We start from the raw sequence: 57,671 nt of genomic DNA, 5'->3' as shown, positions 1-57,671 counted from the left end.
TTGGCGATCTTCCCCTTGGCCCCCAGGCCAAACTACTGCGAGCTATTCAAGATAAACTGGTCCGCCGTATAGGCGGCAGTAAAGAGATCCCCATAACAGCCCGGGTTATCACCGCCACCAACCGAAGCTTGGAGCAGATGGTGGAACAAAAAGAATTCCGCCAGGACCTTTATTACCGCATCAATGTATTGCCCATTCACATTCCCCCTTTGAGGGAGCGTCGGGAGGACATCCCGCTTTTAGCGGAACATTTTCTGTTCCAGCTCACTTCCAGACTTAACCGGCCCGCCAGGGAGCTTACGAAACAGGCCATGTTTAAGTTGAAAAACCACGACTGGCCCGGGAATGTGAGAGAATTGAAAAATGTCATAGAAAGGGCGGCCATTCTGGGTGAAGCCGGGCCGGTGGCCGCGGAAAATATCCTGTTCAGTTTTGAGTTGGCCACCCCCAACCGCCGCCTTGGCAATTCCCTGCCCCAAACAACGAAACAGGAGGCAAACTTAAAGCAAATGCTGGCTGAATATGAAAAAGCCATTCTCACCCAGATCCTGAAGCGGAAAACCAGCATCAGAACAGCGGCAACTAATCTGGGGATATCGCACACCACTTTGCTAAACAAAATTAAAAAGCACGGTCTCTAGATGGAAACATTTTGCACCAGTGGTTCGAAATATTTCCAAAATTCATATAGACATTTATATCAATATGTTCCGGGGATTATTCAGAAGGAGTGGAAAGTTTTCTTACCATATTGACTATGAACCGTCAAATAAATCTGAATTAGCGGTTTTTGCCAAACCCGCCGAATTAAAATTCTTTGCACATAGACATCTATTTAATAATACAATTCTTTTCCCCAAAACATAAACCAAAGGCATTCAAATCATCAATCCGACGATAAAAAATTCATAAATTCCGGGGAAATGGCAAATTACTTGCAAAGTAAGGACGCGTGCGTGGGGAAAAACCACCCGGCGCGAGCCTTTCCTCTTTTAAATGCCTAGATTGGGAGAAATCATGATCGTCGGTATCCTTAAAGAAATCAAAGCTGAAGAGAATCGTGTTTCCATGACCCCTGCCGGGGTGGAGGTTATGAAGCAAAACGGCCATCAGTTGTTGGTTGAAAAGGCGGCGGGTAATGGCAGCGGATACGCTGACGAAGCCTATGAGCGGGCCGGGGCGGAGATGGTCGCCACAGCCAAAGAGATCTATAAACGCGCCGATATGGTTATGCACGTCAAGGAGCCCCTGGCCTCTGAGTATGACATGATCAGAAAAGATCAGATTGTATTCACCTATCTGCACCTGGCTGCGGCCGAGGAACTGACCCACGCCCTGATCAAAAGTGATTCCATAGACATTGCCTATGAGACTATCCAAAAAGCCGACGGCTCTCTTCCCCTTTTGACCCCCATGAGTGAAGTGGCTGGCCGTATGGCCATTCAGCAGGGCGCCAAATACCTGGAGATGGCCCAGGGCGGACACGGTGTGCTTTTGGGCGGTGTTCCGGGTGTGGACCCGGGTACGGTTGTGGTTATCGGCGGCGGCGTGGTGGGAACCAACGCGGCCAAGATGGCCTGCGGCCTGGGAGCCAAGGTTTACATCCTGGATCTGGACCTGGAGCGGCTGCGCTATTTGAGCGACGTTATGCCGGCCAACTGCATCCCCCTGATGGCAACCCCGGCCACTACCAGAAAACTGGTCAAGGAAGCCGATGTTGTGGTCGGCGCGGTGCTGGTCACCGGAGCCAAGGCGCCCAAACTGGTCACCAAGGAAATGATCGCCACCATGAAAAAAGGTTCGGTGCTGGTTGATGTGGCTATTGACCAGGGCGGCTGCTTTGAAACCTCCAAGGCCACAACCCACGGAGACCCCATCTTTATGGTCGACGGAGTGGTGCACTACTGCGTGGCCAACATGCCCGGCGCAGTAGCCAAGACATCCACCCAGGCCCTTACCAACGCCACCCTGCCCTATGCAGTGGAAATTGCCAACAAGGGCTGGAAAAAGGCCATGCAGGAAAACAACGAAATCAAATTGGGCGCCAACGTGGTCAAGGGAAAGGTAACCTTCCGGGCCGTGGCCGAAGCCTTTGGGCTTGATTACACGGAAGTAAGCGATTTGCTCTAGAAAAAATAAGTCCCATACCGATTGAAGCCCGGGCGGCCTTCTAAGGGCCGCCCGGGCTTAACCAAAAATCCTTCCGAATTTTACTGAAAAAACGACAAACTAAAGTACCTTAACCTGTATTCCCCGTTACCCCCCGCAAGGTATTCGCCTTAAAAAACAAACCTGAACAGAATACCGGCCATAATCTCGGTGCCCAGATCCCCGCCATCCACCGGGTTGTCACCATGGTCCAGAAAATCAATTTCAGGATGCAGGGTGAGATAGCGATGCAGTTTATAGGGAAAAGCCAGGTAAACAACTTTCCTGGTATTTGTGTCGTCTGAATAACCCAGGCGGTTTTTCCAGGCATCGTTTTCAAAGGTTTCAAACCCCAGGCCAAGGGCAAGGGTCAATGACTTCAGTTTATAGGCCAAGTCCAGATAACCGCCTGTCACCGTGGTGTCTTCATATTTGGAAGTTGACAGCAAAACCGGCCCGGCCAGGGAAGGATAGCCCGAATAGCCCAGGCCCACGTTCTGCCCATGATGCAACTCCCCTATAACCTCCCAACTTTCAAAGCTGAATTTAAGGGGCAGGATAACTGCCCAGACATCCAGGGAGTCATCACCGGAAGGGGGCATGCCCTCCAGGTCGTAACGCACAAAGGCCAAAGAGGGGGTGGTGGAGAAATGTTTTGTGTTGAATTGAACTGAGAAAGAAGCCCTGGGAAAAGGCTGATAAACATCAACTCCAGCAGGGGCCCCAAGGCCTGCCGCCTGTTCCAGGGCAAACTGCACACCCCAGTTTTCCTGATTCCAGTTAATCTGAACCTGGCTTCTGCGCGGGGCCCACAATTTTCCCCACCCCTTGAGGTCCCAAGACGAAGAAACCCCCATTTTCTGGTTATTCCAATAGGCCGCGCCATGCCAGTTGTCTGTATTTCCCGCCAGCAACTTAAAAGGACCATCTTTCCACCATCCGTATACATGGCGATAGCCCACTGTTGACTTAAGCCCTATCTCCACATGGGCTCCCACCTTTTTATCGGCGCTGGTGAACTTGGCCCTGAAGTAACTGTTGCTCATAAGGCCCGTCTGAGATCCACTTATGTCATCATTTTGATTAAGGGTGAGTTCCTTGGATTGCTCAAGCCAGGCCAGATGTTGCTGCACCCTGGCTCCCAAAACAATGGCCGGGGCAGGTGATTCAGCCGCCATGACCGAGGAAAGAACAGGAAAACCAAGCCCCAAAACAACCGCACAGCTAAAAAGCAAAAACCGTTTTAGCACCTTTTTTTCTCCTTTCGGAAACAGCGTATTATAAATCCGGGGTTGATCCTGTTTACAGGTCGCTTAAGCACAAAAACAGACAGTTTTTTAAAGGCGGCAGGGTTCAAGGAGTCTTTACAATCACCAGCTGTTAGTCAGGGTCTGATTCCCGGCTGGTTATGGCGATCAGCCGCTCCGCCAGTTCACCCACTTTGTGCTTCAGTTCGTCCAGCAAAAAAGCCGCCTGGTCCAGCTCCCCGCTCCGGGCCAGGTTTTCCATCTCCTCGGCTACGTTATGGGCTCCACCCAGGGCAAAGTTGGCGATCATGCCCTTAAGAACCTGCGCGCGTCGGGCCAGGTCCTTGGCGTCTCCTTTATTAAGCGCCTTTTCCATGCCAGAAACCTGGTTTTGGGAATTCTCGACAAAACCTCCCACTAAAGAATGAAAAGTGTCGCCATGCCTGTTGAGCAAAAGCTCCAGATCCAGATTCCGGGCCCCGAAGCTGGGACGCACTTTTTGAAAAGCCTTTTGCACCGAATCAGGGGGTTCCGGGCCGGAGGACATGGTCACCTGCTCAATGACTTCGGCCAGGGAATTCATATCTATGGGCTTTGCCACATAGGCATCCATTCCCTGATCCAGGCAGCGCTTGCGGTCGCCTTTCATGGCATGAGCCGTCATGGCGATTATCGGCACTTCATGTTCCAGGACCGGTGAGTTGGGATCCCGAATATGCCGGGTGGCTCTGAAACCATCCATTACCGGCATCTGGATATCCATGAAAACAATATCAAAGGTTTCCTCAGCCAGAATTTCCACGGCCTCTTGACCGTTTCCCGCCACCTTGGTTTTAAAACCCAATTTGGATAAAAAAGTGGTGGCAACCTTTTGATTAACCAGGTTATCTTCCACCACCAGGGCGTTAAGCCCCTGTTTTTTCAGGTTCTCCAGGCTGTATCTGGTAAGAATGCGCCTTTGGGTCTTTATGCCTGTTGCCTGCGGTTTAAGGGGCAGGTATTTAAGGGCGCCAGCCAACTTGCTTCTTTTAAGAGGCTTGGTCAATACAGCGGCCACATTGGCATGCTTTTTTTGCCACCCGTTTTTGTCTCCGGTCAAAAGGCTGAGCAAAATCACCGGTGTTTGGGCAAGAACCTTATCTTGCTCTATTTTCTCAGCCAACTTGACCCCATCGACTGCCGGAGCAGAGGCGTCAGCCAGGACCAAATGGTAAGGATCTTCGCTGGTGGCCGCCTTTTGCAGCCGGCTCAAAGCGCTTTCCGCCTGGCTCAACAAATCAACCCTCCCCCCCCAAAAGGAAAGCGTCTCTTTGAGAAGTTGACTTGCGGTCCGGTTTTGAATGATCACCATTATTCTTTGCCCGGCAAGGTCCGGCGCCGGCTCCCCCCGGCCTTTAGGGGTCATGGGTTGTTTTTCCAGAAAAAGCCTTAGCCAAAAGGTGGAGCCTTCTCCCTTTTTACTTTCAGCGCCCAAGCTGCCGTCCATAAGATCAGCCAGCCTTTGGGAGATGGCCAGCCCCAGGCCAGTGCCGCCGTACTGCCTGGTAAAGGATGAATCAGCCTGGGTAAAGGCCTGAAAGGCTTCGGCCAGTTCATTGTCATCCATACCCAGGCCGGTGTCCCTCACCTCAAATAAGAACTCAGCCCCATTTTGATCTTGCTTCAGGGTCGAAACTTCCAGGCACACCTCGCCCTTATTTGTAAACTTGACCGCATTGCCCAAAAGGTTGATCAGAATCTGACGCAGGCGGCCCGGGTCTCCCCTTACCAGGGAGGGGGCTTTGGGGGCCAGATGGCAGATAAACTCAACTTCCTTTTCCTGGGCCCTCACCCCCATGAAATCACCCAGTTCTTCCAGGAGAGCGTTCAGATCAAAATCCCTGGCCTCAATATCAAGCTTGCCCGCCTCTATTTTGGAAAAATCAAGAATATCGTTGATAATGACCAGCAGGGCGTCTGCGCTGGAGCAGATGGTTTCAATATAATCCCTTTGTTCGGAATCCAGCTTTGTCCCGGCCAATAGACTGGCCATGCCCAAAACGCCGTTTAACGGGGTGCGTATTTCGTGGCTCATATTGGCCAAAAAGTCACTTTTGGCCTGATTCGCCGCTTCCGCCGCCAGCTTGGCTTCCTTGAGTTGTATCTCGGCCTGCATTTTTTCGGTTATATCCCGGCCGGAGCCGGTGATGTGCCCCTGTTCCCCGGATCTCTCAGTCAGGCTGTTTTTAAATTCAATGTAATGGGTCTCCCCGGATTTGGAGACAAAGGCCCCCACCCCGGCGGAAAAACCTTTTTCCTCAATTTCATTTTGATATTTATCCAAAAATGCCAGCCTGTATCTGGGCAGCATGAATTCTTCCAATTTGCGGTCCAGCATTTCGCTTGGGGTATACCCCAGGCACTTCTTTACCGCGGGATTTATGGTGAGAAAACGCCTCTCATGATCCAGGGTATAGACAACATCGCTTATGTTTTCAAAAATACGGCGGTATCTTGCCTCAAATTCCGCCCTTGCCTCTTCCGCCCGAGCGGTCCGGATAACCTGACTGGCGGTGGCCCCCATATTTTCAAAAAAGGCTTTATCTTCGTCAGCTATGGGCATCTTGGTGAAAAAGGCCATCACGCCTATGGTTTGATTGGCAAGATTCACCAGGCGCAGGGCGGCAAGTGAGCTGATTCCCTCCTGCTCCATCCATTTCAGATCTTCCATTTCAGGGAGGGGCCAAGGGTTGTTAGTGACAAACAAATCCTCACCGCCTTTAGTCATTCGGCCAATCAGGTAATCTGGAAGAGGCATTTTTTCGCATTTTTTATTCCAGAATTCAGAGCCTGGTCCGGCTCCTGCCGCCAAACGTAAGGATTGGCCGGTTTCATCCATTCTTTGCTGCCAGGATTGTTCACGATCCTGTTCATCCGGATCATTGGAGTACATGACCCATATCCCGCCCCAATGGGCATCGAACATCCTGACCATGCTCTGGCCCATCAAATTCAGTTTCTGCTCCAAGTCACCTGGAGCCAGCAGCTTTTCTTTCAAAAGATTAAGCCGGGTTAAATGTTGGGCCATGCGTTTTTTGACTGTGATATCCAGGGCCACTGCCAGATATCCTGTCAGGCCCCCGTTTTCGGTGTATTGAGGAGTCAAAATGACGTCCGCGATAAGGGTCTCTTTGTTTTTGCGGACCAGGGTCCATTCCCCTTGTTCATAGCCGCTTTTCAAAGTAGCCTTGAGCAGATCGTCAAACCCCTGATGTTCACCATCCGCTGTTTGGCTCGATTGACCTGCCCCGGCCTTGAGTTCGGACGGTAAAAACAAAATTTCAGGAGTGGTCCGGCCGATCATCTCCTCGGCTGAATAACCCAGGATACGCTCGGCACCCGTGTTAAAGACCGTGATGAGGCCGGTCAGATCCATGCCGATTATGGCCATCTGGGTGGCGCTGGCCAAAATACTCTGCAATTGTCCCAAGGCCCTGCCCAAGGCCGCCTTGCGCTTTTCACGTTCAGTTACATTCCGGTCCGTGCCCCGATAGCCTAGAAGATCCCCGCGGGAGTCCAGAACCGGCACACCGCTGGTCTCTATGATGACTTCTTCACCGTTCTTATGCTGATTCCGGTTGATCAGATTGATTAAGGACCTTTTCTCCTCGAACAATTCATCAATAAGCGGGAAAAGACGCTCCCTTTCCGAATCAATAAATAATTCACTGAAATGCCTGCCGAGCATCTCAGAAGGCTTATAACCTAAAACCTCCTCCACCCGACGGCTGACGTAGGTGAATAGGCCCTTTTCATCCACCTCCCAGACCCATTCGCCGGTCACGGCGGCAATATCCAAAAAGCGCTGTTCCTCATATTTCAGGGATTGTTGAATCCGCCTGCGCTGAACCTCTTCCTTGACCAGGGCCTGTCGGGTCCGATCCAGGTTTTTCTCCACCCTTCTGAGATAGCTGCGAAACAAAAACAATAAAAAGGCGGCTAAAAAAACGCTTATTCCCCCCAGACCGGCCCAAAGTTGCCGCAAGGCATTGCTTTGAGCCGTAACGTCATAGAGCAAAAAAAGTTCGCCGATCTTTTTATTCTCAAAGTCCCGCACCCCCACAAACCCGCCCCGCAGGTCCCGATCACCGGACATTATTCCAGTCACGCCCGTAGGGACCTTATCTCCCAACTCACTCAGGTAATCAAATAAGGCAGGCGGCAGTTTCCAGGTGTCATCCAGGGGAACCAGGGCCTTGAAGTCATTCCAGTTGCCTCTGGTTTGGCCTTTCCCCCAATCTTTTCGGTCTAAAAATTTTTTATACAGCAACGGAACCAGATCAAGGCCGAGGTTGTCACGAATAATTCCAGTGATATGGCTAAGGTTCATACCCAGGGAGGCAAAGCCAATGATTTTCTGCTTTACAATCCAGGGATAAACCAGGCTTAAGTAAGGTTTTTCCCCTTCATTCAGCTCCACCCCCCAGGTAATTCTCAAGGTCTTGGCAGCCTTTTTGAGAACCTGGCCCTCGCACTTAAGCCCCTCAATTCGGGCATCGGACAAGGCCAGCAAACAGGTTTGGTCCGGCTTGTAAAAACTAAGGCGGGAAATGGAATATCTCTTTTCAATTTCCGTAAAAAGAGGTTTTGCAGCTTGACGAAGAGCCTCACGGTCTTTGCCTGAAAGGGCCTTTTGCATTGAGGAATCATCTACAAGCCGACCCAAGACAGCGCTCATGACGCCTGCCTGATTATTAAGCATTGTGCCCAGAATCCGCTCGGCTCCGGCCAGCCTGACAGCGATCATGCCGTTGATATCCCGCTGCTGAAGCCAAAGCGCTCCCCATGCCGCAACAACCAGCCCCAGTCCCACGCCCAAAATAAGGGGAACCATTATCCGGCTTGTCAGATTTTGTCCCTGCTTTTTCAACAAACAACTGTCCTTTACCCAAAAGAATCCATGTTGCTTTTTTAAGCCGGGCGCCTGGCATCAGAGCAGGGGCCATGGATTAACAATCCACTCCTGATGCAAAAAGGAGCCCTGGTTAAAGGCAATAGCAAGGAGAACACTAAAAAGCGCTAAACGTATTTTCCCAGCTTATGGCATATTTTCCATTTTCCAATGGGATTAATAAAGTATTAATTACTGTCATAGCTTTTTTAATTCTCTGTCTGAAACAGGTTTTTCCCGGTAAAGCAGCTCTTTATTTAAGGGAATTCAAGATAAGGACTCTGGCCCGACAGGAGGAAAAACTCCACGTAACTATCAAAAAACCAAGAAAAGCAAAACTAAGACAAGGCAATAATCCACACCGGCAGGTCAATTATGGTCATAAAAATTCCCAAAACTCAAGTTAGCTCCTAGTTCTAAAAGCTTGATCCAAAGGTGATGCTCAACCCGGTTTCCATCCATAAAGACCATGGCTCCCGGTTAACGCAGCAAACGCCCTATAATAGTTGGTATTTTTAAAAATCAACCTTAACCAAACCGTCACACAAGCCCCTCAAAAAAGCTGCCTCTGCCCGATAAACTGCCCACTACCTGATCACAAAAACGCCCTTAACATGATCGCCCCCTGAACAGGGACACTAAGCCGAGGTACTGTTTATGAAAAACTTCAAATCCATAAACCTGCGCAGCAAACTTATCTTGTGTTTTCTATTGGTGGGGCTTTTACCTCTGGGAATCATGGCCCATTTTTCATTGCAACAATCCACAGAAGCCCTGATAAAGAACAGCCGCAACCACCTCACCAGTGTGAGGGACGCCAAAAAGCGCCAGGTGGAAAACTATTTTCAAGAAAAGGAACAGAATCTATCCTCCCTGGTTGAGATGGTGGGCGTGCTTAGAAAAAAGGCCTTTGCCAAACTGAATGTAGCCCAGGAGCTGAAAAAAGCGGATATTGAACAACTTTTTCAAAACATCGTTTCCGATGTAAAAGCCCTGGCTGCCGGGCAGGATGCTTTGCAGGCCTATGTCAAGGTGCTCACTTTTGAAGAGGCCTATAACGAAGACAATGAAAACTTAAATTCCTTTGACGATTCCTTTACTGTCAAAGACCCGGGTTATCAGGACCTGCATAAATTCCTGGCGCCTTTTTTTGACAAATTCGCCAAAGATAAGGATTACCCGGATATTTACATCATTGACGCGGAATCGGGGCTGGTTATGTTCAGCCAGGCCAAGGCCTTGGACCTGGGGGCCTTTTTGGGCAAGGGAAGATTCAAAGACACCGGCCTTACCAGGCTCTGGAAACGGGTGGTTAAAACAAAATCCCTGTCTGTGGAGGATTTCAGCTCCTATACACCCAAAAAAGGAATTCAGGCTGCCTTTGTCGGCGCGCCGGTCAGGGATTATTTTGGCCGTCTCAAGGCAGTGGTGGCAGTACAGCTGGGTCTTGAAAAACTGAACCGGACAGTTGCCCGCCGCCAGGGCATGGGCAAAAGCGGGCTTACTTACATTGTGGGTAAAAAAGCGGGGCAAATCAGCCTGCGCTCCTCTTTGGCTGAGGCCGAGGCCTCAAAAACACCTGGACAAACCAAGCCGCCGGATTCCGCTTCCGGCAAGTCCGGCTCTTCCCCAACTAAAGCAACCTTGCCCGGAATTGTCCCGGCCGCAGCCACTTTTTCCAAAATGCCCGCTTATCTCGCCCAGGTGTTAAAAGGCAAAAAGGGGCTCGGCATGTTCACGGGAGATGACGGCAAACTGAGGCTGGTGGCCTGGGACCCGCTTATACTTCCGGGACTCAACTGGGGGCTTGTCTCCAGCATAGAATTGGGCGAGGCTATTGTCCCCAAAACAAACGCAGACAAAAGGGACTATTTTCAAACCTTTTGCAGCCGCATCCAATGCGAGGATATTTTACTGCTCTCACCCGAAGGCCACATTTTTTACACAGCCGCCCGAGGCTCGGACCTGGACCAAGATGTCTTTACCGGCGATCTGGCCCAAAGCGGCCTCAATAAGGCCTTTTCCCGGGCCAGGGATGCGAAAAGCGAAGTTTTCACGGATTTCAGCCCCTATCCTCCTCAGGATGGCAAACCAAGGGCCTTTTTGTCGGCGCCTGTAATGACCGGCCGGAGCCTGGAACTGGTGGCGGTGTTGAAACTTGCCCAAAAGCCCCTTAACGCCCTTTTGGCCCATGACCAGAAACTCGGCAACAAAGGTAGGGTCTTTTTAGCGGGAAGCGATTTCAAACCCCGCAGCGATATGGGCCGGGACTCTGACCTCAAGGATTACTCCCCGCTAAGGAAGGCTAGTCAAGGGCTCACCGGCGAAAAAACCATTAACCAAAACAACCGGGCATTTTTAACCGCTTTTGCCCCGGTCAAAATAGGACAGGCCAACTGGGCCATTGTGGCTGAAATCCCACGCAAACAGGCCCTGGCCGCGGTCGACGACCTCACCAACACGGTTATCGTGACTATCCTTTTGGTCTTATGCTTTGTAATCGCAAGCGCCCTGGCCGGAGGCCGTTTCCTCACCGGATCGGTGACCAAGCCCATTCAAAAGGTGGTTAAACGCCTGGCCCTTGGGTCGCGTGAACTGGGGGGAATATCTTCCAAGATGCTCCTTTCTTCACGGGAGATGGCTGAAAACGCAAAAACGCAAGCGGAATCCCTGCGGCATAGTTCAGAGGGCCTGGAAGAAATGACCCAAAGGACCAAAGACTCGGCTCAAAATCTGACCAAGGCCGACTCGCTTATGAACGACTCCCGCAGCCAGATTCAATCCGCTGATCAGGCCATGGAAAAGATGGCCCGAGCCATGGCGGAGATGACCCAGGTGGGAGGCGAAATTCAAAACATCGTGAAATCCATTGATGAGATAGCTTTTCAAACCAATATCCTGGCCCTAAACGCCGCGGTGGAGGCGGCCAGGGCGGGCTCGGCCGGAGCGGGTTTCGCAGTGGTTGCCGACGAGGTGCGCAGACTGGCCCAAAAGACCGCCAGCGCAGCTGGCAAGACTCAGGAGTTGGTTGGCATCACAGTGGAAAGGATTCAAAACAGCGATCATTTTGTAAAGCTGACCAAGGAAAATATTAGTAAGGTGGATTTTTCTTCGCAAAAGGCGGCGCAGCTGGTCAGCCTGGCGGCCCAGGCGGGGCTGACCCAGGCTGAAGACTTGAAAAGCCTTAATCAAACTGTAGCCGAACTGGACCTCCTGGTCCGGGAAAGCACTGAAAATGCAATCAACATCTCTGAGACTGCCGGAGAGCTTGACCAACAGGTTGTCGGCTCGGATGAGATAATCGCCCGGCTTCAGACCCTTTTGAGTGAGAGGCACACAAAAGCCGTCACCGGCACAAAAACGCCACCCAAAAAAGAGGTTGTTTTGCTCAGTTTACCTAACAAGGAACTCCCCTATGAAGATCCGGTGGAGTTGGAGCTCACCCGCAAGGCCTCCTAGAAATAGCAACCGCCCCGGTCCCCGCCGGGGCGGAATCAGCCATTCGTATTTAATTTAAAGACCTAAAAGGCCTTGTTCACCTTTCTACTGCTTCTTTTTTCTTGCCACCCTTTTTACGAGCGTCTAACGTAATCACAAGGCAATTACTTCATATTCCTGTTCAAAAGCTAAATACCGTCCTCATCTTCGCCCTATGCCTAACCCTCTTTGAGAACGCCCCCTGGCAGATAATTGCCTGCCGGGGCCAAGTTTTTTCCGGACTGGAGGCAAACCAATGAAAACCTCAAGATTCGCCTGGGTGTTGTTAGCCGCCGGACTCGGCATCTTCTTGACCCTTACTCCCGCCCGGGCCCTGGACCAGGGACAAGTCCCGGCAATCTACAAGAACATATTTGTGCAAAACGGCATTCCCCTGGTCAAAAAGGGTGAAAAAATCCTGCACCCCCTGCCCTCCTCACTGCGGCCGAAATACACCATAACAATGCTGCAAGGCTCGCCCAAGGGCACGGCAAAAGGTTTTGACTTTCTTTTCGCAGACCGGGAATTCGGGCTCAACCTTAACCAGGGCACGCTTTTCTATTCCCTTTGGCAGCCTGCCGAGGGGCGTTTTCCCCTGCCTAAATACCGTTTTGACACCCCCATAAAAAATGGCTTTGCCCGCCTGGACATGGATGACCTTAAAGGGAAATTTGATTTTATTGGTTGGGAAAAACAAAAAAAGGGCATGATTTACTACCGAGTGGCGGACGGCAGGGGCCGCATCCTCTATGAAGGAAGATTCGCCTTTTCCGGCAACGGACCCTTTAAGGTCGATGTCAGTGTGGCGGAAGGGCCTTTTGTCGTAAAAGTAACCGATTCTTCGGCAGTTATTGCCCTTAAACTAAACCGGAAGGCCCCGGTGAAAATAATCCTGGACAAAAGGGGCTTTGATTCACCCAACCCGGCCTTTGCCCACAAAATCCCCATAGACATGCTTGAGCCGGGGCGCTCCTACACCTATACGGTGGCGGCGGGCGGGCATATTGAGACCTACTCCCTGGCCACGGCCCCTGCCCAGGGTTCTCAAAAACCCTTTACCTTTTGCTTTGGCAGTGACAGCCGCAATTCCATTAATTCGGGCGAACGCAACATGAACGGGGTGAACGCCTATGTGCTTAGAAGGGCCATGGTGTTGGCCAGCTTTAAAAACGCGGCCTTTTTACAGTTCACAGGCGACACCATGACCGGCTACAAGGCCAATATCCATGATCAAAAGGTGCAGATGACGGCCTTTAAAAGGGCCATTCTGCCCTGGGCCAGCCGCATGCCGGTTTTTGTGGGCATGGGCAACCATGAATCCCTGGTCTGGGCTTGGGACGACGGCAGCGAATACGGCCTTTCCTGCGACCGCTTTCCCTTTGCCGACCAATCGGCCGAGGCGATATTCGCCTCGGAATTTGTCATGCCGGAAAACGGCCCCATAAGCGAGGACGGCGCCTGGTATGACCCCAACCCCCATACTGACGGCGATTTCCCCACTTACAAGGGAAACGTTTTCTACTATATCTGGGGCAACACGGCCATGGTGGTGCTTAACACCCATTACCTGATGGGTCCTTCCCTCCCCAAGGACAAGACCGTGGGCGGAAACCTGTGGGGCTATCTTTTGGACAACCAGATTGCCTGGCTTGCCAAGACCCTGGCCGACCTGGAAAAAAACCCCAAGATAGACCATATCTTCATCACCCAGCACACCCCTGTTTTTCCCAACGGAGGCCATGGGCGCGGGGCCAGGAGCATGTGGTTTGGCGGCAGCAACAAATTCAAACCGGTCTTCAATTCGGTTAAACCGGATGCCAAACAAAAAATACCGGGTTGCCTGGAGCGCAGGGACCAGTACCTGAAAATCCTCATGTCCGCCCAAAAGCTCAGGGGGGTTCTCTGCGGAGATGAGCACAATTACTCCAGGCTTTTGGTTAAAGAAGGCATCCCCCTTTACGACCCGGCCAAGTATCAGCCCAAAGACCCCCTTAAAATCACCAAATCCTTTTGGCACATAACCATAGGCACGGTGGGGGCTCCTTATTACGCCAAGGTCGACGCCCCCTGGAACCTTGACTATCCGGCCAACACAGATTACCTAAAGGCCTTTTCTCCCCGAAAAGCGCTGGCCTTTTTCCATGTAAACGGAAAAAATATTAACCTGGAGGTGGTCGACTCCCTGACGCTCGAGCTGATCGACCAGGTCGAGTTCACCCCGGTGGGCCAATAAAAAAAGCCGGAGCCCTTTTAGCCGGGGGCTCCGGTTTCAAGCATTCAAAAACTCGAAGCTATCAGGTCTTATCCTTGACTACGTGGAAGCTTATGGTGGAAGCGGTGACCTTGCTGGCTCCGGAATGAACCAAAATGGCCAGCCAAAGGGCCTGTAAAAGAATCAAGACCCAGGGATTCCACAAAGCCAGGAAGCCAAGCTCCGCGTCCGGCGGATTCAAAAGTCCATGCACAGGAAACAATAGCCCCACACACACGCCATAAGGTATGGAGGCCAAGGCCATCCACTGGTAGGCGCTCAATTTGCCCTTGCCCCGGTAATCGGCCCGCAGGGTCTCGGAATAAGCCCGCCACAGGCCGGTTATCAAAAGGCTCACATAAAAAGCCGCGCTGAAATAATCCAAAAGAAACAGATAAAGCCCCAAAAGACCGGTGCCGACATAGATCACCGAGGTAATGGCCTGTACAGGTAAAACCGGTCTGCCTTCCCAGCCGCTTTCATAGGCTATTTTTTTGGTATGCCCCTCAAACCTGAAGGCCAGGCCACCGAAAAGTTTTTGAATCAAGGCGGGGCATTCCGAGATGGGCTTTCCGTAACAGCAGCCGAAGCTGACACAGGCCAAGCGCCCCAAGCCTTCGCCAAAGGCATAGCACACCGTCAGGCAGGCCATGACAGGCAGCACCCTGAGCCCCGCTCCGGCCTGATCACCCAATATGGCCCGGGTGGCCAGGACCAGCCAGGGGGCCAGGATAAGCCCCACAAAAGAGGCCCCGCCGATGGTCAGGGTGGCGGGTTTTTTCTCCACCCAGCGGGCCACCAGGCTGGAGGCCGGGATACAGACCAAAAGGAGCGGGGCCATGAACAAAAGGGTTTTACCTGCGCTCACCCTTAGCGAACCCAGCATCATGAAGATCATGGCCAAAGATAAAGCCAGGGCATTGGCTGAGAATATGCCGTAATAGGTGACATTGCGCCCCTGCCAATGGCCGGTTTCATCTTTTTTAGTGGGAATGGCGCAGGCGATCTGCCATTTCTCGCCGGGAAGGCTGCGACAGGCCCAAAAGAGCAGCACTCCGTAGACCCCTGCCAGGCCCAGCACAAAAATTTCATTTATCATTTCTCTCTCCCCCTGAAAAGCTCAAGCCAAAACACTTGACCCCACCCTGGCCCGCACCTTTATATCGGTCTCCACCAGGGGCTTGCCAAAACCATGGGAAAAACGGCTTACCGTGGAAGGCTTGTTGAGATTGTCGATCAGGTCCTGGTCAAACCTGACCCGGTCTTTCTGGCAGATAACAATCACAGTGCTGGATCCCGGCTTGAACAGGCTTTTGGGGCGTCCTTTTAGCAGAAAACTTCCGGGGACAACCGGCCAGGGATCATCATAGGCCTGCCTGCTGTAGCACTGAAGGACCTCGCCAACCATCAAGGCCACCACCTCCACCATGGCCACCAGGCCCACACCCGTGCCGCCGGGCACATCGGTGTCAATAACTGTCACCACCCTTTTATTCTTGGAATAGGGAGTGACCAGGTTGACCACGGCCGCGGGATTGCAGGAATGATAGGCTCCTTCCACCTCGTATATATCAACCACCCTGCCGGCCACAGGGGTGTGCACATAGTGGTACTTATCCGGGGTGAGACGGAACACCGCGAAATCCCCCTGATCAAAGGCCTTGATCCATCTCCCTTTCAACTCCCCCAACAGCTCGTTTATGGAAAAGAATTTATCTTTCACAAATAAAAGGGAATCATCCTTAAAAGAGCCTAAAAGCACCCGGGAATCCGCCGGTGACACCACCAGGCCCGGCTCAGAGGGCATGGGGCGGCATTCCCAATAACATATTTTTCTGGTGAATACCTTTTCCGGTGAATTAAGGGATGCCGGGTCGTCCAGGCACTCGGCCGTATCCACCCCCCATTGCCGTAAAAGGCGCTTGGGCGTTGCAAGCCTGGTTCCCAACAGGGCCTCAAAATTAAGGTATCCCAAAAAGCTGGAAGCGCGGGAGCTGGTAAGGGATTTGAATACAAAGGGCGCGTTTTCACGCACCTCGGAATAAAGGAAGTTCACCATCTTGTCGGCAAAAAGTTTTTCGTCGCAGACCTTACCGGTGCGCCGGTCAATATACTGATGCCTGCCTGGTTGTTTCATTTTCCAAATTCTCCGACCTCTCAGGACCCTCACTCTTAGAGACCTGACAATCTTTCATGTGTATATTCAATAAAACCAAATTGATAAGCTTCAAGATCTCGACGGTCCGCAAGCTGCGTCTCAATACCGGTTTTTGCATACTCTGAACAAAGTCCAGGGCGTCTTGAGAGCCCAAAAGCTCTTGCAGGGCCTTTTTAAAACGGGGGCCAATCTTCTGCGGGTCGCGTATCATCCCGCTCAAGTCATCCTCCAATACCAGCCAGGATTCCTTGAGGTGTTTTTGGCAAAGCTCATCTCTGTAATAGGCCTCGCACGCCTGGTTGAATTCTTCAGCCTTTACAGAACAAGGGGACTTTACATTCAATTTACGGTTGATCTCCCTGGTGAGCCTGCCTGCGGCGGAACGTGATTCAGGGTGCTCCAGCCGCCAAATCAGATCCTGGACTGTTTCTTCCAAACCCAGCGAGGCTATGATCTCCCTGCCCTGGATGCATAGCCATCTGGCCGCAGCCTGTTGGAATTCAGCCCTTATCACCCGCAGATAGCCGGGGTAACGTCGGCTGAAGCGCAGGTTGCGGGTCTGTTCCAGTATCTGCCTCAGAAAAAGGTTTCCAGTATCCGCCCGCACAAAAAAGGTGGGCAGGCCAATGGCCGCGCCAAAAAAAATCTGACGCCTTTCGCTCTCGGTCTGGGGATCATCGGGAATATGGGAATGGGTTAATTCACCTTTGGCTATAAGCTTGAAGGCAACTGCGGTCACCAGGGTCTGAAGGTCCGCGGCCCGGCCCAGGTCCTCGCTGAACTTGTAAAAAAGGCTGTAGTGGCGGCCTTCAAAACCACTGAAGCCCATCTGGCTGAAATGCCTCTGGCGCAGGGCCATGTAAACCGGCATGTGCGTATCGAAAACTCCCATTTGAGCCAGGTCTTTTTTCAGGAGTTCCTGGTTGCCCGCCGATCCGTTCAGGGCCGGGCTGCGGTCTGTGCTCATCAAGGCCACCAGATAGTCAAGCAGCCTGAAATCAGGCACATAATCGCCTTTTAAACCGAATATCCGGCTTATGGGCTCATCGAGCCAGGGCGGGCCAAAGGGTGTCAGTCTCAAACCCAGGAAACGGGTCTTTAAGCGGGCCTTTTTCTTCCACCTGCGCCAGATCATGCGCAAATGGGTGTAATCAAGCTGATATGGCAAAAATGTCAGCAGTTTTTCCGGTTGAAAATCGCTAAAGCATAGCCTGTAGGGCGCGGCGCTGTAGTTGCCAACAAAAAGGGACAGAAAATGCTCGCTCATCTTGATGGCCAGGTCGCCCAGGTATTTTTCATGGCTGGCTGAAAAGCCGGACCCGGAATCGGCCAGGGCGCTGGTGAGCCTGCGACTGCCCAGGGAGATATGGGTGCCGTTATTGGCCAGGCTTATATTGGAGGCGCTCGGCATCACCACCAGGTTGTTGGTGATGACTCCGGCGTCTTTCAACCTGCCCAGGGAATTGAACTGGGCCCGGGAGAGCACCTGGTGGCAAAGGTGCATGTAATGATGTTTTTTCTCGCCTTCATCCCAGCCGGACAGGCAGGGATTCATGAACAGTTCCCGATAAAAGGCATCCGGTATGGTTTCGGAAAGCCTTTTCTGGCGCACCGGAGGATGGGGGGCGAAATAAACATCCACCTTTTGTCCGGAAGCAGCCAGACCGAGCGCGGACTCTGCGTATTGAACCAAAAGCTGGGTCAGAACAAAGCGGCGGGCCGTCTCCTTGGCGATCTCGGCTCCCATGCCGGTTTTTTTACTGAGCTTTACGGTATGAAAGGAATAGAGCTCAGGCGAGGTGTTGTCGCTTAAATAATGGCCCATGTATTTGAGCCCGGCCTCGCGAACCAGGGGCGAAAGGCCGGGCTGACTCCCCACGCTATCGGCCAGGCTGAGCTTTAAAAGATAGCTCACAGGCATCCTTAATATGCGTTCATTGGCTTCTCGATCCAGGAATCGCCCGGCGTCGCTTCTGGTCCCCTTATCCGGATCAGACTTGTCGGCCAGTAGATCCTGCTCCAGAATCCGCCTGGCCAAGGGAGACAAAAGGCGCATCGGCACCCTTACCCAGGAATTATCCCAAATCTGGTTTGGGTTTTCCTTAAGCCACTCATCCAGAACGGAAACCGCCCTTTTGGGCAGTTCGCCCCTTTGCCGCCTTTTCTGCAGGTTTTGATAGTAATTGGAATTCAGGATGGCCCGGGGGAGGTCCACATCTTCCCTTTTGCCGCAGACCCCGGCCTGTAGTTCGTTTTCCACCCCGCAGGTGGTGTCTTCTGCCGTAAAGGGAAGGGTTTCAGCGAGAGTTGCATCACTTTTCGCATTCACCCCCAGATCAGCCAGCAGTCTCACTGGTGATCTTTTCCCCCCATAGGGCCAGCCCCTCAAGGGAATTGCATTCATGTCATCTCTCCCCGTTAAAAAGCCAAAAAGCAATCTGGGGGAATCCTACTTCCGTGACTATTTTTTTGGGTTTCCAAAGGGTGAAGACTTTGCAACGAAAAGGTGTCGATAAAATGGGAAAAGGAATAAGAAGCGCTCAAGTTAAGTCAAAGGCAGTGGCTCATCTTATGAATGGAAGGTGAAAAACCAAGGAAAACGGGATCTGCCTAGGCGTCCGGCTCACCCAAGGGTTTTCTGCGGTCTCTTACGTAGACGCTTCCCTTTTTGGATTTGGCGTATTTTTTAACCTCTGCCGCCCGGTGACTTATGGCGGCCAGATCACAGGTGCCTTTGCCCGATATATCCATGATGCCCATGGAGACGGAAACCAGGGGGAATCTGCCTTCCCTGCCGTCCCGGCCCTTGGCTTTCACATAGCCCAGCCTGGCATCCTGGGGGCTGTAAAGCTTTTTCACCAGCCGTTTAAAGCAACGCACCACGCCCCGGCAGATTCTCTCCACACTGCGGGCTTCACTCATGATCACAAAGTCATCCCCCCCGATGTGGCCCACAAAGGTGTAGCCCCGACCATGACGGCGGCAGGCCCAACTCAGGATATCCGACAAAAGGCGCAAGACCTTGTCCCCGGATTCAAAGCCATAGGTATCGTTAAAGATCTTGAAGTTATCCAGATCCACATAAACAATGCTGGTGAGTTCCCGGCTCCGGCATCTTTTTTCAATCTCAGCCTCCAGGGCCAGGTTGCCCGGCAGGCCGGTAAGCGGATTGGCGCCTTTGGCCATCTCCACCTGAACCCTGGCCAGGGCGTCTAGCATCTTCTGCACGCTTACCACGCCCTTGAACTTGCCCCCGCCGGTAACCACAATGTGGTCATAGAGCTTGAAACGCTCCCTGGCCATGGCCTTGGTCGCCACCGATTCAACCGGCATGCTGCCTTCGGCCACCAGGGGCGAGGAATCCATTACAGCCGATACCGGACGGTCGTAATAAAGGGCTGTGCCGTATTGGGTGCCGAGTTGGCGGTCCAGGGTGTGACTCATGGCCAGCCCCACCGGCCTTTCATCCTTTACAACCACCACTCCCGTCATGGGATGACGGTCCATCAAGACCTTTACCTCCCGCACCGTGCTCTTGGGATGGGCAAAAGGCGCGGGTTCCATTAACTCGAAAAGGGGGATGGAACATTTCCAGCCTCCCTGGTGCAGAGAAGCCGCGGTAGGCGGCGGGATGAATTCGATCCGGGGTTTGGGTGTGGCCGGACGGGCGATATAAAACCCCTGACCGTAATGAACCCCCATGGAGGCCAGGCAGGACAACTCGGCCTCGCTCTCAATACCCTCCGCTATGACAGAGCAACCTATCTTATCGGCAAAGGTGACAAAGGTTTCCATCAAGGCCCTTTGCACGGGGTTTGAGTCAATGCCCCTGACCAGGCTCATATCGGTTTTCAGAAAATCCGGCTTCAGTCTGGCTATGCGGTTCAAGCCTGAGAAACCAGTGCCTGCGTCATCTATGGCCACCTTGAATCCCTGGGAGCGATAATGCTGCAAGGTGCGGTAAAACAGCCCGAAATCTTTAATAGAATGGCGTTCTGTAATCTCAAAGACCACATCAGTGGGGCTTATGCCGAGTTTATCCAGGATCATCTTTGTTTCACCCCGGCGGAAATCCGGGTCAGCCATGGTCTTGGGATGAATATTCAGAAAAAGCTTCTGCCCGGCCGCCAGTCCGCCAAGGCCTTGGATGCCTCTTTTGCGACAGGTCCTTTCCAGGGGAAAGAGCTGGCCCACCTCCTCGGCAAAATCAAACATAACCGCAGGGGATCTGAAAAAACCCCTGCGCGGCCCCCTGGCCAGCGACTCCCAGCCCAGAACACCCCCGGACTGCAAATTAACAATGGGCTGATAAACCGCATAAAGCCCGGAATCCTTCAGCAGGGCCCGAAACTCTGCCATAAGGGGCAGGCTCTTTTCATCCAATATGCCCCTGGCCATTTGCTTGGCATCGTCGGCAGCCTGAAAAATTTTTTTGAAAAGGTTGTCATGAGCGTCAAACTCCACCTCAGAGCAGCCCACATCCAGGTTAAGGCCGTTGCCGGTCAAACCGACCACCTTTTCATTCAGCATGCTCTTGGCGGTCATGCGCAGGTTGATGGCCTTATCCATCATCTGGTCCAGGGTGTGATCACCGTTTTGGAAAAGGATTATCAATGACTCCCGATCCATCCTCTCCATAACCACCAAGCGGGTGCCTGAAAGGATATCCTGAATGATCCGGCCCAGGATATTTTCCAGGCTCAACATGACCTGTTCGCCTGCATCCGGGCCGTAAAGCCTTTCAAAAAGGGCAAACGACTTGACACTGATCCAGAAAAGGGCCAAGGGGTGAGAGGGTGAGATCAGTTTTTCCAGGCGTTTGGGCAGGGCGTTCGGCGCATCTTTTGAACCGGAAAAGCCGTTTTTCAAGGCATTATCCCAACCCATATGGACCATGGGGAATTGTTCTGTTTGATCTTGGATAAGAGCCATTTCACACCAGCGCCGGAGTTGGACCGCAAATCGGCGGCGGTCCTGGTAACATGTTGAGAAAACCTGATTCCGCCCTGAATCCAGGCAAAAGTGAGACCATTTTGCCTACCTGTGACCTGCCTGTGGCAGGTTCAAAAACTTATGCTTCCCCTTTTTTCAGATGGCAGGAGTGTACCCCGGCTGTGTGACAGGCAACGCTCACAAATGTTACGATTAGGTTAATTGAATGCGTCATTTTTCCCAGCTGCAATCAGATAGTTAAGTCTAATTAACTAAAAAGATTCCCCGATTTTTTCGATAGGTTTTACCGAGGCTGATGCCGACGGATCAAAACCAAAGCAATGTAAACTAATTACTTTTATTTAATTTAGAAAATTTAACAAAAAAGGCTCCTCTGACCGATCCGAAAAAATCGAGGTATTTAAGAGTATTTTTTCCCGTGCTGGATAATAGGGTTGAGTTATGAGGAAATTTATTTTCACCTTCCCCGCCTTTTAACTGCTCTATCGGACGCCCGGCAGGGCGCTCTTTGAATTTTTTCACCCGAATCTGCCAAAAACAAAAAATCAACTCCCATTTACCGTGTCATTTTAGTCTGTTGCATTACTCAAAAAAGGCGAAGCCCAGCTTGCGAGAATCGTTCATTTACTTCCAAGCCCTTTAAAATACGGACTGTTTCTTGACACCTGCCAAACTGGGTTGCTAAGTATGTATATTTGGCTATGAACCTTAAACATCTTTGCAAAAAGGCCGCCGGCAAGAGGCCTTCTGAGGGAGGAAAACACATGCGCAAATTACTGGCCCTTACCCTGGCATTGGGAGTAATCCTTTGCTGCGCTCCCGCCCTGGCCGGAAACCAGATAACCCTGACCTGGACTGCGGGCGGGGCTGGCGGCGGCTGGTACGGCATGGCAGGCGGCATTGCCTCCATCATTCATCAGGCAGACCCGGATATTGTGATTAAAGTGGTCCCCGGCGGGGGAGTTAAAAACCCGGCTGTTATCTCGGTGGGATCGGCGGATATTGGCTGGGGCCTGCCCTTTATGAATGCGGCGGCCTATGAGGGCATGGCTCCCTTTGGCCAAAAGTTGAAAAACTTAAGGGCCATTGCCGGTGGCATGAGCATGAATTACTTCCACTTTTATGTGGGTGCGGAAAGCGGAGTCAAATCCCTGGATCAGATATTCGGCCAAAAGAAACCCATCCGCATGGCCATATCCCAGGCAGGCAGCAGCGAGGTGTGGGTCTTTGACCGGGTGCTCGAGCACTATGACACCAACATCAAGGATTTAAAAGACAAGGACTTTCACTTTGCCCGGGGCAACTACAGCTTCCAGGCCAACCAGTTCAAGGATAACAATGTGGATGCGGTCTGGACTTTCCTGGCCCTACCCGGCGCTTCGGTCACCGAGGCCTCGGTGGGACGCGACCTGAAGCTGGTTGCCTTTCCCGAAGACGTGCTTAACTCGCTGGCCAAGTTCGGCATCCTGAAGGGAACTATTCCCCAAGGAACCTATCCCAAGGCGGCAAATCAAAGCGACGTGGTCACCGCCCGTTCGGGCAGCGTGATCACCGTATCGGCCGATATGTCCGATGACCTGGCCTACAGGCTGACCAAGGCCTTCAATGAAAATGTGGACAAGGTGAGCAAGGTCCACGCCAGCCTAAAGGATTACAAACCCGCCCACGGCGTGACAGGCTGCGGAGTTCCCCTGCATCCGGGGGCAATCAAATATTACAAGGAAAAAGGAATCCTGAAATAGGCAGCTTAAAGGACAAAAGCCCCGCGAAAAGTCACTTCTTTTCGCGGGCGTTTCTTTTTAATCTTTATCCCTAAAGCAAAGCTGGTTATCAGATGCGGTCCCTTAAAAACCACTGGATGATCCCCCTTTATCTCCTGGCCCTGGGGGCGGGCTTTTTTCATTACTACACCTCCGGATTTGGTTCGCCCGAGCCCAGAATCTTCAGGGGTGTGCATCTGTGCCTGCTCTTACCGGTAATCTTCATTTTATACCCGGCCACCAGCCGTTCACCAAAACACAGGCCCACCTGGCTGGATATCACAGCCGCCCTGATCTGCATCGCAGCCACTCTTTACACGGTTTTCGACGCGGAACGGCTGAACACCAGGTTCGTGGGTTTTCACGAGGTCTTGCCGCTTGAGGTGGTCTTAGGCGCCCTGTTGGGGGTGGCGGTTATCGAGGCTTGCCGCAGGGCCCTTTCCAAATGGTTTGCGGCAACTGTGGTTTTGGTGATGGGCTATCTCTTCACCTGTCAGTACTGGCCCGGCCTGTTTCACTTTAAAGGCTTTTCCTTTGACCGGGCCATAGAAATATTGTATTTGCCCAGCGACGACGGCATCTTTGGCTTTTTGACCGGTATATCGGCTGAGATTCTTTATATTTACATACTCTTTGCCGGAGTGCTCACCGCCACCGGAGCAGGGGATTTCCTCATCCGCCTGGCCACCTGGCTGGCTGGTTGGGCCAGGGGGGGCAGCGCCAAGATATCAGTTGTCTCCTCGGCCTTGTACGGCACAGTATCCGGCTCCACGGTGGCCAATGTCTATGCCACGGGCTCCTTCACCATCCCCCTCATGAAAAAAAGCGGCTACAGCGCCAAACAATCGGCCGCCGTGGAGGCGATCAGCGGGGTGGGCGGCCAGATCATGCCGCCTATCATGGGCGCGGGCTCTTTTATCATGGCCGAGGTCACCGGCGTGCCCTATTTCACCATAATCAAGGTGGCGGTTATCCCGGCTTTGCTCTACTACCTCGGGGTGATGTGCATGGTTCATTTTATCGCCCTTAAAAGGGGCATCACCCCCCTTAACAAAGAACAAAGGCCCCAGGGACAAAGCCTTTTGCGCAGGTCTTATTTTATCCTGCCCTTCGTGCTTATAGTGAGTCTCCTGGCCTGCGGCTACTCACCGAGCAAATCCGCTTTCCACACCATCTGGGTGACCATCCTACTCAGTTTTCTGGATAAAAAAACCTGGCTCAACCGGACCAAAATCCTGGGCATATTTTTCAAGTCCCTGGTCAACTGCGCCCTTATCGCAGCGGTTTTGGCCGGGGCCGGAATGATCGTGGCGGTCTTGACCAGGACCGGCGTGGCCCTTTCCTTTGGATCTATCCTGGTAAGCGCCTCCCAGGGACACCTTTTATTGGCCATGGTTCTGATATTTGTGATTGTAAGCGTATTGGGAACCGGCATCCCCACCACCGCCGCCTATATTATCGGGGTCACGGTGGGGGCCCAGGCCCTGGGCAATTTTGAGGTGAGCCTCCTGGCTGCCCATCTTTTTGTTTTTTACTATGCTGTCTTGGCAGACCTGACCCCGCCTGATGCGGTCACCTCCTTTGCCGCGGCCAACCTGGCCGGTTCAGAGCCCATGGCAACCGGCATAGAAGGCTTTCGTCTGGGTATTGCCGGATTTCTGGTGCCTTTTGCCTTTATTTTCCAGCCCGCGCTTTTACTCAAGGGCACCCCCCTTGAAATCCTGGCCGGGCTGGCAAGTACAGGCATCGGGGTGGTCTGCCTGGCCGCAGGCGTCATCGGTCAATTTACCAGGCCGCTTAACCCGCTGATGAGGGTGACGTTTTTAGCTTCCAGTTGTTTACTCGTTTTTCCAAGCACATACACCCTTTTACTCGGACTTGGCCTTACCCTTTTGGCGATGCTGTGGTCGCACTTTACCGCCCCTCCCTTGGCTAAACCCGTTAAAAAGCCCTGAAAAAGCTTTTCAGCTCCATATGCGCTTAATAGCAGTTTGACATCCGGTTGATATTGAGGTTATGTTTGCCTTGTTCAGCAATACTCGGAAAAGGATTTTTTATGACTTTTTTCTTTGGCTTTACTTGACGCACCCAGGCGGACCACACCCGGGTTCATGAGGTGCGGACAAACGGCCGAAAGCCACTTCCCCTTTAATTCAGGTCTTTTTTCCTAAAAGTTCGCATCCTCTTCATCCGGATCTGGTTATCGCCTGCGGTCGGCAGGAGTTCACCAAAACGGCTCTGGGCCTATGCCTTTGGCCGAATAATCAGCATATTCAAGAGGAGGCATTAAATGCAAAACGACTACACCCAGATGTGGACCGATCTGGGCCTGGATTTACAGGCCCACGATCAACTACTCGAGGTTTTAGGACAAGGTTATGAACAGGTCTTCATGAGCCAGGCCAACCGGCCGGAAGGGATGGCCTATTTTGACTTTGTGATGAGCGAGGTGCACGGGCTTCGCATCAAGGAACTCATGGACGCCAAAGCCGAGGGCCGAAAGGTGGTGGGTTCCTTCTGTGTTTTTGTTCCCGAAGAGATAGTGCTGGCCGTGGACGGCATCCTGGTGGGGCTCTGCACGGGAGCGGATTTCGCCACCGAAGAAGTGGACAAAATCCTGCCCAGAAACACCTGTGCGCTTATCAAAAGCGCCTTTGGCTTTAAATTGGGCAAGGTCTGCCCCTACCTGGAGAGTGCGGACCTGATCGTGGGGGAAAACACCTGCGACGGCAAAAAGAAATCCTATGAAACCCTGGCGGGTTTGGTCCCGGCTCTTTATGTCATGGATCTGCCCCAGACCAAATCCTTGAGGGCCAGAGAGCTCATGCAGGCGGAGATGAAACGCTTTTTCCATAAAATGGAAGAAATCTCAGGCGTTACAATCGATGCGGCCCGGCTTAAAAAAGGCATCCAGCTGGTTACTGAAAAGAGAAAAGCCCTGCACCGCTTAAATGAACTCCGAAAAAACGACCCCGCCCCCATCTCGGGCTTAGACGCCCTTTTGATCAACCAGGTGCAGTTTTATGACGACCCTGTGCGGTTCACCGCCTCGCTCAACAAACTCTGCGATGAACTGGAGACCCGAGTGGCTGAAGGCAAGGGAGCTTTTGCCAAAGGCACGCCAAGGGTGATGGTCTCTGGATGTCCCATGGCGGTTCCCAACTGGAAACTCCCAATGATCATAGAGTCCACCGGCGCGGTGATCGTGGGAGAAGAATCCTGTGTGGGCGAAAGGGGCACCAGAAACCTGGTTTCAGATGGCGAGGAAAGCCTGGATGAACTCATGGAAGCCCTGGTGGACCGCTATTTCAAAATTGACTGCGCCATCTTCACCCCCAATCCGGAACGGCTGGACCACGTAAAGGAGATGACCGGCAGATACAACGCCCAGGGCGTGATCCACTATTCCCTGCAGTTCTGCCAGCCCTATCAGACAGAATCCATTCCCCTGGAGAAAAGCCTGGAAAATGAAAAGATAAAAACCCTGCGCCTTGAGACCGACTACAGCCAGGAAGACATTGAACAGCTGAGAACCAGAGTGGAAGCCTTTGTGGAGATGATCGCCTGATTCAGGAGAATCCGCACGCCTTAGGCGGCGGTCAAAAGCCTGTCGGCAGGGTCCGGGCGGACTTTGCCGACAGGCAAAAAAGTTTGATAGACCCTACGGGACAATACAGGGGAGATGCTAATGTTGGTCGCTGGTCTGGATATCGGCTCACGCAGTATTGAGCTGCTCATTTTGGAAAAGGGGAAAATCATCTTCAGCCAAGAAACGCCTACTACCTTTGATCCCCTGTCCCAATGTCATAAGCTTCTGCGGGGAAGGTCTTGGGATGAGATGGCTGTCACCGGTTACGGAAGAAAACTTTACAGCCGGGATCATGAGGCCTTGACTGTAAGCGAAATAAAGGCACATGCCCTGGGCGCACGCAGGCTTTTTCCGGACTGTCGCTCCATATTGGACATTGGAGGCCAGGACACCAAGGCCCTGACCCTGGATGAAAACGGAAATTTGCTGAAGTTCGAGATGAACGACCGTTGTGCCGCGGGAACCGGAAAATTCCTGGAATTCATGGCCCGCGGCATGGAAATGTCTTTGGACGAGTTTGGCAATTATGCCCTGGACGGCAGGCCGGGGGTGACTGTGAACAGCATGTGCACAGTCTTTGCCGAAAGCGAGGCCACTTCTCTGATGGCCCAGGGCAAGCGCCCTCAGGATATCGCCCTGGCCCTGCACAACTCAGTGGCCAAGCGTTCACTCGCCATGCTTAAAAGAGTGGGGCTCAAATTGCCCCTGGCCTTCTCAGGCGGGGTGGCCAAAAATCCCTGTATGGTTCAGCTTATCAATCTGGCGTTAGGTGATAATTGCCTGATAGCCGAGGCTCCGGAGATGGTGGGCGCATTGGGCGCGGCCTGGTTCGCGGCCCAAAAAAACCGGCTGCCCTGGGCCGACGCCAATTCTTAAAATCGAAAAGGATACTTACACTATTATGCCGAGCAGCTTGCTTGTTATTCGAAAAAATGCTAAATTAATTAGAATATCAGTCAAATAAACCTTCCAGGGAAGGCTCCGAAAAGCCACGGGACGGCGTGTTAAGGGAGCAGGGCCATGAAGATACTTCATACTTTGCCCTATGCGCCGTCCGGTGTTTCCGGCCGCAAGCAAAATACCAATTCAATCCAGGAAAGAGACCAGCCCAGGGAAAATCCGCCGCCAAAGAAGAGTTCTGAGGTCAGGGTAAGCCTTTCGGCAACCGCGCCTATCCTCATGGACAGAGGACAGGTTGCCAGGCTTTGGGATGAAAACGAGGCGCGGCAAAGGGTCTTGTTGGCTCAAAGCCAGTTATTGACCCGGGCCGGGGAAGCGGTCTCGATCCAGGCCAACCTGAGCCGTAAAACCGCTTTGCGGCTTTTAAGCTAGGAGCTGCCATTCCTTTAACGATCCCAGGAGCCCGATGCCGCCCTTCCGGCAATCAAAAAACTAAGGACACCTTGCGCCCCGGCTGCCTCAGTAAAGAATCGGGGAAACTTTCTCTCCAAGAGTTGCATAAGTAAAACGCCCGGATTCCCGGGAGCGTGGGCTCAAATCCATCCCCCCCTCAGAGGGTGTCTTATCAGGCCTCCTGTTACAGTAATTCTTATAGCAAATTGATAAAAAAGAAAGGAGTGGACTCCTTGAGCGCCTGATAGATTCAAGGGAAGGAAAACTTTTCTTTGAACAGATACTCCTGAAAATGCCTCTGCAGGGCGGAGAATTATTGTGTATTTTAATATGTTTATATTAACATATTAAAAAAAATTCAAATTACAATCTCTCGGCTTAACTCTTAACTTCTCCATAAAACAGACCTTTTAAACATTACTAAAAAACCTGGAAAAAGAATCCATATCCGGCCCGGTTTGGCTGCAAAATTCCCCCTTGCCAAGCTTGGCCTTTTTGTGTCAGTAATGACATAACCATCTGTGTCATCTATGACATATTAATTTACAATGGTTTTAGTCCGGGCAGGGATTACAGCATGGCGGTAACTAAAAAAGCAACTAAGTAATGCTATACTGCCGGTCCCATATCCCTTTCCAATGGGGCTGATAGCCGCCCCAAGGCTCCCGAACCGTTTTGCCCGAGAAAAAAACCAAAAGAAATTTGGATTGAAACGGAAAAAGATTTTTACCCGGCCCAAATAATGAAAAGCCTTTGCCGTAAATCGGGCTGGAGGCGGAAAGCGCCAAGGAGGATTTGGATATGCTGAAAAAAAAGCTGATCATAAACCAAAAACCGACCGAAGTTATAGCAAATCCCAAGACCCCGCTGGTAAATGTCCTGCGCGAACAGCTTCTTCTCACCGGCACCAAAATCGGCTGTGGCCAGGGTCAGTGTGGCTGCTGCAGCGTTCTCATGGACGGCAAGGTGGTGCGCTCCTGTGTGACTAAAATGGACAAGGTCAGCGATATGGCTGACATCACAACCATTGAAGGCATAGCTCACGAAGATGGGCCCCATCCCCTTCAGTCCTCTTGGATGAAACACGGGGCGGCCCAGTGCGGCTACTGTTCACCCGGCTTTATTGTCAGCGCCAAGGGCCTTTTGGACCAAAACGACAATCCCTCCCGGGAAGAGGTGAGGGACTGGTTCCAGAAACACAGAAACGCCTGCCGCTGCACCGGCTACAAACCCATTGTGGACGCGGTCATTGAGGCGGCCAAGGTCGTGAGAGGCGAAGAAGCGGCGAGCGACCTGGAATACAAACTGCCTGACGACGGTGTTATCTGGGGAGGTGAAATCCCCAGGCCCAGCGCCCTGGCCAAGGCAAACGGCACCTGCGACTACGGAGCCGACTCCAGCCTGAAACTGCCGCCGGACGCCCTTTCCCTGGCCCTGGTCCAGGCCGAGGTTTCCCACGCCAATATCCTCGCCATTGACACCTCCGAGGCAGAGGCCATGCCCGGAGTGCAAAAAGTGGTGACAGCCAAGGATGTAAAAGGCAAAAACCGCATAACAGGCCTTATCACCTTCCCGGACAACAAGGGCGACGGCTGGGACCGTCCCATTCTTTGCGAGGAAAAGGTTTTCCAATACGGAGACGCCCTGGCCATAGTCTGCGCCGACACCAGGGACCAGGCCCTGGCCGCCGCGGAAAAGGTCAAGGTTGAGCTGGAAGAGCTTCCGGCCTATATGAGTGCGCCTGAGGCCATGGCCGAAGACGCCATGGAGATCCATCCCGGAACCCCGAACATCTACTACGAGCAGAACCTGGCCAAGGGCGAGGATACCGCTCCCATCTTTGACAATGCGGCCAATGTAATTGAAGGTGATTTTTATGTAGGCCGTCAGCCCCACATGCCCATGGAGCCGGACGTGGGTTTCGCCTATCAGGATGGCGACGGCAAGCTCCACATCCATTCCAAATCCATTGGCCTTCACCTGCACCAGGCCATGATAGCTCCGGGCATCGGCGTGGAGTTGGAAGACCTGATCATGGTGCAGAGCATGGCAGGCGGCACCTTTGGCTACAAGTTCAGCCCCACCATGGAGGCGCTTTTGGGCGTGGCCTGCCTGGCCACCGGCAAGCCGGTTTCCCTGCTTTACAGCTATCGGCAACAGATGACCTATACCGGCAAGCGCTCACCCTTCTTTATGAAGGTGCGTTTTGCCAGCGATGAAAACGGCAAACTTTTGGCCATGGAAAGCGACTGGTCAGTGGACCACGGCCCCTACTCCGAGTTCGGAGATCTGCTCACCTTAAGGGGCGCCCAATTTATCGGCGCAGGCTATGATATTCCGGCCATCCGGGGCAAGGGCCGCACTGTCTGCACCAACCACGCCTGGGGTTCGGCCTTCCGGGGTTACGGCGCCCCTCAAAGCGAGTTTGCCTCTGAAGTCTTAATGGATGAGCTGGCTGAAAAACTGGGCCAGGACCCCTTGGAGCTGCGCTATCAAAACGTTTACCGCAAGGGTTCCACCACCCCCACCGGCCAAGAGCCGGAGGTCTATTCCCTGCCGGAAATGGTGGATAAATTGCGGCCCAAATACCAGGATGCCCTTAAAAATGCCAAGGAGAATTCAACCGAGGACGTCAAGCGCGGGGTGGGGGTCTCCATCGGCATCTATGGCTGCGGCTTGGACGGACCAGACGCTTCCGAAGCCTGGGCCGAGCTTATGCCGGACAACACGGTGACCATCTATTCCTGCTGGGAGGACCACGGACAGGGCGCCGACGCCGGTGTTCTCGGCACAGCCCATCAAGCCCTGCGCCCACTGAACCTGGCTCCGGAACAAATCAACCTGGTCATGAACGACACCAGCCGGGCCCCCAACTCAGGGCCTGCCGGCGGCAGTCGCTCCCAGGTCATGACCGGCAAGGCCATTCAGGTTGCCTGCGAAAAACTGCTTGAGGCCATGGCCAAACCCGAAGGCGGTTACCGCTCCTATGAGGAAATGCAAAAAGCGGGCTTGGAGGTCAAAATCACGGGTCAGTGGACCGCCCCGGCCACCAACTGCGATGAAAACGGTCAGGGCAGTCCCTTCAGCGTATATATGTACGGCATCTTTATGGCCGAAGTTGCAGTGGAAACAGCTACGGGCAAAACCACGGTTGAAAAAATGACCTTAGTGGCCGACGTTGGCAAAATCAACAACAAGCTGGTTGTGGACGGCCAGATCTACGGCGGCCTGGCCCAGGGCATCGGCCTGGCCCTGACCGAGGATTTCGAGGATATCAAAAAGCACTCCACCCTTATGGGCGCGGGCCTTCCCTACATCAAGGACATACCCGACGACATGGAAATTATCTATGTGGAGACTCCCAGGAAAGACGGCCCCTTTGGCGCGGCCGGAGTGGGCGAGTTGCCGCTGACCAGCCCCCACGCCTCCATATCGAACGCCATTTACAACGCCTGCGGGGCCAGAATCAAGAGACTGCCTGCCAGGCCTGAAAAAGTGCTGGCCGCGATGCCCAAATAAAACTTTTGAAAGCTTTTACAACCCCCTTACCCGGTCCACCGGGTAAGGGGTATTTATTCCGCAAACCTTTTTGCCTTTGACTAAGCCATGGGCAAAAATCACTAACTCCAAGGTCTCCAAAACATGGAGCAAAAAGAACTAAAGCAACTGGAAAGTGTCTGCATTCAGGATGAGCCGCCCAAATGTCAGGCCGCCTGTCCCCTGCATGTAGATGCCCGAGGACTTTTACAAAACATAACCAGGGGTTATTGGGACAAGGCCTACGCCCTTTTAAAACGGACCCTGCCCTTGACGGGGATTTTGGGGCTCATCTGCGAAGAGCCCTGCCGTGAAAATTGCCTGCGCAAAGAAATGGACAGTCCCCTGGCCATTGGCAAATTGGAACGCTACCTGGTTCAGAACCTGCCCCGGACCGGTCCGCCGACAAAACTGCCGGATAAGGGACTCTCCCTGGCCATATGGGGCAGCGGGATATCCAGCCTTTGTGCCGCCTGGGATCTTCTGATCAAGGGCTATGAAGTGCACCTCTATGAACCCGGCCCCCGGATTGCCCCTTATCTGCGCAGCCTGGAGCAGACGCTGCTTCCGAAACAATACCTGGAAAATGAACTCGACAACCTGAACAGCCTGGGGCTGGTCACGCATATTGATCAGGGCCAGGCCGGGCCTGAAATCCTGCAGAGCCTTTCAACTGAACACAAGGGTGTTTTCCTGGGCCTGGATTCATCCGACCCGAAAGATTGGGGCGCAGACCTTTTTCGGGAGACCGGCCTGATCACAGATCAGCTCACCCGGGCCACCACACAGTCGGGAGTGTTTGCGGGAGGTGATCATGAATCGTTTATATTCAGGGCGGCTCAAGGAAGATGGGCCGCGGTTTCCTTGGATCGGCATGCCCAAAAGGTGTCGCTCACAGCCGGACGTTCCGGGCAAGGTCCCATACCAACCAGGCTCTACACCAATCTGACCAGGGTGATTAAGGAAAACAAGCCTGCCCTGGTTAAGGAACAGGAGATCACAGACGAGCAAGGCGCAAAAAGGGAGGCGGGCCGCTGCCTGGACTGCCAATGCCTGGAGTGTGTAAAATCCTGTCTTTTTCTCAAGGAATTCGGCTCGTATCCCAAAAAATATTTAAGGGAAATCTATAATAACGATTCCATTGTAATGGGCCAGCACCAGGCCAACACCCTTATCAACTCCTGCGCCTTGTGTGAGCTTTGCACCAAGGTTTGCCCCACTGAATTTCCCATGGCCGAAATCATCATCAGGGCCAGGCAGGCCATGGTGAAAAAGGGCAAAATGCCTCCTTCGGCCCATGAATTCGCCTTGCTGGACATGGATCAGGCCAACAGCGATGGCTGTTCTTTGGTGAGGCATCACCCGGGAGCCCAAACCAGCACTTATGTATTTTTCCCGGGCTGTCAGTTGGCAGCCTCCAACCCCCTGGCCGTAAAGGCGGCCTATGAATTTTTAAGCCAAATTTTTCCCGGAGAAGTGGGGCTGTGGCTGGGCTGTTGCGGAGCACCCGCTCATTGGGCCGGGCGAACAGAAAAATTTGAAAACGATGCCGATCAAAGGCTAAAAACCTGGCGGGAATTGGGCGAACCTTCTTTGATAACCGCCTGTCCCACCTGCAGCCAGACCCTGCCCAAAGGGCTTCGCCAAGCCAAGATAGTCTCCCTTTGGGAAATCATGCTCCAAAATGAGCCGCCGCCAAACCCGCTGAAAAGGCAGGATGCACACCTAGCCCTGCATGATCCCTGCACCGCAAGGGACATGCGGGAATTAAGGCATTCTGTAAGAAAACTTCTTGACCAGGCCGGGTTCAAAATCCGGGAACTTGAGATGAGCGGCGAGTACACCCAATGCTGCGGCTTTGGTGGATTGATGCAAAGCGCCAATCCTTCCCTGGCCCAAAAAACAAGTGAACAAAGGGCAAGCCAAAGCAAACTGGATTTTGTCACCTACTGCGCCATGTGCAGGGATAACCTGGCCGCAACCGGCAAACCCACGGCTCATATACTGGAACTTTTGTTTTCCCGGGCCACGGAAGGAGACCCCTTTGCCAGGCCCTGGCCCGGCTGGTCGGCCAGGCAGGAGAACCGGGCCAAACTAAAAAACCTTATCCTGGCTGAACTTTGGCATGAAAGCGGACCACAAATGGCGGATTGGCAAAAAATAGAGATAACCATGGCTCCTGATGTAAGGCAAAAACTGGACCAAAGGCGCATTCTGGACCAGGACGTCAAACAAGTGCTTTTAAACGCCGAAAAAACCGGCCAGGTGCTGAAGCACCAGGAAAGCGGGCATCTTCTCGCCGGGTTCAAACCCCTTAATGTTACTTTTTGGGTTGAATATTTACCGGAAGGCGCAGGGTTTAAGATCTTCAATGCCTATTGCCATCGCATGAGCATCGTTGAAAGGGGAGTCTAAATGGCCGGACTTTATGCCACGGAAAAGGACCTGGCCTGGACCTGCGCGGCGTGCGGCAAGGCCCTTGAGTTAAAAAATGTGGAACTTGAGTACATGGGCAGCCGTTTTAAGGTGGAGTTGCCCTGTTGTCCGAACTGCGGCCTGACCTTGATACCGGAAGACCTGGCCCGGGGCAAAATGCAGGAAGTGGAAAAACTTCTGGAGGACAAATAGTGCCCCCTTTTGCCCTGCATCGCCTGCCCTGCCTCAGAAAGGCGGCCCATCCCTGGCTGAGCCCCTGCACCCCGGAGTTGACCCGCCACGCCCTTTCTTTTTGCGGTTTTAAGCCCCAGGACAAAATCCTGGATGTGGGTTGCGGCACAGGCAGCACCTTAAGGCTTCTGACCAGGGAATTTTCCTTGACCGGAGTGGGGCTGGATATGGGACTTGATTACCTTGAGCAGGCAAGAGCCCAGGATCCAGGCCTTTTTCTTATACAAGCCAATGCCCGCAGAATCCTCCCCATAAAGGCCAATTCCCTTAAAGGGGTCCTTTGCCAGTGCGTCTTAAGCCTGATCGAGGACCCGGAAAAAGCCCTGCTTGAATTTCACAGGGTGCTAAAGCCCACAGGCTTCCTTTTGATTATGGATCTCCATCTTGATAATCCCGGACCGGAAATCAAAAACTTGAGTTTACAATGTTGTTTCACCAGGGCGGTGACTCCCCAAAACGGACAGGAACGCCTTAGGAAAACGGGCTTTGAGCTGGTCAGATATGAGGACCACTCCAGGCTTTTGGCCGAGTTGGGAGCCAGATTGATCTTTGAATGCGGGTCCATGAACGCCTTTTGGGACCTGGCTCTCAGTAATGAAGAACCAAAGGCCAAGGACCAAATCAAAAAAGCCAAACCGGGATTTCACCTCATGATCGCAAAACCAGTAACAAAACCAAGGGGGTGAAAATGGCAGACCCCATGTTTGAAATGATAACCCTGGCCGCAAAAGGCTATACCTGCGCCCAGATAATCATGCTCCTGGCCCTTGAACAAAGGGGGCGGGAAAATCCTCAGATGATCAAGGCGCTCTCGGGACTTGCCTATGGCCTGGGCCAGGGAAGCGGAACCTGCGGGGCCTTGACAGGGGGAGCCTGCGTGCTGGGACTTTACGCAGGCAAAGGCCAAGATAATGAACAGGCAAATGAAAGACTGCCCCTTATGCTGGAACAGCTTAACCTGTGGTTCAAGGAAAAAATCGCAAAAGATAAAGACGGCGTGACCTGCGCGGAAATCACGGATAACCGGCAAGGAGCCGGGCCTAAGATGCAGGCCTGTGGTCAGATAGTGGCTGAAACCTTTTCCAAGGTAATGGAAATTCTTGAAATGAACGGTATTGATCCCCATGCCGAATAACAAAATAACCGCTGGCGGCATCCTCTCCCAAACCCAGAGTCTTTGCCCGGTTTGCTTCCGCCTGCTCAAGGCCCAAAGGGTCCTGAAGGGAAATGAAATTTTTCTGGAAAAACAATGTCCCGAGCACGGTGTTTTCAGCACTGTGATCTGGCGGGGTGAACCGGAGTTCACCTCCTGGGTGCGCCCCAAAATCCCCTCTTACCCCCAAAATCCCGCAACCGATTACAACCGGGGCTGTCCCTTTGACTGCGGCCTATGCCCGGAACACAGGCAACATACCTGCACCGCGCTTATGGAGATAACCCAGAACTGCGACCTGGGCTGTCCGGTCTGTTTTGCCTCTTCCGATAAAAAAAGCCTGCCCGATCCCGAGCTGAAAGAAATTATGGGCTGGTGCCGGGCGGTAATGCAGGCCAGCGGCCCCCGCAACATTCAACTCTCCGGCGGAGAGCCCACCATGAGAAAGGATCTCAGCGCCATCATAGAAATGGTGCGCAACCAGGGCTTTTCCTTTGTGCAGCTGAACACCAACGGCATAAAGCTGGGGCAACGGCCGGGATACGCGCAGGAACTGCGACAGGCAGGCCTGGCCTCCGTCTTTCTGCAATTCGATGGATGCTCAGATAAAATCCAACGCAAAATAAGGGGAGCGGATCTGCTCAGGATCAAACTCAAGGCCATTGAAAACAGCGTACAGGCCGGTTTGGGTGTGGTCTTGGTGCCCACCCTGATTCCCGGGATCAATACAAACGACTTGGGGAAAATCATGGAACTCGCCTTAGACCTGGCCCCGGGCATAAGGGGAGTGCATTTTCAACCCGTCAGCTATTTCGGCCGCTTTCCCCATGATCCTTCAGACAGGGATCGCCTGACCCTGCCGGAGATCATGCAGGGCCTTTATGAACAGACCAAAGGGCTATTAAAGATCACGGATTTTCATCCTCCGGGCTGTGAAAACGCGCTCTGCTCCTTTAGCGCGGCCTATGTAAAAACAGGCTCCCAAAGCCTCACCCGACTGGGAGGGGAAACCGGGCAATGCAATTGCAGTCAGTCTGAACCCGAAGTGGCGGCCCTGGGGGCCCAGCGTTCGGTTGACCTGGTGGCTGAAAGGTGGTCCGCCCCTGCGCAGGGGGCATGCGGTTGCAGCCAGGTGCAGAATTACTTAAGTTTCGACGATTTTCTGGGCATGGCCCGCACAAACACCTTTACTGTCTCAGCCATGGCTTTTCAGGATGCCTGGAACCTGGACCTGGAAAGGGTGAAGGACTGCTGTATCCATGTGGTTTCACCAGATAAAAGGCTGATACCCTTTTGCCTTTACAATCTGACGGACATCCGGGGAAAGACCCTGTACAGAAAGGTTTAGGCTTTTTTTGATCACGCCCTTGGACAGCTGGACTCAAGCCAGGATCAGCGGGAAACCCGGTAGGCTGGATCGCGAGTTATTGGAGAGTTATCAACTTTCCAGGTTGAACCAGACCCTGGCCTGGGCGGCCGCCAACAGCCCTTTTTACCGAAAGCACCTTGGAGGCGCCTCACGTCTCTCCCTTAACAGTCCGGCTGATCTTGAAAGGCTGCCCTTTACCCGGCCGCAGGATCTGTCTGCCAAGGGCCTTGATCTCCTTTGCCTTTCCCAAAGCGATTTCAGCCGAGTGGTGACTCTGCCCACCTCCGGCACCACCGGCCGGGCCAAACGGCTTTATTTCACGGAAGAAGACCTCAAGCGCACTGTGGATTTCTTTGGCCGGGGCATGAGCACTTTTACCGAACCCGGAGACAAGGTGCTGATCCTCATGCCGGGGAATACTCCGGGTAGTGTGGGGGATCTTCTGGAAAAGGCGCTTTGGGGGATCAAGGCCAGGCCTTTTCAATATGGCTTTGTCAAAGACCCGATCGCCGCCTTGGCCGGAATAAAGGAACTTAAGCCCGAGGTCCTGGTGGGAACTCCTCTAGACCTGCTTACCCTGGCCCGTCTGAATGACCTGCCGCAGGGAACGGTTAAAAAGGTGCTTTTAAGTGCGGACCGCTCCCCTGTATCCCTGGTAAGGACTATAGAAAAAAGTTTGGGATGCGAGGTGTTCGACCACTACGGCATGACCGAAATGGGGCTGGGCGGGGCGGTGGAGTGCAAAGCGAAAACCGGCTATCACCTGCGCGAGGCGGATTTTTATTTTGAAGTGATTGACCCGAAAACCGATGCATCCCTTGAGCCTGGAGAGACCGGTGAGGTGGTCTTCACCACCCTTACCAGAAAGGGCATGCCTCTTATCCGCTACCGTACGAAAGACCTGGCCGCATTTCCGCCTCTGCCCTGCCCCTGCGGCAGCAGGCTTAAACGGTTGAGCAAAATCAAAGGGCGCATTGGGTCTCTTATTCCCCTTGACCAGGGAGAAACGCTCAACCCGGCCGACCTGGATGAGGCCCTTTTCAGCCTGCCCTACCTGTTGGATGCGTCCTATTCCCATAGTAGAACCTCCGAGGGGCCAGGCCTCTTAATTACGTTGTATGCACTTGACGCCTCGGATAAAACCCTGATCCAACAGGCGCGCCACAAACTCAAGGCCCTGCCCTCACTGACAAGGGCCCTGCGAGCGGGCGGTTTGGCTTTTTGGGAGGTCAAACTCGATGTGAAAACCGCCCTGCAAAGGACAGGCGGCAAAAGAAAAATGAACCAATAAACATTAGCCGCAAGGTGGGGCAACGGGGTGACTGCTTTTACAGGCTTCAGACAGATTTAGAAATCACTTGTCCTACTCAAGGTCTTCATCGTCAAACATGTCTGGATATAACTTTCTGGCGCAATCCGGGCACAGGCCATGGCTAAACTGGGCGTCTGAGTGCTTGGCAAGATAAGACTCAACCCTTTGCCAATATCCTTTATCATCCCTGATTTTATGACAGTTGGCGCAGATGGGTAAAATTCCGCTTAAGGTTTTCACCTCTTCCAAGGTCTTGTTCAAGCGTCTGTTGGACTGCTCAAGATCCCTGGTGCGTTGCAGCACCTTTCCTTCCAAAAGCCTTTGCTCTTTTTTCAGCTCGCTCAAAAGACCCTGGGTATACATAAAAGCCAGGAAAAGGCACAATAGCAGCGCCACCATGGTGGTGTATGATTCCAGGGTTGATTCCCCCACATAAGGGCCGTATCCCATGGCTGTGGCGCAAATGCTGTAAAACGCAGTTATTAAAAGACTGACAGATATGGCCTTCAGGTCCATGGTAATGACCACATATAACAACAGGGGAAAAATTAAAAAACGAACTTCTCCCAGCCAGGCGTTGCTTGCGAAAAGAAAAAAAAGCAGCAATCCCAGACAGGCGTAGAACTTTTTATCGGTGGTTCGCAAAATTGCGCGCAGCCCCTTCCCTTTACATGAAAAATAAATAGGAAGGGCCAATGATATGCCAAGGGTGTCCGCCAATGCCAATACAGCCGAGCGGTTAAAAAAATGGGCGGCTGCATGCTCATGGCAAATGCCAAAAAGATGAAGAACAACAACCAAAATCCAGGTGGTTGAGGCACAGGGTAAAAAAGCCACCATAAAGAAGAAACGCAAAACTTCTCTGCCGCTGGTAAAGGGATTCAAAAGTTTTAAATGCTTGAATATTTTAAAGGCCAAATACCCCTGTAAAGTATCCGCGCCCGCCAGAAACAGACCGGCCAAAAGAGGTCTCACGGCATCGAGCATATTGTAATTTTTGATTAAAAACGGGGTATTTATCAGATAGGAGCCTATGAAGATCCAAGGCAATCCCTTGGCCCCTGTTTTTAATAATAAGGCCAAGGCTATGCCCGCAGGCAACCAAATTACGGTAAGATTGCCGGGCGGAAGGTTGGCGCAAAAAACACCCAAAAAACCACTTAAAATATAAAAAACAAAAAAAGTAAAACCAACCCGTATTTTCATCACTCTACGCCCGGATAATTTCAGAAAAATATCAGAATCAGCTCTTTCACTAATAAAAGATAACATAAAGCCCTCAAAAAGAAAGCGATGAAAACTAGTTTTCAATTAAGATAGTTCAGTAAATAGTTTAAGAAAAAATCAGCCAGGGTGGGTGGAGTCAAACGTAAAATCAGGCTAGGGTAAGGTTTAAGCCTGTTCAATTGTCAACATCATGACAACAGTAAAACCCTTCTGATAATTGTAAAGAGGCGAACAATAATGTAACCCGGATTTTTTATATTCCTCAAAAAACAGCCGCCTTCCGACAGGGTGTGATGTAGAATATACTGTCAAAAGGCGGCTATTTAATCTCACTTTTTTTAAAAACCGGTGTTTTAAAAAATATAAACCTCTCGCCCTTATTCAGGCTTTTTTGAGGGAGTGGAAACCGATTTGGGCGTTTCCCTTCTTTGAGGCAGAGCCGTATCTTTACCCACCCATTCCGGCAACTCCATGCCACTCATATTCAAAAGATCCTTTATGGGGGGCAGTGAGTTCATCATGCCGGAGAGGAAATTGGCAGTGGAGGTCTGCCCGTCTGCTCCCTTGCCCGACTCCCAGACGGTTATCTTGTCTATGCTGATTCCCTTGATCGCCTGAACCTGAATCTCCATCAACTGCTCCAGCTTCTGGGCAATCAAAAGTTGCACGGCCAAATCGGGATTATCCCCCGCCGCCTTGATAAGCTGGTTAAAGCCTTCGGCCTGCTTTTGCAAGGTAGCCTCAATACCCGCGGCCTGGCCCTCCATTTCCGCCCGGGTGGCCTCACCCTTGGCCTGACCGGCCAAGACCGCCTTTTGTTTCTCCGCCTCGGCCATGGTCACTTGCGCCTTGGCATCCCGGCTGGCTTGTTCCATGGAGGCTTCGGACTGAATTATCTGCCGTTTCTTCTCTATCTCGGCCTGAACAATGATATCCGCTTCCTTGGTTGCCTGTTCACGCTCCCGGCGGGTCAGCTCGGCTTTTTGCTCTGCCTCATAGGCCGCCCGCAAGGCCTCGGCCGCCTTGATCTTCTCCGCAGCCTCACTGCGTCGCTTGGCCTCGGCCTCGGCTTCCCGGCGGTCTGCCTCCGACTTGGCTATGGCCACCTTGGAGTGGTTCTCACCTTCCACGGCCATAGCATCGGCCTGGGCCACCCGGATACGTTGTTCCCGCCTGGCGTCGGCCTCACCGGCGGCGCCGTTGCGCTCCTGCTCGGCCACCTCGATCCTGGCCTGGTTGGTGGCCTCGGCTGCGGCCTTTTTACCCAGGGCATCTATGTAGCCGGATTCATCGGTAATGTCGGTAATGTTGACATTGATGAGCTTGAGACCGATTTTTTTGAGCTCGGTCTCCACATTGTCCATCACCTTGCGCTCGAAATTCTCCCGATCCGCATTGATTTCCTCAATATCCATGGTGGCGATGGTGGCCCTGAGCTGACCGAAGATAATATCCTTGGCGTTATCCTCCACCTGCTCCCTGTCCATGGATAAAAGCCTTTCCGCAGCCAGGCTCATCACATCGGGCTCGGTTGAGATGCCAATGGTAAAACGGGAAGGCACATTCACCCTGATGTTCTGTTTACTCAAGGCGTTTCTGAGGCTTATGTCAATGGTCATGGGAGCCAGGTCGAGGTAGCGGTAGTTCTGGATCAAAGGCCAGACAAAGGAAGCCCCGCCATGGATGCATCTAGCTGCCCGCCCCTTGCCCACTTTACCGTAGATCACCAGCACTTCATCGGAAGGGCAGCGTTTATAACGGGACAATGCCGCTAAAATTATGGAAAAAACAAATAATGCAAATATACCTAAGGCGACCAAAGCAGCCATTTTAATTCCCCCCGATTTCAAGTTGGTTTACGGCAAAAAAAAAGCTTAAAGCGGCGGTTAATCTCCCACTAAAAGCGAATTTCCATCTAATATCTGCAAAACAAAAACACGCTGGTTGCGTTTTAAGGCTGGGCCTTCGGTTTCAGCCTCCAATTCCACCAGCCTGCCCTGAAGGGCAACCATCACCTTGCCCCTACCCTGACGTTCGCCGGGCACAGTCAGGCTTACCCTGGCCTCTTTTCCCACTGCGTTTTCCAAAACCAGGGTTCCATCGGACTTAAGGCGGGCCAAGGTTTGCATCACATAAAAAGAAGCGGCCAAAAAGCCAATTCCCCCGAGCATTCCGGCCAAGGCAGCCAGAAACACGGGAATCCCAAATTGACGACAGGACAAGGCCACCCAGGAGAAGCCCAGGAAAAACGCCACCATGTTGCGGACCGAAAAATAGCGAAAACCGGTTAGATCATCAGGGGATTCCGTTTCGGCATCGGCTTCTCCCAGATCACCGTCTTGGTCAAGGCCCAAAAAAGTAAAGACTGTCTGCAAAAGAAAAAACACCGTGGAAAATACAGCCAGACCCCATAAAAACTGGTCGGCGCCGCTTAAGGCTTGCCACCACCCGGTCATTTAGCCCCCCCGCTTAAAGTATTCATATTAACAAGGGAATTCCCCCCATGGGATTCGCTCCAGTCTTCCGGACGGACAGTGAAAAAGGCGTCTTGGCCTTTTTCAATTCAAACCTGGTAAAGACAGGTTATTTCCAGGTTTGTAAAGTAACCTCACCATACCACCCGAGACGGTTTTGTGCGCCTGTCAAATCGTTTATGAAGCTTATTGAATTACGCCACATCACCTATCTTTAGCCATACAAATATATAGTATCAAAACAATAGGACAGCCAAATTATTTTTATACGGCATCCGCCTTGTCCGGCCGAAACAACCGGGTTATTTGCACGGCGAGAAACCTGTTTTATCAAAAGACGTATGCCGGGCATTTTTATTACCGGCAAATTAAAACAGCCCTTATTCCCTGCCGGAAAGGGCCAGCCCCAAGCCCAGGGCGACAAACAGGCCCCCGGTGAAACGCAGGCGTATTTTTTGAGCTTTAGGAGTTTTGAGACGCTCACCAAGATACCCGGCAGACAGACCGACCAGCACATTGACCAGGGTGCCGGTGGTCATGAAGATCAGCCCCAGAAAAGCGGACTGCCAGGCGGTGTCCGGGCTTTTTGGATCAATAAATTGAGGAAGAAAAGAAAGAAAAAACAAAGCAACCTTGGGATTGAGGGCGCTGACCAACATCCCCTGTTTGTATATTTCGGTCAAAGGCTGTTTTTTAAAGGCCTGCTTTTTCAACACCTCCTGCCTGGTTAAAAAATTTTTCAGGCCCAGATAAATCAGATAGCCCGCACCGGCCCACTTTAAAACCTGAAAAAGAGTGGCGGACAATAGGATAAAGGCCGATATGCCTGCCACTGCTCCGGCTAAATGGGCTAATCCGCCGGTTGTTATGGCCAAGGCGGAGACAATTCCTGCCTGGCGGCCTTGAGCCGCCCCCCTTCCGGCCACATAGAGCATATCCGGACCGGGAGTTAAATTAAGGGCAAGCCCGGCCAGAATGAAAACATGCAAATTTTCCACGCCCGGTATTATCAAACTCTTTGATCTCCAAACTTAAGCGCCGATTCTCCACTAATCAGCCAAACGCAGCTAGTTGCCACTTTTTCAATTTTTTTTAATTAAATAAATAAAGAACGCGCATCTGTCATTTATTTTTCATAATGCAAAAGAAACAGGCAGACCCCAAATTAACTGAATGAGACTGCTCAGGACTGGTTATCATTTCCTAAGGCAAAGTCAATCTTTTTTATGGTGCTAAAAAGCCTCAAACAGATCAATACAACCTTAACATATTTGTATTTATAGCATTTCAGCCCTTCCCAGTTCCATCCACCACCTTCGGGTAAAAGCAAATCAGGTTTTTCCCGTCAGAAATTTAACTTGAGATAATCGGATATATGCGCCAATATTCCAAATATTGTAATGGAGCGCTAAAAGGTCGGGCAAAGCAAACTTTGCAGATAAATATCCTTTTGGTAAACCTAAAACAGGGTCTGCTCACCTAAGGAAAAGCCTACTATGGTCAGGCCTATAAATATTGGCGGAAGAGTATTGACGGAAAGCCGTACAGACCTTGCAAAGCCTGTCCGAGCCGAACTCATTACCCGACACCGAAACGCAATATGATTCCAGGACTGGATGCCGCATTCAATGAGTTCATTCAGCGCTCTGCGCGCAAAAAGCATTGACCCGCACACAAGCACTAACTCATCAGACTTAAAAACTCAAAGCCTTCGACCAGGGGTTAGAGTGGATATTGTGCTTGGTGATGAAAGCGGCGCCTCCCATGACATCAGGGCATCTGAGCTGCAAAAAATCTATCCCGACGGGACCCTTTGCCTAGCCCAGACCAGGCCCTCTTTGACTGAAAAACAAGTAGGGAAACCACTCAAAGTTACTTTTCTGTTTGCATTGGACCGGCAAGAAGGCCCATGCTGGTTACGTACAGGATATAAAACCGTGCTAAGTGGAATAAGCAAAAGACCTCAAGGTGAATACGGCTTTATGGAATCGCTTTTGGTTCCAGGGCCCACGGAGCTCACAGAGACTGATCTGCGCATGCATGTACGCATAACCACCGGTGACAATCTTCCCGTATTCATTGCCCCCGTCAACCGCCAAGAACTGGTAAACGGCCTGGTTGACCGTTTTTCCCAAGGGATGCGGACCCGCCTGATGGCCGGCACCAAGGGGGAGCCGCTTTTGATCAAGGAATTCACCGAATCTTTCAACCACCTTCTGGAAGAACTCAAGACCGGACAGGCCCCGCTTCAGGCCTCTACCGTGGATTTTTCCATGGGAGGCATCAGGTTCGTGCATACCGATCAATGGGAATTCCCCGTAGCCTCCCGCCTGAAAATCGCCTTGAATATGGGACAAAAAGATATATCACTGGAAGGTATTGTGGTACGGTGGGGCGAATTTGACCCGCAAGGCGGTGATCAAGCTCGTTTTACCTGTCTGCGCTTTACAGGTATAAATGAAGAACAAAAGAGAGACATCAAAGAATTGATGGAATCACTGGTGCAAGAGCGCCAGGGCTATTGGGCTGAATAGACTTAAGAGCAGAAATCACCTGCTGGAAGTCGAACGCCCCTTTTTCTTAGAACAACTTAATCCGGGCCGGAAAGCCTGACTACCCGGGGGGAGAATCCCACCTCTATAAGCGTTGCGGCCAACTGAAAGGCCGCCAAAAGGAGGCTGACATCAATGGATACACTGGAAAAGGCCCTTATCAGACTGGACCATTGGATTCACCATAACGAGCACCATCAGGAGGAATACGAACTTTTTGCCGACCAGCTGGACAAAGAGGGCAAAAAGGAATGTGGCGACATGGTGCGCAAAGCTGCCGAGCTTACCTCGCAGGGCACTGACGCCTTACGTAAAGCTCTGGAGATATTGAAGTAATCTTCCGGGGAAAGCCCTTCCAAGGCTTTCCCCTGCTTAATATTCAAATAAGTCATTCCGTTTTAGCCAAGACCTGTTCCGGAAAAGCACTGTCTACGGGCAACTTCCTTTTTTAAACTCTCCCGAGTAAAAAAAACCAAATCAGCCGGGAATCACCCAACAGCAATCACCTGTTATTAGTTAATCCTTATACATCGCTTATCTAATTGTTTTCACAGAGCAAGGCGGCCTTACAAACAACACCATCAAACGTTTGTTTAATTTTTCCAGCTAAAAACTTGACAAACGTTTGTTTAACTTCTAGACTCTGATTCTCAAACGTTTGTTTAACTACCAAGCAAAAGGTACGCAAAATGGCTATGAACAATAAAAACGCGCCTCAAGACCAAACGGAAACCACCCCCAAGGAACGCATTTTTGAGGCGGCGGTAAAGCTCTTTGGGCAAAAAAGCTCAACAGCCACCGGAGTTCGGGAAATAGCCAAAGAGGCTGGGGTCAATGTCGCCATGATCAGCTATTTCTACGGCTCCAAGCAAGGTCTCTTAGAGGCGCTTTTAGAGAAATATTTCATCCGGTTCACTGCCATAGTCGAAGAAGTTATTGGAGATGCGGAGATTGAATCCATAAAGGATTATGATTCTTATTTCAGGCAGTTCACTGAAAAAGTGATACGCTTTTATGTTGAGAATCCCAACCTGGTGCGGGTGGTGATGATGGAGATGCCCCTTGATTCTCCCAGAAACGCGGAGATAAAAGCCGCCTGGTGGAAACAGGTTTTGAAACGTTTCTCAAATCTCACCGAGCATCTGCTTCCCCAGGACCCGAGCACCCTGGAGGCCTTTGGTATAATCGGCCCCGCCTTCAACTCTGCCACGGCATCGCATTTTCTACTCATGCCTATAATCGAAAAAGTAGGGGCCATAAGAAAAGACGAGCAATTCTTTGATCGCTATTGCCAGCTGATGACCGAATTTTGCCTGCACGGTTACACAGGTGTTTTCGAGCTTCTCTGCTCGCAGTCAGCAGCTGAGGACCAAACCTCTCCGTACTGTAACAAGGGGGATCAGGCGCCCCCCGGTTAAGGCGAATCCAAAAGCAAAACAGGATTTAAGCTTCTGACAGCTCAAAATTCACGTCTTTGGAAAGGGAAGCAAGGTGCTTTGATGGCACAGGTACGACCATTAACAAAGAACCCGGCTTTATGCACCCCGGACCGGTTAGTAGGCGCTCCAGGTTTGGTCCTGCTGCTTTGCCTCACAATCATGATCTTTTTCCTTTCTTGCCCTTTGTTGGATCGAATCGCCGAGACTATTGCCCTTAAACAATTTTTTTTAGAGGTGGAGTTCAGCCGGGTTTTGACCGCCTGCCTCGAACAGGCCTGAAAGCGGCCGGTTCAGAGCGGATCAAGGTGAAAACCGGTTAAAAACTCGAGCTATCACCCAATTGTACAGTGGAGCCATTTTAATAATGAGTCAGATCAGAAAAGATATTGAAAAGGGTTTCGAATCTTTTGCCGGTGTTTTAATCAGGTACAGATTCATAGTTCTCATTTTAATGCTGGCCCTGGTTGCGGGTTTGGGTTCATTTACCCGCAACCTGGTCATGGACACCTCAACCGAGGGTTTTCTGCATAAAACAGACCCCGCCCTGGTCACCTATGACCGTTTCCGGGACCAGTTCGGCAGGGATGAAACGGTAATCCTCTCCCTCACTCCTCCCAAAATATTTGATCAAGCCTTCTTGGAAAAGCTCAAGAAAATGCACCGGGAGCTGGAAGACAAAGTTCCCTATGTGGACGAGGTGACCAGCCTGATCAACGCCCGCAACACCAGGGGCGAGGGCGACCGGCTCATTGTGGAGGATCTGCTGGAGGACATGCCCCGGAACAAAGAGGAAATGCAGGCCCTTGAGCAAAGGGTCATGCAAAATCCCCTTTACTTGAACCGGCTTATAAGCAAAGACGGCAAGACCACCAATATCACCATCAAGACCTATGCCCGGGTCAGTGAGGCCAGGAAGGACACCCAAAGCCTGCTGGAGGGATTTGACGAACCCGAAACTAAGGACAAACCCCTTGAAAATGGGCGTTCAGGCCACACCTATATCACCGGCGCCCAGAACAGCGAAGTGGTTGTAGCCATAAAGAATATAGCAGACCGCTATCGGGGCCCCGACTTACCCATCCGCATGGCCGGCTCTCCCAGCGTCACCCATTTTCTTTCCAGCGCAGTCCAGCAAGACACCGCCTTCTTCGTACGCCTGGCCCTTATTGCCATTGGAACCCTTTTGTTCATCCTGTTCCGCAGGATAACAGGTGTGGTGTTGCCTCTTTTAGTGGTGGCTTTTTCGGTTATCAGCACCCTGGGGCTCATGGCCTTAAGCGGCACATCGTTCTCCGTTCCCACCATGATCCTGCCTTCCTTTTTGCTGGCAGTGGGAGTGGGCGCAAGTGTTCACATACTCTCAATTTTTTATCAGGCCTTAAACCAGGGAATGGGTAAAAAAGAATCCATAGTGCATGCCCTGGGACACTCGGGCCTGGCGGTTGTCATAACCAGCCTCACCACTGCCGCGGGACTGGCCTCTTTTGCCATGGCCGAAATCGCCCCGGTATCAGCCCTTGGAATATTCGCCTCCACAGGCGTTATGCTCTCCCTGGTTTACACCGTAGTGCTTCTGCCAACCCTTTTGGCCATTATCCCGATCAAGCCCAAGCATAAAAAGGCAAAGGCAAACCATCACGCCCGCATGGACGGCATCTTGAACTGGATCTCCATCTTTTCAGCCAAAAGGGCCAAGGCCATTGTCCTGGTGTGCCTGGTTTTGACCCTGGCTTCGGTGGCGGGATTCAGCCGTTTGACCTTAAGCCACGACCCCCTGATATGGCTGCCTGAAAACAGCCCTGTGCGCCTGGACACCGAATTTCTGAATCAGGTCTTTGACAGCTCGGTAAACATGGAAGTGCTTATCGACACAGGCAAGGAAAACGGCCTATACGATCTTGCCGTGCTGAACACCCTGGACCGCATGGAAAAGGAAGTAGAGGCCTTTAAACACGGAAGATTCAGGGTGGGCAACACCTTGAGCCTGGTGGACATTTTGAAGGAGATCAACCAGGCCTTGAATGAAAACAATCCGGCTAAATACAAGGTTCCCCAAAATCCGGCACTGATACCTCAGGAGTTCTTGCTCTTTGAAAACAGTGGATCAGATGACCTGGAGGATGTGGTCGACACCAGCTTCAGCGTAGCCCGCTTCAGCATCCTTAGCCCCTGGATGGACACGGTGGCCCAAAACCCGGCTTTGGACAGGCTGACCAAACACTTTAACGAGGCCTTTGACGGCAAGGCCAAGGTCACCATCACCGGCATGGTCCCTCTTTTGGTGAGGGTCATGAACGCCAGCGTCATGAGCGCGGCCGAGAGTTACATCCTGGCCTTTATGGTTATCACATTCCTGATGATCCTTTTAATTGGAAGCATCCGCTTAGGAGTGCTTTCCATGTTCCCCAACCTGTTGCCGATCTTTATCACCATGGGCATCATGGGATGGTTTAACATCCCCCTGGATATGTACACCATGCTGATCGGTTCCATTGCCATCGGCCTGGCGGTGGATGATACGGTTCACTTCATGCACAACTTCAGACGCTATTACTTTGAGACCAATAACGTGGCCGAGTCCATCAGGCTCACCCTTTTCACCACCGGCAGGGCCATGCTGGTAACCAGCATCGTGCTTTGCGCAGGTTTTTTCCTCTACATGTTTGCCAGCATGAACAACCTGTTCCATTTCGGACTCTTGACCGGCACAACCATCCTTCTGGCCCTGGCCGCGGACTTTTTCCTGGCTCCGGCCCTGATGGTTCTGGCCCATAAAAAAGACAAACCCGAGGCTTCGGCCCAGGCTGCGGCCCAGTAATCTCATGATGAATCTTAAGCAACCAAGGAGAATAAAGATGCCGTTTTCCAGATTCAAACCAAACCCGCTTCTGCTTTTCGCTCTGGCCCTGACCCTTGTCTTCCTGACAGGAGCAGGCCAGGCCACAGCCGGCCTCAGCGCAGACCAGATAATGGAAAAGGTCGACGCCAGGGATGACGGCGACCATATGACCGCCGATATGGGCATGATCCTGATCGATAAAAACGGCAACCAAAGGGCTCGGTCCATGAAGAGCTTCAGCAGGGACAAGGGCCGCGACACCTGGAAGATCATATTCTTCACTGAACCGGCGGATGTTAAGGACACGGGCTTTTTAACCTATGATTACCGGAATCCGGAAAAGGATGACGATCAGTGGATGTATCTGCCCGCCCTGAAAAAAATCAAGCGCATTGCCAGCTCGGACCAGTCCAAGCCTTTCATGGGCTCAGACTTCTCCTATGCGGATATGAACAAAAGGGATATTGAGAACTACAACTACAAAATCCTCAAAGAGACCAAGGTCCAGGGTCACGACTGCTGGATTATCGAGTCCATCCCCAAGTCCGACAGGGTGGTTATGATGTATGGCTACACCAAGAGCATATTGATTGTACGCAAGGACATCTTTATGGTGGTGAGGGGAATCAACTTTGTGCGCGAAGGTAAGAAACTGAAATACTTCGACACCAAAGAGCTTAAGCAGATAGACGGCATCTGGGTGGCAAGCAAGGTCAACATGCGCACGGTCAGGGGTAAACAGACCCTGCACAAGACAGTGCTTACGCGAGACAACGTCAAATTCAACCAAAACCTGGATTGGAGCATCTTTACCAAGAGGCGTTTGGCCAAGGGGCTATAAACCGGGATTTTAAACTCCGCGCCCGGCAGGCTGCTCTCAGGTAACCTGCCGGGCGGCCCTTAAGCCTTTGGCCGTTGGATCGGAATTCTTTTTAGATGTGATTTTTGGTGACAGGCTATTTCTCAAGGAGCAGGAAAACGTGTTCAGAACCAGGGCAAAAATCATGCCCCTATTGCTGGCCCTGTTTTGTCTATGGGGCTTGACAGGACCGGATGCCGCCAGGGCGGAGACGAAATCCCTGGATCAGATGCTCGAAGGATTCAACTCCGAACCAGAACCTCAAAATACAGGTTCCTATGATTCGGTTTTGCAGGGTTTTGAAGAAAAAAAAGCCGACCCGCCCCAGGACTCTCTGGATGTTTTAAAGGGCTTTGAAGAGACAAAAAGCCCGTCGCCCAAGGAATCCGTTTCCCAGGACCAGGCCTTTAGCCTGCCCCAATGGCTGGATATTGAAGGAGACCTGACCTTCAGGTCCGTGGCCAACCTGGACGCAAACCCGCCGGCTCCGGGTCAGACCGACCACAGGGGCTTGGACAGCTTAAGGGGAGAGATCTCCTTGCAGGCGGATGTGGAGCTGCCCCAAAACTGGGATTTCAGGATCTCGGGTGACGCTTTTTATGACGCCGCCTTCAGCATAAACGGCAGAGACGACTACACCGGCCCGGACCTGGCCTCCCGTGAAAGCCAAGTGGAATTTGACGAGCTCTGGCTCAGGGGATCATTGCTTTCCAACCTGGACCTTAAGCTGGGGCGTCAGATTGTGGTGTGGGGGCGTTCGGACAACATAAGGGTCACGGATGTGCTGAACCCCATGGATTACCGGGAGCCGGGCATGACTGATATTGAAGACCTGCGCCTGCCGGTGGTCATGACCAAACTGGACTATTATCCCGCAGGCCTGCATCTCTCGGCCATCTTGTTGAACGAGATCCGCTTTAACAAGGATCCCGCCTTTGGCAGCAATTTCTACTCGGCCCCATCAAGGCCGCCTGAAGATATCAAGCCCCGCTCCCACCTGGACAACACAGAGTTTGCCCTCAGCCTGGAACAGAACTTCTCGGGTTGGGACTACTCCCTGTATGGTGCCTATTTTTACAATGACAACGGTCATCTGGCCCGGGGCAACCAGGGGATTGTTCGGGAGCATGAAAGGCTTTACATGCTCGGCGCGGCTGTAAACCTGGTCAAGGGCAACTGGCTTTTCAAAGGCGAGGCCGCCTGGTTTGAGGGATTCAAATTCCTGGCCCTCCCCCAAGAGGAAAAATCCCGCCTGGACCTGCTGTTGGGAGTGGAATATTCCGGCATTCACGAGACCACAATTTCCCTGGAAGCAGCCAACCGGCATATGTTCGATTTTGACCAGATCCTGGAAAATTCACCGGAAAACCCCAAGGAAGATGATTTCCAATGGGCGTTGCGCATCAGCCGGGACCTGATGCACGACCGGCTCACCATGACCTTTTTGGCCTCGGCCTTTGGCCTGGGCCTGGACCAGGGGGGATTCCAGCGTTTGGAAGGAGAATATGAACTCACCAGCCATTGGCATTTCATAGGTGGGCTGGTCTTGTATCAATCAGGCGAGCACCGGCCTTTTGAAGCGGCGGGAGACAAGGACCGGGTGTTTGTAAAACTCAAATACAGTTTCTAGTCTTGCTGATCAGGCGGGCAGTGGGAGCAGATGGAGAGATGATGCCTGCAAAACCAGCAAGGGTGCACCACCCCGAAAAATTTAAGCCGGTTGGCAAACTAAATCCTTTGCCAACCGGCATCCGATAATAACCCTGAAAACTTAACAAAAAAAGTCAAGGTAATCCATGACGAATTGTTTCTAACGCTAGGCCAGGCCAGACGCCTTGAGAATGCCGTCTGTCAAAAAGGCCGGGTTGCTCCACAAGGACTCATGCCCTCCCGAGAGTTCAACCAGGTTATACTCCCCCAAATTTTTAGCCATATCAAGATATCCCCCGGGCGGCAGGGAAGCATCGTCTTTGCAGAAAAGTACACTTTTGGGGATCAAAAGTTCGTCAAAGGGCTTTTTATCGATTTTGCCGAGGAAAAGCCCCAAGGGCTGAGTGTTCAGGCGGCCGATAAGATCATCCTGAACCTCTTTCGACTCTTCCGGCATCAGGGCGGTTCTTACAAAGTCCTCCATAATCGGCACGCACCCGTCAGGTGAGGCCTGGGCCGCCTGGGTCATTCCCTGGCTCACCTCCGGAGGGACCAGGTCAAACTGACACATGCCGTGGGGCAATACAAAGGCGTTATGAAAAATAAGATGGCTTATTTTGTCGGCAGCCAAGGGTGCGGCGGCCTGCATGATAATCCCCGCACTGGAGTGACCCAGCAAAACAACCTTTTTCTCCTGGGCATTGAGAACCTTGGCCAGGCTCTGGACGTAATCATCCAAGGTTATATCCGCCGGATTCAGGCCCAGCGCCGGGTCCGGCAAAGTGGGTGCGCTGGCGGTGTGCCCCCTGGCCTCGAGCTCCTTGACAACCTTGTCCCAACACCATCCGCCGTGCCAAGCGCCGTGGATCAAAACAAAATGCTCAGACATGAATCATACCCCCTTTTTTTGCATGATAAAAACGGGCTGAACGGTATCTGATTTCACCGTTCAGCCCGCATGTTAGAACAGGCTCGCAAAAGGGGTCAAGTAGGACGGCTTAGCCTCTTCCTCTAAATCAAGGAGGGAATCGTTCTCCAGACTCCTAATAAGCCTCTTCCCCGGCCAGATCCTCATCAGTCAAGCGATGCCTGAACATATGGTAAGCCCAGGCCTGATAGCAGATCACCACAGGCACCATGACCAACGCCACCCCGAGCATGATCTTGAGGGTGAGTGGGCTGGAGGCGGCATTGGTGATATTTAAGCTATATGCCGGATCAAGGCTTGAAGCCAAAAGATTGGGATACATGCCGGTCACCCCGAAAAGCGCACAAAACAAAATAGCTGCGCTGGAGGCGAACCACGCCTTCCACCAACTTTTCCGGGTCATCATCCACCTGCTTACAAGCATGGCCGCCACCGAGGCCAGGGGAATCAACCACAGAACCGGCATGGCCAGATAATTCTCATACAGTCTGGTGTAAAAGGCGGTTGCCGCCAAAAAGGCCACCGCCACGACCACCATTACCGGCCATAAAACCTTGGCGGTTTTTTGGGCCTTTTGCCCTAGTCCATTGGGGGTCTTTATCGCCAGCCAAAGAGCGCCGTGCACTAAAAAGAGCATTACAAACAAAACTCCGCCCATAAGGCCATAGGGATTCAGCAGAGTGAAAAGAGTCCCATGGTAGACCCCTTCGGCATCAATGGGTATGCCCGTGAAGATATTGGCAAAAGCCACCCCCAAGAGTAAAGCCGGGGCTGCGCTGCCGATAAAAAGGCAAATGTCCCATAGCTTGCGCCAGGCGTCCGAATCCACTTTGGAGCGGAACTCAAAGGCCACTCCCCTCAGTATCAAGGCAAATAAAAGCAACAAAAGCGCAGAATAAAGCGAACTGAACATAACCGCGTAGGCAGTGGGAAAGGCGGCAAAGGTCACCCCACCGGCGGTTATGAGCCATACCTCGTTGCCGTCCCAAAAGGGTCCCATGGCGTTATAGACCAGGCGCTTTTCCCTTTCATCGCCGGCCAGAAAAGGCATCAGCGCACCTGCGCCCAAATCAAAACCGTCGAGCATGAAATAAACAGCCCAAAGCACTCCCCACAGGAAAAACCAAACTGACTCAAGCATGGGCCGCCTCCTTTCCCTCTGACGAATTCACTTTAGAAGCCGCTAGGGGTTCCGGCCCCTTGCGGGCATGTTTGAAGATCAGGTAAAAAGCCGCTGCTCCCAAGAGGCCGTATATGGCAATAAAGGCCACAAGGGACACCCCCACCTGACTGGCGGCCACAGGACTCACCGCGTCGCTGGTGCGCATCAGCCCCCAGACTATCCAGGGTTGCCGCCCCACCTCGGCCAATACCCAACCGGCCTGCATGGCTATATAAGGCAGGGGAATGGCCCAGGGCAGAATCTTCAGCAAAAGCGGGCTCTGACTGGGATCTTTACGCTTAAGCCAGGCCCAGGCCGAAAGCAGGATAAAAAGGGCCCCCAGACCCACCATAAGCCTGAAGCCAAGAAAAGTGAGCAGAACAGGCGGGTGATCCTCCTTGGGTATGTCGTTTAGGCCTTTTACTTCGGCATCAAAATCATGAAACCCCAAAAAACTCAGGGCCCCCGGTATGGGTAGGGCCTCAATCAGATTGCCCCCATTCTCCTGATCCGGCCAGACCAGCAGGTAAAGGGGCGCATTTTTTTGGGTGACCCAATGGGACTCCATAGCCGCCAGCTTGGAAGGCTGTTTCTGCGCAACTTCCTGGCCGCTCATATCACCGTTTACGGCCACAAAAACGCTGAAGATCAGGGCAAAGGCCGCAGCAATGGAAAAGCTTTTGGTAAAAAACTCCACCTGGTTTTTGCGTAGGATATGCCAGGCGCTCACCCCCATGACGAAAAAACCGGCCAGCAGATAGGCCCCGCTAACCGTGTGCAGGAACTCGAGCAATGCCCACTTTTGAGTCACCACGGAGACAAAATCAGTGAGTTCGGCCCGGCCGTTTCTGATCGCATACCCCACCGGGTGCTGCATAAAGGAGTTCGCGGCCAATATCCAATATGCGCTTACAGTGGAGGCAATCGCCACCAGCCAGATGGCCGTGGCATGTAATTTGGGAGAGATGCGGTCCCAACCAAATATCCATACCGCGATAAAGGTTGATTCCAGGAAAAAGGCCAAGGTGGCTTCCACAGCCAAAAGCGAGCCGAAGATATCTCCCACATATTGGGAATAGCGCGACCAGTTGGTGCCGAACTGAAACTCCAGGGTAATGCCTGTGACCACGCCGATGGCAAAGTTGATTATAAAAATCCTGCCCCAGAATTTGGCCATGCGTTTGTATTTTTCATCACCTTTTTTTACATAGACCGTCTCCATGACAGCGATGAGTAGGGAAAGACCCAAGGTCAGGGGCACAAAAAGAAAATGAAAAAAAGTGGCGGCCGCGAATTGCAGCCGGGACAACATCAATACATCCATACTAAATCACCCTCCCCGTTGTCTTGGCCCGGTTGGGCATTGTTATTACTCTTTAATTTACTACTTATCAGATGGGACTTCATAGGTACTTCCAATTAACAGACTATTTTTCTTTTAAAAGATGCCTTTCGAAAACTTTTTTCGACTATTTGAAAGGTTCGGGGCAAGGCTCCAACCGGCTTTCAGCCGCTCATGCTTATTTCTTCAGCTTGAGTCAGAATGCTTTTCCCTGGCAGCCAAGGTGGCGAAATCAGCTGCTCTCAGCACTTGGCGCAGGGCATTCCTGGCCTTATCCCAGACCTCATGAACCGGGCAACCAGGGGTGCGGGCACAGGATTCGGGACGCAAAATACATGTGTTAAGCCCGATATCGCCTTCCACACATTCGATCACGTCTAAAAGAGTTATCTCTTCGGGGGCGCGTAAAAGTTGGTACCCGCCTTTGGAACCCTGGGTGATCACTATAAGTCCGCCGCGTGAAAGCCTCTGGGCGATCTTGCTTAAAAACTGGCTGGGTATATCCATGGCTGCGGAAATCTTTTTCCGATTTACTATTTCACTGGGCTCATGCAGGGAAAGAAACAGCACGCACCTGACGGCATATTCCCCTGCCCGAGTAAGATTCATGTTTTTTCCTTTTTTGATAGAGGACTAAGTTTGTCTTATTTATCTTATATCCCATTAGGCAAAACCAGTGCAACCCTTTTCGCAAGCATCAAAGAAAACAAACTTGATCCGGACGTGCTATGCTTGGGTGGAAACAATAAAATAGGCTTTGAAATCAACTGGTGAAAAGCCCGGTCAAAACCAACGGGGCAACCTGAGATCAGCATCTAACGAGCAGGTATTAATGGATTTTACCTTTATTCACGCGGCGGACCTGCATCTGGACAGCCCGCTTTTGGGACTGGCCGGTTATGAGAGGGCGCCGGTTAAAAAAATCAGAAACGCCACCCGCAAGGCCCTGGACAGGCTGGTGGAACTGGCCTGTGAAGAAAAGGCCGCCTTTATTGTGATCGCCGGAGACCTTTACGACGGTGATTTAAAGGACTACAACACTGCCCTTTTTCTGCAAAGCCGACTGAGCCGGCTTAAACAACAGGGCATTAAGGTTTATTTGGCCCTGGGCAACCATGACGCCCAAACCAGGATTACCAAAAAGCTGAAGCTTCCGGATAACACCTTTGTTTTTGCAAGCAAAAAGCCCGAGACCTTCACCCTCCCGGATTTGCCGGTTGCCCTGCACGGCCAGAGCTACGGTCATTCGGCCGTGGACAAAAACTTAAGCAGTTCATACCCGCAGGCTTTGGACGATCTTATAAACATCGGTGTCTTGCACACCGCCTTGAGCGGGCGTCAGGGGCATGAACCCTATGCGCCCTGCAGCTTAAGTGATCTGCTGCAAAAAGGCTATGACTACTGGGCCCTGGGCCATGTTCACGCCGGGGAGATCGTACACGAAGAGCCCTGGATCATCTTTTCCGGCTGCGCTCAAGGAAGAAACATCCGGGAGACCGGAACCAAGGGCTGCTTTGTGGTCAAGGTGGAAGGCAAGAGCCTCACCCCGGAATTCGTCACTCTGGACAGTGTGCGCTGGCAGGTCTGCCGGATTGAAGCCACAGGCCTTAAAAGCCCGGAGCAGGTGCTGGAAAAGACAGCTAAAAAAGCGGAAAAACTCATGGAGGAAAACCAGGGCCAGGTGCTGGGGCTCAGGGTGGAGATAACAGGACAGACCCCGGCCCATGGGGAGCTGAATCAGAATCCGGAGCGCTGGCACAACGAGTTGCGCTCTTTGGTGGCGGATGTCACCTCCGAACAGGCCTGGGTGGAAAAAATCATCCTCAAGACCGCGGCACCCCTATCCCTGGAGACCCTTCTGGCTGAAGATCCCCTGGCCGCGGGCCTGGTTGAGTTCACGGACCAGCTCATCAATGGCCGGGAGCCTGAGGCTTTGGCCGAGATAACAAGACAGATTGAACCCTTGGCAGCTAAGCTGCCCGGCGATCTCAACAAACCGCCTTATGAGCTTGACCTTGAAGATCCCACTTTAATGAGCGGGCGTCTGCTCCTGGCCAGGGACCTGATCCTGGAAAAACTAAACCAGCAGATCAAGGGGGGGAAATGAGGTTCAGACGTCTGGAGCTGGCCGCCTTTGGCCATTTTAACGACACCATATTGGATCTTTCCCAGGGAGCCCAGGGGCTTCACCTGGTTCTGGGCCCCAATGAAGCAGGCAAATCCACTGCCTTAAGGGCCATACACGACCTTTTCTTTGGCATACCGGCCAGAACCACGGACAGCTTTCTGCATGCGCCAAGCAAACTTTTGATCAAGGCTTTGCTGGAGCTCAAAAACGGGGACGCCATCTTTTGTCAACGCAGAAAAGGCAATAAAAACACCCTGCTGGACCAGGAAGGCAGCCCTCTTTCACCCAAGGAGACAGCCCGGTTTCTGGAGCTGGTGCCGGAATCAACCTTTAAAAGCATCTTCAGCACCAGCCATGAAGAGCTGCGTAAGGGGGGAGAGCTCATTGCCACAGGCCAGGGAGACCTGGGGCAGGCCCTTTTCGCGGCCGGCACCGGCGGACTGGGCATGCGAAACCTGATTCAGGAGCTGGAGGATCAGGCAGGGGCTATTTTCAAGCCCACCAACGCCAAAAAACCGTTTCTCAACAACCTGTTGATTCAATACCAAAGCCAGATGACCCTGGCCCGCAAAACCATTCTCAAGCCCGAGGAATACGAAGAACAGCTTGCCATACAAAACCAGGCTCAAAAAAGGCTTGATCACCTTAAAACGGAAATTCGCGATCTCAGCTCCCGGCTAAACCAGCTTGAACGCATAGAAAAAACTCAGCCCCTGGTAGCGGCCCTTGGCCAAGCGGAACAGGACCTGAAAGCATTACCCAAAGCCGCTAAGCTGGACACGGAGTTCAGCGGCAGCCGCAGGGAGGCCCAAAAGGAAATAAAAGAGGCAAAAAGCCAAAAGGCGGCCCTGGTTGCGGAGATCGAAAGCCTTAAACAACGACTGAGCGGTCTTTTGCCTGACAAGACGGTTCTGGAAAAGACCCGGACCGTGGAATCACTCTTTAGTGACCTGGGTAAGTATCAACAAAATTTAAGCGACCTGCCCGGCCAAGACACTCTGCTGAAGGAGAAAAAACATCAGGCGGAAAAGCTGTACCGCGAGCTGGGTCTTAAGCCGGAAGATACAGAAGAAGAGCCAGCCCTGCCGAGTGTGAGCCAAAGAACCCGATTGCAGGAGCTCTCCGAAGAAGAACAGGCCCTGAAAAATAACCTGACAAACGCCCAAA

At 52.3% G+C, this 57,671-nt stretch carries 40 protein-coding genes (2 of these 40 cut by a window edge); 25 read left to right on the top strand and 15 right to left on the bottom strand.

Annotated features, from left to right (window positions below; translation table 11 throughout):
* Both X474_RS16660 and ald read left to right on the top strand, forming a co-directional pair.
* A protein-coding gene (locus tag X474_RS16660) for a sigma 54-interacting transcriptional regulator (protein WP_044350497.1) crosses the window boundary here: on the top strand, positions 1-641 show its end. Its footprint begins 940 nt before the window's first position; the window shows 641 of its 1,581 coding nt (coding positions 941-1,581); the start codon falls outside the window, past its left edge; the stop codon is at positions 639-641.
* A 376-nt stretch (positions 642-1,017) separates the two neighbouring features.
* Complete coding sequence (ald, locus tag X474_RS16655) at positions 1,018-2,130, top strand: alanine dehydrogenase (RefSeq protein WP_044350495.1); 1,113 nt, start codon at positions 1,018-1,020, stop codon at positions 2,128-2,130.
* Between the two features lie 149 nt (positions 2,131-2,279).
* Here ald and X474_RS16650 read toward each other — a convergent pair whose 3' ends face one another.
* Both X474_RS16650 and X474_RS16645 read right to left on the bottom strand, forming a co-directional pair.
* Positions 2,280-3,398: a hypothetical protein gene (locus X474_RS16650; RefSeq protein ID WP_044350493.1), complete on the bottom strand. Its 1,119-nt coding sequence runs from the start codon at positions 3,396-3,398 to the stop codon at positions 2,280-2,282.
* Between the two features lie 130 nt (positions 3,399-3,528).
* On the bottom strand, positions 3,529-8,304 hold the full coding sequence (locus X474_RS16645; protein ID WP_156360811.1) for a PAS domain S-box protein: 4,776 nt from the start codon (positions 8,302-8,304) through the stop codon (positions 3,529-3,531).
* 678 nt (positions 8,305-8,982) lie between these two features.
* Here X474_RS16645 and X474_RS16640 point away from each other — a divergent pair.
* Entirely contained in the window at positions 8,983-11,784 is a 2,802-nt protein-coding gene (locus X474_RS16640) for a methyl-accepting chemotaxis protein (protein ID WP_052515322.1), read from the top strand.
* Positions 11,785-12,058: 274 nt separating this feature from the next.
* Positions 12,059-14,035, top strand: coding sequence for a metallophosphoesterase family protein (locus tag X474_RS16635; RefSeq protein WP_044350490.1), 1,977 nt, complete (start codon positions 12,059-12,061; stop codon positions 14,033-14,035).
* A gap of 61 nt (positions 14,036-14,096) precedes the next feature.
* Here the strand turns inward: X474_RS16635 and X474_RS16630 are convergent, their stop codons facing one another.
* The 5 genes from X474_RS16630 to X474_RS16610 all read right to left on the bottom strand — a co-directional run bounded on the left by X474_RS16630 (position 14,097) and on the right by X474_RS16610 (position 21,686).
* Positions 14,097-15,152, bottom strand: coding sequence for a prolipoprotein diacylglyceryl transferase family protein (locus tag X474_RS16630; RefSeq protein WP_044350488.1), 1,056 nt, complete (start codon positions 15,150-15,152; stop codon positions 14,097-14,099).
* Between the two features lie 21 nt (positions 15,153-15,173).
* The gene (locus tag X474_RS16625; protein ID WP_044350486.1) at positions 15,174-16,190 is read right to left on the bottom strand and encodes a phosphatidylserine decarboxylase; all 1,017 of its coding nucleotides are present in this window, start codon (positions 16,188-16,190) and stop codon (positions 15,174-15,176) included.
* Positions 16,159-18,615, bottom strand: coding sequence for a hypothetical protein (locus X474_RS16620; protein WP_044350484.1), 2,457 nt, complete (start codon positions 18,613-18,615; stop codon positions 16,159-16,161). Before X474_RS16620 ends, X474_RS16625 begins: the two co-directional genes overlap by 32 nt.
* 206 nt (positions 18,616-18,821) lie before the next feature.
* Positions 18,822-21,143, bottom strand: a complete 2,322-nt coding sequence (locus tag X474_RS16615; protein WP_052515321.1) for a GGDEF domain-containing protein — start codon at positions 21,141-21,143, stop codon at positions 18,822-18,824.
* A gap of 348 nt (positions 21,144-21,491) precedes the next feature.
* Positions 21,492-21,686 carry a hypothetical protein gene (locus tag X474_RS16610; protein ID WP_156360810.1) on the bottom strand — a complete coding sequence of 65 codons (195 nt, stop codon included), beginning with the start codon at positions 21,684-21,686 and terminating at the stop codon, positions 21,492-21,494.
* A 242-nt stretch (positions 21,687-21,928) separates the two neighbouring features.
* Here X474_RS16610 and X474_RS16605 point away from each other — a divergent pair, with 242 nt between their 5' ends.
* From X474_RS16605 to X474_RS16545, 12 genes are all read left to right on the top strand, one after another.
* The gene (locus X474_RS16605; protein WP_197282155.1) at positions 21,929-22,906 is read left to right on the top strand and encodes a TAXI family TRAP transporter solute-binding subunit; all 978 of its coding nucleotides are present in this window, start codon (positions 21,929-21,931) and stop codon (positions 22,904-22,906) included.
* A 92-nt stretch (positions 22,907-22,998) separates the two neighbouring features.
* Complete coding sequence (locus X474_RS16600) at positions 22,999-24,879, top strand: TRAP transporter permease (RefSeq protein ID WP_044350481.1); 1,881 nt, start codon at positions 22,999-23,001, stop codon at positions 24,877-24,879.
* 335 nt (positions 24,880-25,214) lie between these two features.
* Positions 25,215-26,492: a double-cubane-cluster-containing anaerobic reductase gene (locus X474_RS16595; protein WP_044350479.1), complete on the top strand. Its 1,278-nt coding sequence runs from the start codon at positions 25,215-25,217 to the stop codon at positions 26,490-26,492.
* A 120-nt stretch (positions 26,493-26,612) separates the two neighbouring features.
* Positions 26,613-27,389, top strand: coding sequence for an acyl-CoA dehydratase activase (locus X474_RS16590; RefSeq protein WP_044350477.1), 777 nt, complete (start codon positions 26,613-26,615; stop codon positions 27,387-27,389).
* Positions 27,390-27,533: 144 nt separating this feature from the next.
* Positions 27,534-27,845 (top strand): hypothetical protein, encoded by a 312-nt coding sequence (locus X474_RS16585; protein WP_044350476.1) that lies wholly within the window; start codon positions 27,534-27,536, stop codon positions 27,843-27,845.
* Between the two features lie 822 nt (positions 27,846-28,667).
* Positions 28,668-31,385: a molybdopterin-dependent aldehyde oxidoreductase gene (locus X474_RS16575; RefSeq protein ID WP_044350473.1), complete on the top strand. Its 2,718-nt coding sequence runs from the start codon at positions 28,668-28,670 to the stop codon at positions 31,383-31,385.
* Between the two features lie 123 nt (positions 31,386-31,508).
* A complete protein-coding gene (locus X474_RS16570) occupies positions 31,509-33,818 on the top strand; it encodes a pyridine nucleotide-disulfide oxidoreductase/dicluster-binding protein (RefSeq protein ID WP_044350471.1) in 2,310 nt (769 codons plus the stop codon).
* Positions 33,819-34,031 carry a DVU_1557 family redox protein gene (locus tag X474_RS16565; RefSeq protein ID WP_044350470.1) on the top strand — a complete coding sequence of 71 codons (213 nt, stop codon included), beginning with the start codon at positions 33,819-33,821 and terminating at the stop codon, positions 34,029-34,031.
* Positions 34,031-34,756 (top strand): DVU_1556 family methyltransferase, encoded by a 726-nt coding sequence (gene trsM, locus X474_RS16560; protein ID WP_044350469.1) that lies wholly within the window; start codon positions 34,031-34,033, stop codon positions 34,754-34,756. Before X474_RS16565 ends, trsM begins: the two co-directional genes overlap by 1 nt.
* A gap of 2 nt (positions 34,757-34,758) precedes the next feature.
* Positions 34,759-35,205, top strand: a complete 447-nt coding sequence (locus X474_RS16555; protein ID WP_044350468.1) for a DVU_1555 family C-GCAxxG-C-C protein — start codon at positions 34,759-34,761, stop codon at positions 35,203-35,205.
* Positions 35,195-36,571: a radical SAM (seleno)protein TrsS gene (gene trsS / locus X474_RS16550; protein WP_044350467.1), complete on the top strand. Its 1,377-nt coding sequence runs from the start codon at positions 35,195-35,197 to the stop codon at positions 36,569-36,571. The genes X474_RS16555 and trsS overlap by 11 nt, the downstream gene beginning before the upstream one ends.
* A gap of 7 nt (positions 36,572-36,578) precedes the next feature.
* Positions 36,579-37,883, top strand: coding sequence for a DVU_1553 family AMP-dependent CoA ligase (locus tag X474_RS16545; RefSeq protein ID WP_044350465.1), 1,305 nt, complete (start codon positions 36,579-36,581; stop codon positions 37,881-37,883).
* 72 nt (positions 37,884-37,955) lie between these two features.
* Here X474_RS16545 and X474_RS16540 read toward each other — a convergent pair whose 3' ends face one another.
* The 4 genes from X474_RS16540 to X474_RS16525 all read right to left on the bottom strand — a co-directional run bounded on the left by X474_RS16540 (position 37,956) and on the right by X474_RS16525 (position 42,618).
* On the bottom strand, positions 37,956-39,110 hold the full coding sequence (locus X474_RS16540; protein ID WP_052515319.1) for an MASE1 domain-containing protein: 1,155 nt from the start codon (positions 39,108-39,110) through the stop codon (positions 37,956-37,958).
* A gap of 398 nt (positions 39,111-39,508) precedes the next feature.
* Positions 39,509-40,960, bottom strand: a complete 1,452-nt coding sequence (locus tag X474_RS16535; protein ID WP_044350464.1) for a flotillin family protein — start codon at positions 40,958-40,960, stop codon at positions 39,509-39,511.
* A gap of 57 nt (positions 40,961-41,017) precedes the next feature.
* Positions 41,018-41,587, bottom strand: coding sequence for a hypothetical protein (locus X474_RS16530; RefSeq protein ID WP_052515318.1), 570 nt, complete (start codon positions 41,585-41,587; stop codon positions 41,018-41,020).
* Between the two features lie 398 nt (positions 41,588-41,985).
* Positions 41,986-42,618: a LysE family translocator gene (locus tag X474_RS16525; RefSeq protein WP_044350462.1), complete on the bottom strand. Its 633-nt coding sequence runs from the start codon at positions 42,616-42,618 to the stop codon at positions 41,986-41,988.
* Positions 42,619-43,332: 714 nt separating this feature from the next.
* On the opposite strand from X474_RS16525, the gene X474_RS16520 reads away from it, so the two are divergent.
* The 7 genes from X474_RS16520 (at position 43,333) to X474_RS16495 (ending at position 50,924) form a co-directional block, all read left to right on the top strand.
* Positions 43,333-44,139 (top strand): PilZ domain-containing protein, encoded by an 807-nt coding sequence (locus X474_RS16520; protein WP_044350461.1) that lies wholly within the window; start codon positions 43,333-43,335, stop codon positions 44,137-44,139.
* A 153-nt stretch (positions 44,140-44,292) separates the two neighbouring features.
* Positions 44,293-44,493: a DUF8180 domain-containing protein gene (locus tag X474_RS16515; protein ID WP_044350460.1), complete on the top strand. Its 201-nt coding sequence runs from the start codon at positions 44,293-44,295 to the stop codon at positions 44,491-44,493.
* Positions 44,494-44,846: 353 nt separating this feature from the next.
* Positions 44,847-45,575, top strand: coding sequence for a TetR family transcriptional regulator (locus X474_RS16510; protein ID WP_052515317.1), 729 nt, complete (start codon positions 44,847-44,849; stop codon positions 45,573-45,575).
* A 153-nt stretch (positions 45,576-45,728) separates the two neighbouring features.
* Positions 45,729-45,875 carry a hypothetical protein gene (locus tag X474_RS26245; protein ID WP_156360809.1) on the top strand — a complete coding sequence of 49 codons (147 nt, stop codon included), beginning with the start codon at positions 45,729-45,731 and terminating at the stop codon, positions 45,873-45,875.
* Positions 45,876-45,960: 85 nt separating this feature from the next.
* Positions 45,961-48,414: an efflux RND transporter permease subunit gene (locus tag X474_RS16505; protein ID WP_044350458.1), complete on the top strand. Its 2,454-nt coding sequence runs from the start codon at positions 45,961-45,963 to the stop codon at positions 48,412-48,414.
* Positions 48,415-48,451: 37 nt separating this feature from the next.
* The gene (locus X474_RS16500) at positions 48,452-49,276 is read left to right on the top strand and encodes an outer membrane lipoprotein-sorting protein (RefSeq protein ID WP_082464441.1); all 825 of its coding nucleotides are present in this window, start codon (positions 48,452-48,454) and stop codon (positions 49,274-49,276) included.
* Between the two features lie 67 nt (positions 49,277-49,343).
* Positions 49,344-50,924 carry a DUF1302 domain-containing protein gene (locus X474_RS16495; RefSeq protein WP_044350457.1) on the top strand — a complete coding sequence of 527 codons (1,581 nt, stop codon included), beginning with the start codon at positions 49,344-49,346 and terminating at the stop codon, positions 50,922-50,924.
* Between the two features lie 186 nt (positions 50,925-51,110).
* Here the strand turns inward: X474_RS16495 and X474_RS16490 are convergent, their stop codons facing one another.
* The 4 genes from X474_RS16490 to X474_RS16475 form a co-directional block, all read right to left on the bottom strand.
* Positions 51,111-51,833, bottom strand: coding sequence for an alpha/beta fold hydrolase (locus tag X474_RS16490; protein ID WP_044350456.1), 723 nt, complete (start codon positions 51,831-51,833; stop codon positions 51,111-51,113).
* Positions 51,834-51,987: 154 nt separating this feature from the next.
* Complete coding sequence (gene cydB / locus X474_RS16485; protein ID WP_044350455.1) at positions 51,988-53,013, bottom strand: cytochrome d ubiquinol oxidase subunit II; 1,026 nt, start codon at positions 53,011-53,013, stop codon at positions 51,988-51,990.
* Positions 53,006-54,358, bottom strand: coding sequence for a cytochrome ubiquinol oxidase subunit I (locus X474_RS16480; protein ID WP_044350454.1), 1,353 nt, complete (start codon positions 54,356-54,358; stop codon positions 53,006-53,008). The genes cydB and X474_RS16480 overlap by 8 nt, the downstream gene beginning before the upstream one ends.
* A 204-nt stretch (positions 54,359-54,562) precedes the next feature.
* Entirely contained in the window at positions 54,563-54,985 is a 423-nt protein-coding gene (locus X474_RS16475) for an RrF2 family transcriptional regulator (RefSeq protein ID WP_044350453.1), read from the bottom strand.
* A gap of 223 nt (positions 54,986-55,208) precedes the next feature.
* Between X474_RS16475 and X474_RS16470 the strand changes: the two genes are divergently transcribed.
* Both X474_RS16470 and X474_RS16465 read left to right on the top strand, forming a co-directional pair.
* Complete coding sequence (locus X474_RS16470; protein ID WP_044350452.1) at positions 55,209-56,483, top strand: metallophosphoesterase family protein; 1,275 nt, start codon at positions 55,209-55,211, stop codon at positions 56,481-56,483.
* A protein-coding gene (locus X474_RS16465; RefSeq protein ID WP_044350451.1) for a YhaN family protein crosses the window boundary here: on the top strand, positions 56,480-57,671 show its start. 2,330 nt of this gene lie beyond the right edge of the window; the window shows 1,192 of its 3,522 coding nt (coding positions 1-1,192); its start codon is at positions 56,480-56,482; the stop codon falls past the right edge of the window. Before X474_RS16470 ends, X474_RS16465 begins: the two co-directional genes overlap by 4 nt.

It is taken from the genome of Dethiosulfatarculus sandiegensis, assembly GCF_000931935.2.
Classification (GTDB): domain Bacteria; phylum Desulfobacterota; class Desulfarculia; order Desulfarculales; family Desulfarculaceae; genus Dethiosulfatarculus; species Dethiosulfatarculus sandiegensis.
Note: the sequence above shows the minus strand (reverse complement) of the source record. Positions and strands in the feature narration are given on the sequence as shown.

Bases quoted from the DNA above. Each gene is read 5' to 3' on its own strand.
- ald (WP_044350495.1), top strand. From the start codon at position 1,018: ATGATCGTCGGTATCCTTAAAGAAATCAAAGCTGAAGAGAATCGTGTT.
- X474_RS16640 (WP_052515322.1), top strand. From the start codon at position 8,983: ATGAAAAACTTCAAATCCATAAACCTGCGCAGCAAACTTATCTTGTGT.
- X474_RS16635 (WP_044350490.1), top strand. From the start codon at position 12,059: ATGAAAACCTCAAGATTCGCCTGGGTGTTGTTAGCCGCCGGACTCGGC.
- X474_RS16630 (WP_044350488.1), bottom strand. From the start codon at position 15,152: ATGATAAATGAAATTTTTGTGCTGGGCCTGGCAGGGGTCTACGGAGTG.
- X474_RS16625 (WP_044350486.1), bottom strand. From the start codon at position 16,190: ATGAAACAACCAGGCAGGCATCAGTATATTGACCGGCGCACCGGTAAG.
- X474_RS16620 (WP_044350484.1), bottom strand. From the start codon at position 18,615: ATGAATGCAATTCCCTTGAGGGGCTGGCCCTATGGGGGGAAAAGATCA.
- X474_RS16615 (WP_052515321.1), bottom strand. From the start codon at position 21,143: ATGGCTCTTATCCAAGATCAAACAGAACAATTCCCCATGGTCCATATG.
- X474_RS16605 (WP_197282155.1), top strand. From the start codon at position 21,929: ATGCGCAAATTACTGGCCCTTACCCTGGCATTGGGAGTAATCCTTTGC.
- X474_RS16600 (WP_044350481.1), top strand. From the start codon at position 22,999: ATGCGGTCCCTTAAAAACCACTGGATGATCCCCCTTTATCTCCTGGCC.
- X474_RS16595 (WP_044350479.1), top strand. From the start codon at position 25,215: ATGCAAAACGACTACACCCAGATGTGGACCGATCTGGGCCTGGATTTA.
- X474_RS16590 (WP_044350477.1), top strand. From the start codon at position 26,613: ATGTTGGTCGCTGGTCTGGATATCGGCTCACGCAGTATTGAGCTGCTC.
- X474_RS16585 (WP_044350476.1), top strand. From the start codon at position 27,534: ATGAAGATACTTCATACTTTGCCCTATGCGCCGTCCGGTGTTTCCGGC.
- X474_RS16575 (WP_044350473.1), top strand. From the start codon at position 28,668: ATGCTGAAAAAAAAGCTGATCATAAACCAAAAACCGACCGAAGTTATA.
- X474_RS16570 (WP_044350471.1), top strand. From the start codon at position 31,509: ATGGAGCAAAAAGAACTAAAGCAACTGGAAAGTGTCTGCATTCAGGAT.
- X474_RS16565 (WP_044350470.1), top strand. From the start codon at position 33,819: ATGGCCGGACTTTATGCCACGGAAAAGGACCTGGCCTGGACCTGCGCG.
- X474_RS16555 (WP_044350468.1), top strand. From the start codon at position 34,759: ATGGCAGACCCCATGTTTGAAATGATAACCCTGGCCGCAAAAGGCTAT.
- trsS (WP_044350467.1), top strand. From the start codon at position 35,195: ATGCCGAATAACAAAATAACCGCTGGCGGCATCCTCTCCCAAACCCAG.
- X474_RS16540 (WP_052515319.1), bottom strand. From the start codon at position 39,110: ATGAAAATACGGGTTGGTTTTACTTTTTTTGTTTTTTATATTTTAAGT.
- X474_RS16535 (WP_044350464.1), bottom strand. From the start codon at position 40,960: ATGGCTGCTTTGGTCGCCTTAGGTATATTTGCATTATTTGTTTTTTCC.
- X474_RS16530 (WP_052515318.1), bottom strand. From the start codon at position 41,587: ATGACCGGGTGGTGGCAAGCCTTAAGCGGCGCCGACCAGTTTTTATGG.
- X474_RS16515 (WP_044350460.1), top strand. From the start codon at position 44,293: ATGGATACACTGGAAAAGGCCCTTATCAGACTGGACCATTGGATTCAC.
- X474_RS16510 (WP_052515317.1), top strand. From the start codon at position 44,847: ATGGCTATGAACAATAAAAACGCGCCTCAAGACCAAACGGAAACCACC.
- X474_RS16505 (WP_044350458.1), top strand. From the start codon at position 45,961: ATGAGTCAGATCAGAAAAGATATTGAAAAGGGTTTCGAATCTTTTGCC.
- X474_RS16500 (WP_082464441.1), top strand. From the start codon at position 48,452: ATGCCGTTTTCCAGATTCAAACCAAACCCGCTTCTGCTTTTCGCTCTG.
- X474_RS16490 (WP_044350456.1), bottom strand. From the start codon at position 51,833: ATGTCTGAGCATTTTGTTTTGATCCACGGCGCTTGGCACGGCGGATGG.
- cydB (WP_044350455.1), bottom strand. From the start codon at position 53,013: ATGCTTGAGTCAGTTTGGTTTTTCCTGTGGGGAGTGCTTTGGGCTGTT.
- X474_RS16480 (WP_044350454.1), bottom strand. From the start codon at position 54,358: ATGGATGTATTGATGTTGTCCCGGCTGCAATTCGCGGCCGCCACTTTT.
- X474_RS16475 (WP_044350453.1), bottom strand. From the start codon at position 54,985: ATGAATCTTACTCGGGCAGGGGAATATGCCGTCAGGTGCGTGCTGTTT.
- X474_RS16470 (WP_044350452.1), top strand. From the start codon at position 55,209: ATGGATTTTACCTTTATTCACGCGGCGGACCTGCATCTGGACAGCCCG.